General features: G+C 68.3%; 58 protein-coding genes and 1 tRNA gene (2 of these 59 only partly in view). 30 read left to right on the top strand and 29 right to left on the bottom strand.

Annotated elements, in window-relative coordinates:
- A protein-coding gene (locus tag ACOZ4O_RS02210; protein ID WP_424523682.1) for a helix-turn-helix domain-containing protein crosses the window boundary here: on the top strand, positions 1 to 597 show its 3' portion. The gene continues 57 nt to the left of window position 1, outside the view; only the last 597 of its 654 coding nucleotides appear in the window; its start codon lies off the left edge, out of view; its stop codon occupies positions 595 to 597.
- Here the strand turns inward: ACOZ4O_RS02210 and ACOZ4O_RS02205 are convergent.
- The 4 genes from ACOZ4O_RS02205 to ACOZ4O_RS02190 are packed head-to-tail and all read right to left on the bottom strand — an operon-like array spanning position 594 to position 4,553.
- Positions 594 to 1,403, bottom strand: a complete 810-nt coding sequence (locus tag ACOZ4O_RS02205; RefSeq protein ID WP_424523681.1) for an ABC transporter permease — start codon at positions 1,401 to 1,403, stop codon at positions 594 to 596. The genes ACOZ4O_RS02210 and ACOZ4O_RS02205 overlap by 4 nt on opposite strands.
- Positions 1,396 to 2,295 carry an ABC transporter permease gene (locus tag ACOZ4O_RS02200; RefSeq protein ID WP_424523680.1) on the bottom strand — a complete coding sequence of 300 codons (900 nt, stop codon included), beginning with the start codon at positions 2,293 to 2,295 and terminating at the stop codon, positions 1,396 to 1,398. Before ACOZ4O_RS02200 ends, ACOZ4O_RS02205 begins: the two co-directional genes overlap by 8 nt.
- The gene (locus ACOZ4O_RS02195; RefSeq protein WP_424523679.1) at positions 2,295 to 3,422 is read right to left on the bottom strand and encodes an ABC transporter ATP-binding protein; all 1,128 of its coding nucleotides are present in this window, start codon (positions 3,420 to 3,422) and stop codon (positions 2,295 to 2,297) included. Before ACOZ4O_RS02195 ends, ACOZ4O_RS02200 begins: the two co-directional genes overlap by 1 nt.
- Complete coding sequence (locus tag ACOZ4O_RS02190) at positions 3,423 to 4,553, bottom strand: ABC transporter substrate-binding protein (RefSeq protein ID WP_424523678.1); 1,131 nt, start codon at positions 4,551 to 4,553, stop codon at positions 3,423 to 3,425.
- Between the two features lie 150 nt (positions 4,554 to 4,703).
- Here ACOZ4O_RS02190 and dph2 point away from each other — a divergent pair, with 150 nt between their 5' ends.
- The 3 genes from dph2 (at position 4,704) to ACOZ4O_RS02175 (ending at position 6,889) form a co-directional block, all read left to right on the top strand.
- Positions 4,704 to 5,738: a diphthamide biosynthesis enzyme Dph2 gene (dph2, locus tag ACOZ4O_RS02185; RefSeq protein WP_424523677.1), complete on the top strand. Its 1,035-nt coding sequence runs from the start codon at positions 4,704 to 4,706 to the stop codon at positions 5,736 to 5,738.
- A 112-nt stretch (positions 5,739 to 5,850) separates the two neighbouring features.
- Positions 5,851 to 6,246 (top strand): hypothetical protein, encoded by a 396-nt coding sequence (locus ACOZ4O_RS02180; protein WP_424523676.1) that lies wholly within the window; start codon positions 5,851 to 5,853, stop codon positions 6,244 to 6,246.
- 31 nt (positions 6,247 to 6,277) lie between these two features.
- Positions 6,278 to 6,889, top strand: a complete 612-nt coding sequence (locus ACOZ4O_RS02175; RefSeq protein WP_424523675.1) for an METTL5 family protein — start codon at positions 6,278 to 6,280, stop codon at positions 6,887 to 6,889.
- Here ACOZ4O_RS02175 and ACOZ4O_RS02170 read toward each other — a convergent pair.
- A complete protein-coding gene (locus ACOZ4O_RS02170; RefSeq protein ID WP_424523674.1) occupies positions 6,886 to 8,682 on the bottom strand; it encodes a rhomboid family intramembrane serine protease in 1,797 nt (598 codons plus the stop codon). The two genes, ACOZ4O_RS02175 and ACOZ4O_RS02170, sit on opposite strands and share 4 nt — an antisense overlap.
- A gap of 114 nt (positions 8,683 to 8,796) precedes the next feature.
- Between ACOZ4O_RS02170 and ACOZ4O_RS02165 the strand changes: the two genes are divergently transcribed.
- Positions 8,797 to 9,084 (top strand): DNA-directed RNA polymerase subunit L, encoded by a 288-nt coding sequence (locus tag ACOZ4O_RS02165; protein WP_424523673.1) that lies wholly within the window; start codon positions 8,797 to 8,799, stop codon positions 9,082 to 9,084.
- On the opposite strand, the gene ACOZ4O_RS02160 is transcribed toward ACOZ4O_RS02165, so the two are convergent.
- Together ACOZ4O_RS02160 and ACOZ4O_RS02155 are read right to left on the bottom strand one after the other, a co-directional pair.
- The gene (locus tag ACOZ4O_RS02160; protein WP_330990077.1) at positions 9,085 to 9,363 is read right to left on the bottom strand and encodes a UPF0058 family protein; all 279 of its coding nucleotides are present in this window, start codon (positions 9,361 to 9,363) and stop codon (positions 9,085 to 9,087) included.
- A gap of 56 nt (positions 9,364 to 9,419) precedes the next feature.
- Entirely contained in the window at positions 9,420 to 9,629 is a 210-nt protein-coding gene (locus tag ACOZ4O_RS02155; protein ID WP_145847473.1) for a DUF7120 family protein, read from the bottom strand.
- 167 nt (positions 9,630 to 9,796) lie between these two features.
- Here ACOZ4O_RS02155 and ACOZ4O_RS02150 point away from each other — a divergent pair, with 167 nt between their 5' ends.
- A complete protein-coding gene (locus ACOZ4O_RS02150) occupies positions 9,797 to 10,393 on the top strand; it encodes a sulfite oxidase-like oxidoreductase (protein ID WP_424523672.1) in 597 nt (198 codons plus the stop codon).
- Between the two features lie 147 nt (positions 10,394 to 10,540).
- Here the strand turns inward: ACOZ4O_RS02150 and ACOZ4O_RS02145 are convergent, their stop codons facing one another.
- The gene (locus ACOZ4O_RS02145) at positions 10,541 to 11,359 is read right to left on the bottom strand and encodes an SDR family NAD(P)-dependent oxidoreductase (RefSeq protein WP_424523671.1); all 819 of its coding nucleotides are present in this window, start codon (positions 11,357 to 11,359) and stop codon (positions 10,541 to 10,543) included.
- Positions 11,360 to 11,398: 39 nt separating this feature from the next.
- Positions 11,399 to 12,547 (bottom strand): methionine synthase, encoded by a 1,149-nt coding sequence (locus ACOZ4O_RS02140; RefSeq protein WP_424523670.1) that lies wholly within the window; start codon positions 12,545 to 12,547, stop codon positions 11,399 to 11,401.
- A gap of 100 nt (positions 12,548 to 12,647) precedes the next feature.
- On the opposite strand from ACOZ4O_RS02140, the gene ACOZ4O_RS02135 reads away from it, so the two are divergent.
- The 5 genes from ACOZ4O_RS02135 (at position 12,648) to ACOZ4O_RS02115 (ending at position 19,068) form a co-directional block, all read left to right on the top strand.
- Positions 12,648 to 13,979, top strand: coding sequence for an isochorismate synthase (locus ACOZ4O_RS02135; protein ID WP_424523669.1), 1,332 nt, complete (start codon positions 12,648 to 12,650; stop codon positions 13,977 to 13,979).
- Positions 13,976 to 15,718 carry a 2-succinyl-5-enolpyruvyl-6-hydroxy-3-cyclohexene-1-carboxylic-acid synthase gene (gene menD / locus ACOZ4O_RS02130; RefSeq protein WP_424523668.1) on the top strand — a complete coding sequence of 581 codons (1,743 nt, stop codon included), beginning with the start codon at positions 13,976 to 13,978 and terminating at the stop codon, positions 15,716 to 15,718. The genes ACOZ4O_RS02135 and menD overlap by 4 nt, the downstream gene beginning before the upstream one ends.
- Positions 15,719 to 15,843: 125 nt before the next feature.
- Positions 15,844 to 16,365, top strand: a complete 522-nt coding sequence (locus ACOZ4O_RS02125) for a PH domain-containing protein (protein WP_424523667.1) — start codon at positions 15,844 to 15,846, stop codon at positions 16,363 to 16,365.
- Between the two features lie 35 nt (positions 16,366 to 16,400).
- Positions 16,401 to 17,294 (top strand): 1,4-dihydroxy-2-naphthoyl-CoA synthase, encoded by an 894-nt coding sequence (locus tag ACOZ4O_RS02120; protein ID WP_424523666.1) that lies wholly within the window; start codon positions 16,401 to 16,403, stop codon positions 17,292 to 17,294.
- Between the two features lie 199 nt (positions 17,295 to 17,493).
- Complete coding sequence (locus ACOZ4O_RS02115) at positions 17,494 to 19,068, top strand: ATP-binding protein (RefSeq protein WP_424523665.1); 1,575 nt, start codon at positions 17,494 to 17,496, stop codon at positions 19,066 to 19,068.
- Between the two features lie 246 nt (positions 19,069 to 19,314).
- On the opposite strand, the gene ACOZ4O_RS02110 is transcribed toward ACOZ4O_RS02115, so the two are convergent.
- Positions 19,315 to 20,643 (bottom strand): MFS transporter, encoded by a 1,329-nt coding sequence (locus ACOZ4O_RS02110; protein ID WP_424523664.1) that lies wholly within the window; start codon positions 20,641 to 20,643, stop codon positions 19,315 to 19,317.
- Between the two features lie 87 nt (positions 20,644 to 20,730).
- On the opposite strand from ACOZ4O_RS02110, the gene ACOZ4O_RS02105 reads away from it, so the two are divergent.
- Genes ACOZ4O_RS02105 through ACOZ4O_RS02085 form a run of 5 tightly spaced genes read left to right on the top strand, consistent with a single transcriptional unit; the run spans position 20,731 to position 25,256 of the window.
- Positions 20,731 to 21,663: a 1,4-dihydroxy-2-naphthoate polyprenyltransferase gene (locus ACOZ4O_RS02105; RefSeq protein ID WP_424523663.1), complete on the top strand. Its 933-nt coding sequence runs from the start codon at positions 20,731 to 20,733 to the stop codon at positions 21,661 to 21,663.
- Complete coding sequence (locus ACOZ4O_RS02100) at positions 21,660 to 22,664, top strand: mandelate racemase/muconate lactonizing enzyme family protein (protein ID WP_424523662.1); 1,005 nt, start codon at positions 21,660 to 21,662, stop codon at positions 22,662 to 22,664. The genes ACOZ4O_RS02105 and ACOZ4O_RS02100 overlap by 4 nt, the downstream gene beginning before the upstream one ends.
- Positions 22,664 to 24,142 carry an o-succinylbenzoate--CoA ligase gene (gene menE, locus ACOZ4O_RS02095; protein WP_424523661.1) on the top strand — a complete coding sequence of 493 codons (1,479 nt, stop codon included), beginning with the start codon at positions 22,664 to 22,666 and terminating at the stop codon, positions 24,140 to 24,142. The genes ACOZ4O_RS02100 and menE overlap by 1 nt, the downstream gene beginning before the upstream one ends.
- Before the next feature lie 24 nt (positions 24,143 to 24,166).
- Complete coding sequence (locus tag ACOZ4O_RS02090; protein ID WP_424523660.1) at positions 24,167 to 24,874, top strand: NRDE family protein; 708 nt, start codon at positions 24,167 to 24,169, stop codon at positions 24,872 to 24,874.
- Between the two features lie 25 nt (positions 24,875 to 24,899).
- Positions 24,900 to 25,256, top strand: a complete 357-nt coding sequence (locus ACOZ4O_RS02085) for a helix-turn-helix transcriptional regulator (protein WP_424523659.1) — start codon at positions 24,900 to 24,902, stop codon at positions 25,254 to 25,256.
- Here the strand turns inward: ACOZ4O_RS02085 and ACOZ4O_RS02080 are convergent, their stop codons facing one another.
- Positions 25,257 to 25,937 (bottom strand): universal stress protein, encoded by a 681-nt coding sequence (locus ACOZ4O_RS02080; protein ID WP_424523658.1) that lies wholly within the window; start codon positions 25,935 to 25,937, stop codon positions 25,257 to 25,259. It abuts the gene before it with no gap.
- Entirely contained in the window at positions 25,938 to 27,374 is a 1,437-nt protein-coding gene (locus tag ACOZ4O_RS02075; protein WP_424523657.1) for an APC family permease, read from the bottom strand.
- Between the two features lie 77 nt (positions 27,375 to 27,451).
- Here ACOZ4O_RS02075 and ACOZ4O_RS02070 point away from each other — a divergent pair, with 77 nt between their 5' ends.
- Positions 27,452 to 28,543: a mechanosensitive ion channel family protein gene (locus ACOZ4O_RS02070; protein ID WP_424523656.1), complete on the top strand. Its 1,092-nt coding sequence runs from the start codon at positions 27,452 to 27,454 to the stop codon at positions 28,541 to 28,543.
- On the opposite strand, the gene gatA is transcribed toward ACOZ4O_RS02070, so the two are convergent.
- Positions 28,540 to 29,859, bottom strand: a complete 1,320-nt coding sequence (gene gatA / locus ACOZ4O_RS02065; protein WP_424523655.1) for an Asp-tRNA(Asn)/Glu-tRNA(Gln) amidotransferase subunit GatA — start codon at positions 29,857 to 29,859, stop codon at positions 28,540 to 28,542. The two genes, ACOZ4O_RS02070 and gatA, sit on opposite strands and share 4 nt — an antisense overlap.
- Complete coding sequence (gene gatC, locus ACOZ4O_RS02060) at positions 29,860 to 30,138, bottom strand: Asp-tRNA(Asn)/Glu-tRNA(Gln) amidotransferase subunit GatC (protein WP_424523654.1); 279 nt, start codon at positions 30,136 to 30,138, stop codon at positions 29,860 to 29,862.
- Between the two features lie 130 nt (positions 30,139 to 30,268).
- Between gatC and ACOZ4O_RS02055 the strand changes: the two genes are divergently transcribed.
- Both ACOZ4O_RS02055 and ACOZ4O_RS02050 read left to right on the top strand, forming a co-directional pair.
- The gene (locus ACOZ4O_RS02055) at positions 30,269 to 31,240 is read left to right on the top strand and encodes a transcription initiation factor IIB (RefSeq protein ID WP_424523653.1); all 972 of its coding nucleotides are present in this window, start codon (positions 30,269 to 30,271) and stop codon (positions 31,238 to 31,240) included.
- A 22-nt stretch (positions 31,241 to 31,262) separates the two neighbouring features.
- Positions 31,263 to 31,727 (top strand): NUDIX hydrolase, encoded by a 465-nt coding sequence (locus ACOZ4O_RS02050; protein WP_424523652.1) that lies wholly within the window; start codon positions 31,263 to 31,265, stop codon positions 31,725 to 31,727.
- Here the strand turns inward: ACOZ4O_RS02050 and ACOZ4O_RS02045 are convergent, their stop codons facing one another.
- The 3 genes from ACOZ4O_RS02045 to ACOZ4O_RS02035 form a co-directional block, all read right to left on the bottom strand.
- Entirely contained in the window at positions 31,728 to 32,504 is a 777-nt protein-coding gene (locus ACOZ4O_RS02045) for an SDR family oxidoreductase (RefSeq protein ID WP_424523651.1), read from the bottom strand.
- A gap of 92 nt (positions 32,505 to 32,596) precedes the next feature.
- Entirely contained in the window at positions 32,597 to 33,643 is a 1,047-nt protein-coding gene (locus ACOZ4O_RS02040) for an asparagine synthase C-terminal domain-containing protein (protein WP_424523650.1), read from the bottom strand.
- Positions 33,643 to 34,326, bottom strand: a complete 684-nt coding sequence (locus ACOZ4O_RS02035; RefSeq protein WP_424523649.1) for a PHP domain-containing protein — start codon at positions 34,324 to 34,326, stop codon at positions 33,643 to 33,645. Before ACOZ4O_RS02035 ends, ACOZ4O_RS02040 begins: the two co-directional genes overlap by 1 nt.
- A 72-nt stretch (positions 34,327 to 34,398) precedes the next feature.
- On the opposite strand from ACOZ4O_RS02035, the gene ACOZ4O_RS02030 reads away from it, so the two are divergent.
- From ACOZ4O_RS02030 to purL, 4 genes are read left to right on the top strand one after another with little or no spacing between them, the layout of a single operon-like run.
- Entirely contained in the window at positions 34,399 to 34,734 is a 336-nt protein-coding gene (locus ACOZ4O_RS02030; protein ID WP_424523648.1) for a hypothetical protein, read from the top strand.
- Positions 34,731 to 35,096, top strand: a complete 366-nt coding sequence (locus ACOZ4O_RS02025; protein ID WP_424523647.1) for a hypothetical protein — start codon at positions 34,731 to 34,733, stop codon at positions 35,094 to 35,096. Before ACOZ4O_RS02030 ends, ACOZ4O_RS02025 begins: the two co-directional genes overlap by 4 nt.
- A complete protein-coding gene (locus tag ACOZ4O_RS02020) occupies positions 35,089 to 35,616 on the top strand; it encodes a DUF7504 family protein (RefSeq protein ID WP_424523646.1) in 528 nt (175 codons plus the stop codon). The genes ACOZ4O_RS02025 and ACOZ4O_RS02020 overlap by 8 nt, the downstream gene beginning before the upstream one ends.
- A 57-nt stretch (positions 35,617 to 35,673) precedes the next feature.
- Positions 35,674 to 37,821, top strand: coding sequence for a phosphoribosylformylglycinamidine synthase subunit PurL (gene purL, locus ACOZ4O_RS02015; RefSeq protein ID WP_424523645.1), 2,148 nt, complete (start codon positions 35,674 to 35,676; stop codon positions 37,819 to 37,821).
- Here purL and ACOZ4O_RS02010 read toward each other — a convergent pair.
- Entirely contained in the window at positions 37,813 to 38,004 is a 192-nt protein-coding gene (locus tag ACOZ4O_RS02010; protein WP_424523644.1) for a DUF7550 family protein, read from the bottom strand. The two genes, purL and ACOZ4O_RS02010, sit on opposite strands and share 9 nt — an antisense overlap.
- A 29-nt stretch (positions 38,005 to 38,033) precedes the next feature.
- On the bottom strand, positions 38,034 to 38,462 hold the full coding sequence (locus ACOZ4O_RS02005; protein WP_424523643.1) for a universal stress protein: 429 nt from the start codon (positions 38,460 to 38,462) through the stop codon (positions 38,034 to 38,036).
- Between the two features lie 80 nt (positions 38,463 to 38,542).
- Between ACOZ4O_RS02005 and hisF the strand changes: the two genes are divergently transcribed.
- On the top strand, positions 38,543 to 39,352 hold the full coding sequence (gene hisF, locus ACOZ4O_RS02000) for an imidazole glycerol phosphate synthase subunit HisF (RefSeq protein ID WP_424523642.1): 810 nt from the start codon (positions 38,543 to 38,545) through the stop codon (positions 39,350 to 39,352).
- On the opposite strand, the gene ACOZ4O_RS01995 is transcribed toward hisF, so the two are convergent.
- Entirely contained in the window at positions 39,353 to 39,709 is a 357-nt protein-coding gene (locus tag ACOZ4O_RS01995; protein WP_424523641.1) for a Zn-ribbon domain-containing OB-fold protein, read from the bottom strand.
- Positions 39,706 to 40,857: a thiolase C-terminal domain-containing protein gene (locus tag ACOZ4O_RS01990; protein WP_424523640.1), complete on the bottom strand. Its 1,152-nt coding sequence runs from the start codon at positions 40,855 to 40,857 to the stop codon at positions 39,706 to 39,708. Before ACOZ4O_RS01990 ends, ACOZ4O_RS01995 begins: the two co-directional genes overlap by 4 nt.
- Positions 40,858 to 40,947: 90 nt before the next feature.
- Between ACOZ4O_RS01990 and ACOZ4O_RS01985 the strand changes: the two genes are divergently transcribed.
- Complete coding sequence (locus ACOZ4O_RS01985) at positions 40,948 to 42,084, top strand: extracellular solute-binding protein (RefSeq protein ID WP_424523639.1); 1,137 nt, start codon at positions 40,948 to 40,950, stop codon at positions 42,082 to 42,084.
- Here the strand turns inward: ACOZ4O_RS01985 and ACOZ4O_RS01980 are convergent.
- Positions 42,081 to 42,710 carry a DUF47 domain-containing protein gene (locus ACOZ4O_RS01980; protein WP_424523638.1) on the bottom strand — a complete coding sequence of 210 codons (630 nt, stop codon included), beginning with the start codon at positions 42,708 to 42,710 and terminating at the stop codon, positions 42,081 to 42,083. The two genes, ACOZ4O_RS01985 and ACOZ4O_RS01980, sit on opposite strands and share 4 nt — an antisense overlap.
- 1,036 nt (positions 42,711 to 43,746) lie before the next feature.
- Here ACOZ4O_RS01980 and ACOZ4O_RS01975 point away from each other — a divergent pair.
- From ACOZ4O_RS01975 to ACOZ4O_RS01960, 4 genes are all read left to right on the top strand, one after another.
- Positions 43,747 to 44,136, top strand: coding sequence for a DUF5805 domain-containing protein (locus ACOZ4O_RS01975; RefSeq protein WP_424523637.1), 390 nt, complete (start codon positions 43,747 to 43,749; stop codon positions 44,134 to 44,136).
- Complete coding sequence (locus ACOZ4O_RS01970; protein WP_424523636.1) at positions 44,133 to 45,140, top strand: tyrosine-type recombinase/integrase; 1,008 nt, start codon at positions 44,133 to 44,135, stop codon at positions 45,138 to 45,140. Before ACOZ4O_RS01975 ends, ACOZ4O_RS01970 begins: the two co-directional genes overlap by 4 nt.
- Before the next feature lie 101 nt (positions 45,141 to 45,241).
- The gene (locus ACOZ4O_RS01965; RefSeq protein ID WP_424523635.1) at positions 45,242 to 45,463 is read left to right on the top strand and encodes a hypothetical protein; all 222 of its coding nucleotides are present in this window, start codon (positions 45,242 to 45,244) and stop codon (positions 45,461 to 45,463) included.
- 88 nt (positions 45,464 to 45,551) lie between these two features.
- Positions 45,552 to 47,702: an AAA domain-containing protein gene (locus tag ACOZ4O_RS01960; protein ID WP_424523634.1), complete on the top strand. Its 2,151-nt coding sequence runs from the start codon at positions 45,552 to 45,554 to the stop codon at positions 47,700 to 47,702.
- Positions 47,703 to 47,841: 139 nt separating this feature from the next.
- Here the strand turns inward: ACOZ4O_RS01960 and ACOZ4O_RS01955 are convergent, their stop codons facing one another.
- From ACOZ4O_RS01955 to ACOZ4O_RS01940, 4 genes are all read right to left on the bottom strand, one after another.
- On the bottom strand, positions 47,842 to 48,420 hold the full coding sequence (locus ACOZ4O_RS01955) for a DUF998 domain-containing protein (protein ID WP_424523633.1): 579 nt from the start codon (positions 48,418 to 48,420) through the stop codon (positions 47,842 to 47,844).
- A 52-nt stretch (positions 48,421 to 48,472) separates the two neighbouring features.
- A tRNA-Thr gene (locus ACOZ4O_RS01950) sits at positions 48,473 to 48,546 on the bottom strand.
- A 49-nt stretch (positions 48,547 to 48,595) separates the two neighbouring features.
- Complete coding sequence (locus ACOZ4O_RS01945) at positions 48,596 to 49,216, bottom strand: hypothetical protein (protein WP_424523632.1); 621 nt, start codon at positions 49,214 to 49,216, stop codon at positions 48,596 to 48,598.
- Between the two features lie 79 nt (positions 49,217 to 49,295).
- The gene (locus tag ACOZ4O_RS01940; protein WP_424523631.1) at positions 49,296 to 50,276 is read right to left on the bottom strand and encodes a class I SAM-dependent methyltransferase; all 981 of its coding nucleotides are present in this window, start codon (positions 50,274 to 50,276) and stop codon (positions 49,296 to 49,298) included.
- An 81-nt stretch (positions 50,277 to 50,357) separates the two neighbouring features.
- Between ACOZ4O_RS01940 and dph5 the strand changes: the two genes are divergently transcribed.
- On the top strand, positions 50,358 to 51,155 hold the full coding sequence (dph5, locus tag ACOZ4O_RS01935; protein ID WP_424523630.1) for a diphthine synthase: 798 nt from the start codon (positions 50,358 to 50,360) through the stop codon (positions 51,153 to 51,155).
- Here the strand turns inward: dph5 and ACOZ4O_RS01930 are convergent.
- The 3 genes in view from ACOZ4O_RS01930 to ACOZ4O_RS01920 are tightly spaced (at most 31 nt apart) and all read right to left on the bottom strand, a layout consistent with a single transcriptional unit that may run on beyond the window.
- Positions 51,152 to 51,931 carry a VOC family protein gene (locus tag ACOZ4O_RS01930; RefSeq protein ID WP_424523629.1) on the bottom strand — a complete coding sequence of 260 codons (780 nt, stop codon included), beginning with the start codon at positions 51,929 to 51,931 and terminating at the stop codon, positions 51,152 to 51,154. The two genes, dph5 and ACOZ4O_RS01930, sit on opposite strands and share 4 nt — an antisense overlap.
- A gap of 31 nt (positions 51,932 to 51,962) precedes the next feature.
- Positions 51,963 to 52,397: a hypothetical protein gene (locus ACOZ4O_RS01925; protein WP_424523628.1), complete on the bottom strand. Its 435-nt coding sequence runs from the start codon at positions 52,395 to 52,397 to the stop codon at positions 51,963 to 51,965.
- Positions 52,394 to 53,292, bottom strand: partial view of an OBG GTPase family GTP-binding protein gene (locus ACOZ4O_RS01920; RefSeq protein ID WP_424523627.1) — the 3' portion only. It continues 214 nt past the right edge of the window; 899 of the gene's 1,113 nt are visible here — the last part of the coding sequence; the start codon falls outside the window, past its right edge — the gene reads right to left on this strand; its stop codon occupies positions 52,394 to 52,396. Before ACOZ4O_RS01920 ends, ACOZ4O_RS01925 begins: the two co-directional genes overlap by 4 nt.

Here is a 53,292-nt window from a genome sequence, read left to right as displayed (position 1 = left end):
CGCAGCGCCGTCCCCGACGTCGACCTGAACGTCCAGCACGAGGTCGGAACCGACCCGCAGCGCCCGCTCATCTTCTTCTGGGCGACCCCGACTGACGACGCCGACGAGGACGCGCTCGCGGCGTTCGACGACGCCCTGCGCGCCGACGACTCCGTGTCGAATGCGGTCGTCCTGGACGACATGGACAACCGCCGGATCTACCGCGTGCAGATCAGCGAGCACCACGACACCGTCATCTACCCGACGTACGTCGACCTCGGCGCGGCGCTCGTCGGTCTCTACAGCGCGCCGTCCGGCTGGCGGTTCGAGATGCGGTTTCCCGACCGGGACGCGCTCGCGAAGTTCCGCGCGGCGTGCGACGACGAGGACGTGACGTTCTCATTACGGCGTCTCTACGAGGGCGTGAACGCCGACGACACCGGGAGTCTCACGGACGCCCAGCGCGCGGCCTTGCGGGCCGCGGTTTCGCTCGGCTACTTCGGCGTGCCGCGGGAGGCGACGCTCGCGGACGTTGCGGACGAACTCGGCGTGTCGACGCAAGCAGCGTCAGAACGAGTGCGGCGGGCGGTCGAAGCGCTCGCGGAGAGCGCCGTCTAGAGCTGTTTCGCGAGCCACTCCATGTTCATCACCGCCGCAGCGACGAGCACGCCGACGATAGAGGCGAGAACGAGGAACGCCGAGACGACGCTCACCATCGGCGTCAGGGAGGACTCGAGCGAGGTCCACGCGAGCACGGGCACCGTCTTCACGTAGTAGCTCTTCAGGAACAGCGCCATGATGAACTCCTGAAGGCTGACGATGAACGCGATGACCGCGGAGATGACGACGCCGCTCCGGACGTTCGGCAGCACGACGTGGTAGAACACCCGGGAGGGGCGTCCGCCCAAGTCCATTCCGGCGTCGCGGAGGTCCCAGTCGAAGCGCGCGAACACGGACTGCATCACGAAGAACACGAGCGGCGTCGCCCACAGCGTGTGCGCGACGACGATGTTGAGGTACGCGCTCGTGAGCCCGATTCGGTTGACGTAGATGAGGAGCGTCAGCCCGATGACGACCGGCGGGAGCAGGAGCGGAAGGAGGATGATTGGCGGGAGGACGCGCGTGAGCACTGAGTCGGAGCGCTGCACGGCGAGCGACCCAGTGACGCCGAGCACGGTCGCGAGCACGGACGCCCCGATGCCGATGGTGGCGCTGTCCACGACCGCGCTCAGCCACTCCTCGCTCGCGAAGAACTCGCCGTACCAGCGGAGGCTGTACTCGCTCGGCGGGAACGTGAGGTACTCGCCCTGCTGGAAGGACGTGACGAACACGACGACGATTGGGAGCATGATGACCGCGAACAGCAGCCAGTAGCCCGCGCGGAACAGCGCGTCCTCGACGCTCTCTCGGGACACCCTAGACATCCTGCACACCTCCGATGGAGCCCGTGAACAGCCGCATGATGGCGAGCGACACGACGAGCATGCCGCCGAGCATCAGCAGGCTGAACGCCGCGCCGGCCGGCCAATCGAACGCGGTGAGCATCAGGTTCTCGATCTCCATCGCGAACGTCGTCTGCTGGCCGGACCCCAACTGGCTGGGCGCGGCGTACGCGCCGACGCTCCACGCGAACGACACGACGGTCGCGACCGCGATACCGGGGAGCGCCTCGGGAACGACGACCTCGAGGAACGACCGCGGACGTGACGCGCCGAGGTCACGCGCGGCCTCGACGGTGTCCCAGTCCATCGTCGACAGCACGCTGTAGATGGCGAGCACGGCGTACGGGAAGACGATGTACACCTGGCCGACGACCGTTCCGAACATACCGGGCGCGAACTGTATCGGTGAGCTCGTCAATCCGATTCCCATCAGCACGTCGTTCAGGACGCCGTTCGGCGCGAGGAGCGGCCGCCACGCGTACGTCTTCACGACGAGCGTCGTGAGGAGGGGAAGGATGATGGAGAACAACAGTAGGGACTTCCGGAACCCCGTCGCGCGGTAGGCGGCGTACGAGTAGAACAGCGCGAGCAGGACGGCAATCGTGGTGGCGATGACGCCGAGTTTGAACGAGAAGAAGACGAGGTCGTGGTAGAGTCCGGAGTCGAGCACGGACCGGTAGGCGTCGAGCGTCAACCCCGACTCGTAGGGGCCGGCCTGCGCGCTCTCGTTCAGGCTCATCCGCACGAGGATGAGGAAGGGAACGACGAAGAACAGGAGCTCGAACGCCGCGAGCGGCGCGACGAGCATGACGCTCCCGGTGTCCTGGCTCTTGATGCGGCGGCCGAGCCACGCGAACATCGACTCCGTCGCCACTACTCACCACCTCGGCCGACGCGCTCGCCGTCGCCCGTGAACGCGAGGAGGTCGCTCGGGTGCCACGACACCTCAACCGTATCGCCGACCGAGAACTCGGTGTCCGCGCCGACGCTCTGCTCGAAGAACAGGCTCTCGCCCGCGATGTCGACGTAGAACCGGACGGACGACCCGCGGTAGAGTACGTCCGTGATGTCGCCGGTGAGCGCGGTCGTCGGTTCGGATTCGACGGCTGCGCCTCCGTCCACGTCGCTCGCGCGCGCCACGTTCAGTTCCTCCGGGCGGAAGGAGAGCGTGAGCGCGTCGTCCTCGGCGACGGCCGCGTCACCGGTCGGTACCTCGATTTCGGCGTCGAACGCGGTGTCCGCGATGACGCCGTCGTCGGTGACGGACGCGACCGTGGCGTCCACGAGGTTCGTGTCCCCGAGGAACTCCTCGATGAACAGGCTCACGGGGTCGTCGTACACCTCGCGGGGCGCGCCGATCTGCTCGATCTGGCCGTTGTTCATGATGGCGATGCTGTCCGCGAGCGTGAACGCCTCGTTCTGGTCGTGCGTGACGTGGACGAACGTCGTCTCGACGGCGTCGTGGATGTTCCGCAGTTCGAGCTGCATCTGCTCGCGCAGCCGCTTGTCGAGGTTCGAGAGCGGTTCGTCGAGCAGGAGTACGTCCGGTTCGATGGCGAGCGACCGCGCGAGCGCGACGCGCTGCTTCTGGCCGCCGGAGAGGTCCTCCGGGTCGCTCTCCGCGAACTCGCTCATCTCCACGACTTCCAGCATCTCGCGGGCGCGCTCCTCGCGCTCGTCGCTCCCGACGCCGTCCATCTTCAGGCCGAACGCGACGTTCTCCAGCACGCTCTTGTGCGGGAACAGCGCCCACGACTGGAACACCATCGACGTGTTCCGCTCGTAGGGCGGCTGGTCGGTCACCGGCTCGCCGTCGATGTGCACGTCGCCGTCCGTCGGCGTTTCGAGGCCGCCGAGCATCCGCAGCGTCGTGGACTTCCCGCAGCCGGACGGGCCGAGCAGGCACAGCAGTTCGCCGTCGTCGACGTCGAGGTCGAGGCCGTCGACGGCCGTGAGGTCGCCGTACTCCTTGCGGAGGTCTGAGAGGGTGACGGACGCCATTTAGTTCGTCTTCATCTGCTTGACAGTGTTCGAGAACTTCTCCGAGTAGTCCGCGAGTTCGCCCCAGCGCGGCAGCGCCATGTTCTGCGCTTCCTCCGCGGTGCTGGGGAGGTACTCGCCGAGGTCGCCCGCGTACGACATGTCCTCGGTCGTGAAGAACAGCGGGTGGTCTTCCGACCACTTGCTCTGGACTTCGGGGTCGAGGAGCATGTTGATGAACTCCTCGCCGAGCGTGCGCTTGTCCGTGCCGCGCACGACCGCCCAGTTGTCCATGTAGCCGGCGTTCGCGTCCGGCATCGAGAACGACACGTCCTCGTGGTTCTCCATGTCGTAGTACACCTGGCCGAAGTACCACTGCGCGGCGTCGATGGTGCCGCCCTGGAACTGCCGCCAGATGTCGGTCCCCGAGTTCGCCCAGCCCGTGATGGGCCACTCTTCGAGGGTGTCGATGAGTTGCTCGTGGTGCTGCTCCTGGTAGAGTTCGTTCGCGGCCGGGGCGGCGTCCGTGCCGACGCCCGCGCCGAGCAGGGGATAAATCCAGAAGCCGCCGTCCACGCCGACGCCCGCGGAGTTCTTCACGGACTCGCTCGTGAAGTCGCTCCACGTCTCCACCGGCTGGTCGAGGCTGTCCCGATAGAGGATGGTGAGCGGCGCGCCGTCCGCGGGTGCGCCGTGCGAAATCGGGCGAACGTCCTTGTAGTGCTGCATGACGTTGTCGATGTTCGGGATGTTCTCCTCGTACCGGAGTTCCTCGAACAGGCCGGCGTTCCGGCCGTTGTAGTAGATGGGTTCGCAGGTCACCGTCACGTCGAACGGCGGGTCGTCCGCGGGCGCGGACTGAATCTTCGCGAGCAGGCTGTTCCAGCCCGTGTTCACTTCGAGTTCCGCGTCGAACCGCGACTCGAAGATGGGCTTGATGGCCTGCCGGAAGCGCTCGCCGTAGTTCCCGCTCCACGCGGTCACGCGGAGCGTGGTGGTGCTGTCGCCGCCGCCACCGAGCATTCCCGTACAACCGGCGAGGCCGGTCGTTGCGGCCGCGCCGGCCGCGCCGAGGAACGCCCGGCGGCTCGCAGAGCTGTGGTTGGTGTCCCGAGGCATCGCTTCTCGCTGACTGTCGTCACTGCCAGACATACGCGGCGACAAACGCCGGGTCACGGAAAAGAGTGGTGGCTTCCCAATTCGGTGTGAGAACCCACAACAAGGAAAATCGGGCGTCTCGGCGTCCCCGGTTCGCCGCCGTAAGCGCCGGGGTTAAACGGCGTGGGCGAATATGCGAGTGCAATGAGCCAGCAGGAGCGGACCGACGGAGACCTCCGGAACACCGGGCTCTCCCTGAAGCACGACCGAACGTGGGACTACGAACTCGACCGCATCGTCGAGGCCGTCGAGGAGCGCGGCGCGGAGAAAGTCGGCCTGCAGTTCCCCGAGGGACTGAAGCGCCGCGGCCCCGCCGTCACCGACGACCTCCGGAAGGCGCTGCCCGACGACGTGCGCGTGATGATGTCCGGGAAGCCGTGCTACGGCGCGTGCGACCTCGACACCTATCTCATGCGGCGCACCGACGTGTTCGTCCACTTCGGGCACAGCCCGATGAAGGAGTCAGAGAAGATAATCTACGTCCCGCTCTTCTCGAACGTCGACGTGACGCCCATCATGCAGGAAGCCATCGAGGAACTCGACGAGGACGACGTGGGGCTCGTCACGACCGCCCAGCACATGAACAAGTTCGAGGAGATGCGGACGTGGCTCGAAGAGCGCGGGTTCACCGTCCACACCCGCCGGGGCGACGACCGCCTCACCAACGAGGGCCAAGTACTCGGGTGTAACTACGCGTCCGCGGACATCGACGCCGACCAGGTGCTGTACGTCGGCGGCGGGAAGTTCCACCCGCTCGGCCTCGCGATGGAGCACCCCGAGAAGAACGTCGTCATCGCCGACCCCGTCAACAACTCCGTCTCCATCGCCGACCAGGAGCAGTTCATGAAGCAGCGCTACGCGAGCGTGCACAAGGCGATGGACGCCGAGAAGTGGGGCGTCATCTTCTGCACCAAAATCGGCCAGGGGCGCTGGGACCAGGCGAACCAGATTGTCGAGAACAACGACAACGCCTACCTCATCACCATGGACGAAGTCACCCCGGACAGGCTCCGGAACTTCGACATGGACGCGTTCGTGAACACGGGCTGTCCGCGCATCACGACCGACGACGGCCCGCGCTTCCACAAGCCGATGCTCACGCCCGGCGAGTACGAAATCGCCGTCGGAAACAAGCCGCTCGACGAACTGGAGTTCGACACCTTCCACGGCACCTGGTAGACTAGCCGTCTTTCTCCTCTCACTCCTCACCGAGTAGCCGTTTCCACACCACTCTAAAATTACTACTGGACATAGACAAAGGCTTTTGTATTCTCAGTATGTATGGGTGTGTATGAGCACGACACAGTCCGGCGTCCGAAGCGCGGTCGCGAGCTGTCGCCCGACGAACGCCACCCCCGTCACCATCGACGCGGAAGCCCTCGACTCGCTCTCCACCACCTACCTGCGGGACGTGAAGGACGAACTCCGCACGGAGAACTACACGGCCGACGTGCTCGAACTCTCCGCGTGCTTCGACGAGGACTGCTCGTTCGCGACGCAGGACGAAATCGACCGCGTGCGCGACCACATCGACGCCGCCGCCTACCTCGGCGCGGACACCCTCACTGTCTCCTTCGACGGCGTCGCTGAGACCTCGAAGGTCGAACCCGCGCTCGCCGCGTCCGCCGAACGCGCCCGCCGCGAGGGCGTCACCCTCGAACTCGACGGCCCGCTCTCCCTCTCGTAAGGCGTTTCTCCTTCCCGCTCCTTCCTCCGCCGTGAAGCGCGCGCTCGAACAGCGACTCCAGTCAGTCGAGGGCTTTCGGAATCCGCGGGTCGACCTCGAACAGTACCCGACACCCGCCGGACTCGCCGCGCACGTCGTCCACCTCGCCGGTCTGCACGACGACCTCGACCGCCCCGTCCTCGATTTAGGGACGGGAACCGGGATGCTCGCGCTCGGCGCGGCGCTCGCGGACGCGCCCCGAGTCGTCGGCCTCGACGTGGATTCGAGTGCGCTCGCCGTCGCCCGCGAGAACGAACGCCGCCTCCCGCCCGCGACCCGCGTGGACTGGGTTCGCGGGGACGCGACCCGTCCGCCGCTCGCCGCCACTGACGCGACCGTGGTGATGAATCCGCCGTTCGGCGCGCAACGCGGGAACGAGCACGCAGACCGCCGATTCCTCCAGGCCGCGAGCCGACTCGCGTCGGTCTCCTACTCCGTGCACAACGCGGGCAGTCGGGAGTTCGTCGAGTCGTTCGCCGCCGACGCGGGCGGCGAAGTCACGCACGCCTTTCGCGCCGAGTTCGAACTCGCTCGCCAGTTCGACTTCCACGACGCCGACTCGAAAACCCTCGACGCCGAAGTCTACCGCATCGTCTGGGTTTAGCTGTACGTCTCCTCGCTCGCGACCGTCACGCGCGTCCCGTCGTAGACCGCGACCAAGTCGCCGTTCGTGTGGACGAACCGGATTCCCTCCAGCGTCGTCGCGTTCCCCGACCGAGGGACGGCGGCGGTGTCGACGACGGTGCCTTCGCGGGTGAGCGCGAGGTAGAACGCGCCGCCGCGGCTGAGGATGCTGACGTTCTTCCCGGCGAGCGTCAAGTCCGCCGTCGCGGGCTCCGAAGCGTAGACGTGTCGCCAGTCGCCGTCGCCGGATTTGAGGTAGACGACGTACGCCGTTCCGCCGCCTTCCGCGACCCAACCGAGGCGCTGCGCTCTCACTTCCGCCTCCCAGCCGATGCCGCCGACGCGGACGGTGCTCGACCCCGAGAACGCGAGGCTGCCCGCGGAGACGGCTTCCGTCCAGAGCGCGCGCTCCTCGCTGTAGACGATGACGCCGCTCGCGTTCACGCTCGTGGACTCGCCGAACAGCGACACGTCGACGCCGCTCACGCGCTGGTTCGGGACGTCCTCCGTGTACGCCACCTGATAGTCTTGAATTTCGATAGCGTCGTCGGGGAGGCCGCTCCCGTCGGTCGTTGTGTAGTTGATAGGTGCAGCGACGCCCACCATCACTGCGAGCGGGACGACGACCAGGAGAACGCCCGCCTGTCGGCGCGAGATGTCGGTTCCCCAGCCGAGCGGCCGACGCGACCGGCCGGCGCGGACGGCCGCCGCGACGACCCAGCCGACGGCGAGGACGAACAGCACGCCGAGGCCGCGGTAGAGGACGTAGGTCGCGGGGCCGCGGTACCACCACCACGCCCACAGCGAGAGCGACGCCGCGAACAGGACGGTGCCCGCGAACAGGCGGAGAGCGGACGGGCCGCGGTCGCGTCTGGCGAGCACGACGACGCCGAGCAGGACGCCGAGCGTCAGCCCGAGGAAGTGGCCCTGAACCGCGATGCCGGCCCACCACGGGCCGCCGTACGACGACCCGGCGGCCGCGACGGTGACGGGGTCGGTGAGCGCGGTGTAGAGCGTGGAGACGGCGCTCCGGACGGTGAGCGCGACGACGACGGCGAGCGGGTAACGCACGAGCGCGAACGCCGCGAACGCGAACACGACGCCCGAAAAGCCGATGACCGGCCCCCACGCGAACACGCTCGTTCCGAGGCCGACGAGGACGACGCCGAGCGGGAGCAAGACGAACGCCCGCACGTAGGGGTTCGCGCGGAGTGACGCGAAACTGCTCTTACCGCGCTCGGTCGGGAAGTGACTGAACGCGTACTCCGCGAGCGGCGCGAGGACGACGGTTCCGACGAGGTTCCCGTAGAGGTGGCCGTAGCCCGAGTGCGCGAACGGCGCGGTGAGCACGCCGAGCGGGTAGGTGTACGACCACGACGTGAACGGGAGAGTGACGGGCGAGTAGAGGCCGTCCGCGCCGCCCTGCACGAACAGGTAGAACGCGAGCACGCCGAGAATCGACACGAGCGACCCCCACGGAACCCCGAACAGGAGGCGGGAACGAAGCCGACGGAACCACCGGCCGCGGGGGCGGTCGAGCGCGCGCACCACGCCGAACGACGCGACGAGCGCCAGTACGAGGGAAGCCGCGAGCGCCGGGTCCACGGGAGCGAGGCCGACGGCGGCCGCGACGCCCACGCCCGCCAGCGCCACGAGTGGCGCGACCACCAGCAGGCCGTCGGAAAGCCGGGCGCTGGTGAACCGGGAGAGCACGCCCGCCACGGCCGCACCGAGCAGATACGAGAGGACGACGACCACGGAGAGCGACACCATACGCCATCCAAGTCACGCCCGAGCAATAAAACGCGTCGGCCGGACGAGGCCGCGCCTCGCGCGCGAGAACGTGCTTGCGGAAGATTGAAACGCGCCGTGCTCTTGACTCGATACATGGATTTGCGGGTTGTCGAGCAATCGGAGTCAGAGCTAGTGATAGAGATCGGGGGCGAGGACCATACCTTCATGAACGTCCTGAAGGGCGCGCTCCTCGAACTGGACAGCGTCGCCGCGGCGACCTACGACCAGAACCCCGAGCAGTCCGGCGGACAGACCGAACCTCTCCTCTCCCTCAAGGTCGAGGACGGCGAGAACCCGCTTGACGCGCTGGAGGTGGGTGCGGCGCGCGTGAACGAACAGCTCAACGAGTTCCGAACGGCGTACGAATCCGCGGCGCAGTAACTAGAGTTTGGAGCCGGCGTCGTCCGCGAGTTCCTCCATGCGCTTGGACAGGCGGCCGGCGTTCGAGAACTCGTCCTCGCTCATCGCGTTCGCGAGCGCGTTCCCGAGGACGAACACGGCGTGCTTGTGCTCGCTCTTCGACTTGTGGACGTGGCTCGGGTCGACGTCGAGTTGCTCGTAGGCCTCGAACGCCTCCTCGTTTATCTGGTCGTAATCGCGGATGTCGTCCTTGATTTCGACCAGCTGTTCGTGGAGGTCGAGCAGTTCGTCTTTGTGCATAATCGTGCTAACGCGATTTGGCGGTAAAAACCTTGCTCGCTACGCGCTCACACGCCCTAGAAGACGTACTCGTCCTCGTGTCCCATCATGCCCTCGTCCTCGAGGCCGGCGTCGTCGTCCATCGGACCGCTGGTCTTGTACGCGCGGATTCCGGCGGAGAGGAGGTCCTCGATGGCTTCCTCGCGGCTCATGAACTCGCCCTGTTCGACGAGCTGGGCGATCTGCATCTCGATGTGGTCGGGGATGTTTAGCTCCACTGTCGGCATGGTTTCTAGAAGGCCGTTTGCCCCACCCGGTGATAAACTTGGCGGGCCGAATTTTTCCTGAGAAAACTATTCTTTTTCTCGTGTAAAACAAAAGGCGGTGAGTCTTACCGAGACTTAGTTGTTCCCGGTATCGGTACGCATACGTGCGCTCCGCCCGAATCCGGACTATGAGCGTGAAGGACGTCACGGACCTCCACGAGGAGTTCGACGGGGAGCGACTCCCGCCCGGCCAGCGGGAGACGAGTAAGTTCCCCGTGCTCTCGAAGGGTAGCACGCCGAACTACGACCCCGACGACTGGTCGTTCACCGTCACCGGCGCGGTCGAGAACGACCGCTCGTTCTCCATGGAGGAGTTTCGAGACCTCCCGAGCGAGACGCAGCGCCAGGACTTCCACTGCGTGACCGGCTGGAGCAAGTTCGACTGCGAGTTCACCGGCGTCACCTTCCCCACACTGATGGACGCCGCGGGCGTCCACGACGACGCCGTCCACGTCATGTTCCACGCCCTCGACGGCTACACCACCAACCTCCCGCTCGACCAATGCGCGCGCGACGAAGTCATGTTCGTCTGGGGGTACGACGGCGACGACCTCCCCCGCGAACACGGCGGCCCGCTCCGCGTCGTCACACCCCACCGCTACGCCTACAAGGGCGCGAAGTGGGTGGACGGCGTCGAGTTCCTCACCGAACCCCAGCGCGGCTACTGGGAGAAACGCGGCTACTCGAACACCGCGAACCCGTGGAACGAAGAGCGGTACAGCTGATAGGTCGAGCCGACGAACGAAGTGAGGAGGTTCGACCGAACAAGCGAACGCTGAACGAGTGAAGCGTGAGCGGGAGCGTCGCGACGAAGCTGGACGAACGAATGAGTGTTCACGGGGTGTAGGGCGACCCGTGAGCCTTGAGAACCGTTAGTCGGCGGCTTGGCCGCCGTCGATTGGGAGGGTGTGGCCGGTGATGTAGGAGGCGTCGTCGGAGCAGAGGAAGGCGACGGCGCCCGCCATTTCTTCGGGGTCGGCGATGCGGTCCATGGGTACGTCGCGCATGGCGCTGGTGTCGAAGTCGGCGCGGAGGGTGCGGACGGCGAGGCGGACGAGACCGAGCGCGGATTTGGCGCGCGCGAGGAGCGAGTCGCCGGTGCCGGTGATGCCGGACTGGATATTAGTCTTGGTCGGACCGGGGGCGATGGCGTTGATTCGAACGTTCTGTTCGGCGTATTCGAGCGCGGCGGATTTGGTGAGGCCGACGACGCCGTGTTTGCTCGCGGAGTAACTGCTGAGGCCGCCCATGCCGACGAGCGCGGCTTCCGAGGCGGTGTTGACGATTGCGCTCCCCGAGCTCATTTCGGGGAGTTCGGCTTTCATGCACGTCCAGATGCCCTTGAGGTTCACGTCGATGATGCGGTCCCAGTCGGCCTCGGTGATGTCGTCTACACCGACGAAGTCGGTGAGGATGCCGGCGTTGTTGTGGGCGAAGTCGAGGCCGCCGTAGGTCTCGACGGCGACGTCCACCATTCGCTGGGCGGAGTCGAGGTCGGCGACGTCCACTTGGACGAACGTGGCGTTCCCGCCGGCGTCCTCGATTTGCGCGACGGTCTCGCGGCCGGCGGGCTCGGTGATGTCGGCGACGACGACGTTCGCGCCCTCCTCGGCGAATCGGTGTGCGCTCGCGCGGCCGATTCCCGACCCGGCGCCCGTGACGAGAGCGGTCTTCCCGGAGATACCGTTCATACCCATCCGATGTGTCGGCGAGAGAATAGTCTTGGGGCGTCAGTAGATGCGGTCGGCGGCTATCTTCGCGCCCTCGTCGAGCGCTTCGAGCTTCGCCCACGCGATTTCGGGGTCGACCATGCCGATGCCGGCCTGCGTCCCGAACCCGCAGTCGGGCGCGGCGACGAGCGGCGTGTCGTCCGCGACGGCGTCCGCGACGCGCTCGATTCGGTCCGCGATGGTTTCGGGGTGGTCGATGATGTTCGTCTTCACGTCCACGACGCCGGGGATGAGCGTCCAGCCGTCGGGGAGCGGGTGTTCGGCGAACGCGCGGTACTCGTGCTGGTGGCGGGGGTTCGCCTGCTCGACGCTCAGGCCCGTGATGTCGGCTTCGTAGAGCACGGGCAGCATCTCCGCGAGCGGCGTGTCGAGGTGACCGGGGCCCTCGTAGCTTCCCCAGCACGTGTGCAGGCGCACCTGTTCGGCGGGGACGTTTTCGAGTGCGTGGTTCAGGGCGTCGACGTGGAGGCGGGTCGCGCCCTTGATCTCCTCGAGCGAGGAGTCGGCGTACGCGGCCGTCTGCCCGACGGTCAGGAGTTCGGGCGCGTCGATCTGGAGCGTGAACCCGGCGTCCGCGACGAGTTCGTACTCGGTCTGCATCGCGTCGGCGGCGGCGAACAGGTACTCCTCGTAGTCGCCGTAGTAGTCGTCGACGTGCGTGGCGGTGACGACGCTCGGGGACGCGGACGTGAGGAACGCGTCCTCGAAGTCGGTGTCCACGTCGTCCAACGCGGCCTCGAACTCGGCGATTTCGGCTTCCGCTTCCTCGACGCCGGTGTACTCGAGCGGGCCGGTGACGACCGGGTGTTCCGCGAGGTTGATGACGTCGGTCTTGAACGTCTCCTCGGCGTAGTCCGGGTAGTCCTGGAGGTCGGCCCAGAGCTCCTGCTCCTCGGTGCCCTCGATGCCGTTGAGCCGGTTCTTCACGTACCAGTTGAAGGAGACGCGGGACTGCTCGCCGTTGTTCGCGCTGTCGATGCCCACGTCGGCCTGTCGCCGGACGACTTCGTGGGTCGCGTCGGTGGTCGCGGCCTCCCACTCGTCGGGGTCCACGTCCTCGCCGTCCTCGCGCTTCTTGAGGAGGTCGAGGAGTTCGGGCGGTCGGGGGAGGCTGCCGATGTGCGTCGTGGGAATCCGGTCGTCTACCATCCTACTGGAATAATAAATTCTACCCGTAATATAACTCACGGTATTTGGGCCGTGGTCGTGTACTGGAAAGTATAAACGACCGCCGTCCGAAAATCGAGTAATGGGAACTCGGCGCAACGCGCAGGAGTCCGTGCCGGCGGGCGGCCGGCTCGTCAGCCGGACCCGTCGACTCGACGACACCCCGTTCGCCGCGCTCGTACGGGCCGCGGAACGCCCGCACGCCGTGTGGACCGCGCCCAACGAACCGTCGCTTCTCGCGCGCGGTGCGGCCGCGTTCGTCACCGCCGCCGGGACGGAGCGCTTCGCGTCGGTCCGGGAGCAGGCCGAAACCGTCTTCGAGTCCGTCGACCGCCCCGACACCGCGCCGCGAGCGGCACGCCCGCGGTTCGTCGGCGGCTTCTCCTTCCACGACCGCCACGACCCGGCCGGCGTCTGGGACGGCTTCCCCGGCGCGGGTTTCATCCTGCCACACGTCCAATTCGCCGTCACTGACGACGCGACCTACCTCACCGTGAACGAGTACGGCGCGGACGCCACGCCCGCGTCCGTCGACCGCACGCTCGACGCCATCGCCGCGGAAACCACAGCAGCCGACGACGAACCCGGGCCTCCTCCCGGCGTCCGCGAGACCGAACGCACCACCGACCGCGAGACGTGGCGCGCGCAGGTCGAACGCGTCGTCGACCGAATCGAGTCCGGCAGCCTGGAGAAAGCCGTGCTCGCGCAGTCCCTCCGCGCGCACCTCGACGCACCGTTCTCTCTCGCCGACGCCATCGACCGGCTCGGCGACGCCTACCCCGACTGCTTCCGGTTCGCGTTCCGCGCGAACGGCGGCCGGACGTTCTTCGGCGCGACCCCCGAGCGCCTCGTCACCCGCCACGGCGACCGCCTAGAGACCGGCGCGCTCGCCTCAACCGTCCCCCGCGGCGACACCCCCGCCGAGGACGACGCGCTCGAAACCGACCTTCGGTCGTCCGAGAAGTACCAGCACGAACACCAGTTGGTCGCCGACAGCATCCGCACACAGCTCGACGGCCACGCCAAGAACGTCGTTACCGGCGAACAAGGAGTGCGAAAGCTCGCGAACGTCCAGCACCTCTTCACGCCCATCAGCGCCGACACCGACGAACACGTCCTCGACCTGGCGGACGCCCTCCACCCCACGCCCGCTGTCGGCGGCCTCCCGCCGAACGCCGCCCTGGACGCCATCCGCGAAATCGAAGCGTTCGAGCGCGGCTGGTACGCCGCCCCCGTCGGCTGGTTCGACGCCACGGGAGACGGGACCTTCGCGGTCGCCCTCCGCTGCGCCGTCGCGAGCGACCGGGAGGTCACGCTGTTCGCGGGCAACGGCATCGTCGCGGACTCCGACCCCGACGCGGAGTGGGAGGAAGTCCTCCTCAAGTACCGGCCGGTTCTCGACGCGCTCGAATGACCGCGCCCAACCGGAGCACGCTGTTCGCGCGCGCCGTCGTGGACGAACTCGCCAAGGCCGGCGTCGACGCGGTCTGCATCGCGCCCGGCAGCCGCTCCACGCCGCTGACGGTCGCGTTCGATGAACACGACGACATTCGGACGTTCAGCCACCTCGACGAGCGCTCCGCCGCGTTCTTCGCGCTCGGCCGCGCGAAACGCACCGGCCGCCCGACACCCGTCGTCACCACCTCCGGCACCGCGACCGCGAACCTCCACCCCGCCGTGATGGAATCCTCGCAATCGCGCGTGCCGCTCCTCCTGCTCACCGCCGACCGCCCCGCCGAACTCCGGGACAGCGGCGCGAACCAGACCGTCGATCAGGAGAAACTCTACGGGAGTTCGGTGCGCTTCTACGCCGACCTCCCCGAACCGAACCCCGAACCGAGACGCCTCCGCTCCGTCCGCACCACCGTTCACCGCGCGCTCGCCGAATCACGGGGCGCGAACCCCGGGCCGGTCCACCTGAACTGTCCGTTCCCGAAACCGCTCGAACCCATTGATTCAAAGCCGCCACACGGCGTTCCCGACGACTTCGCGGACGAGCATCCGCTCGCCGCGAACGGCCGTGACGGCCCGTTCGTCACGCTCGGCGACGGCGAAACCCATCCCGCCGAAGAGACGCTCGACCGCCTCGCCGACCTCGTCGCGGACGCCGAGCGCGGCCTCGTCGTCGCCGGCCCGACCGACCACCCGACCGACGCCGACGCAATCGCGGGACTCGCGGACGCGCTCGGCTACCCCGTGCTCGCCGACCCGCTCTCCGGCCTCCGGTTCGGCGAGCACACCCAGAGAGTGCCGACGCTCGGCGGCTACGACGGCTACCTCGACGAGCGCGTCACCGCCGACTGGCCCCGCCCCGACCTCGTCCTGCGGTTCGGCGCGTCCCCCACCTCGAAACCGCTCCGGAACTACCTCGCGCGCGCCGACGCCCGCCAGGTCCTCGTCGACCCCGCGGGTGGCTGGCGGGAGGCCTCGTTCACCGCGACCGACCTCGTCGTCGCCGACCCCGCGCCGCTCGCCCGCAAACTCCGCGAACACGTCGATACGCGCGGCGCGGACTGGCCGGCTCTTCGAGACGCGGAGGAAACACACTGGAACGCCGTCGCGGACGCCGAACGACTGGAAGGCGCGATAGCTCGCGAGGTCGTCGCGTGCGCGCCCGACCCGAGCACGGTGTTCGTCTCGAACAGCATGCCAATCCGGGACGTCGACCGGTTCGCCGAGCCACGGGTCGGAGACGTGTCCGTGCTCGCGAACCGCGGCGCGTCCGGTATCGACGGCATCACGTCCACCGCGCTCGGCGCGGGCAGCGCGACCGACGACCCCCTGATTCTGTTGACGGGCGACCTCGCGTACTACCACGACATGAACGGCCTGCTCGCGCTCGCGCGCTGCGGCCAATCGGCGACCATCGTCCTCGTGAACAACGACGGCGGCGGCATCTTCCACATGCTCCCCATCGAAGCCCACGACTCCTTCGACCGTCAGTTCAAGACCCCGCACGGCCTCGACTTCGCGCCGACCGCGGACCTCTACGACCTCCAGTTCGCCCGCGTCGGCTACGACAGCTTCCCCGACCGCTACCGGGAGGCCGTCGCCAGCGACGGCACGCACGTCATCGAAGTCGTGACGGACGCTGACGCGAGCCACCGCCGCCGCGAGGAACTCCGCGAGTCCGTGGTGGACGCGCTCTCGTGACCCGGGAAACCACGACTCACTGATGATTTAAGCCGGCCGTGCACGTTCGGTCGGCCATAAGCACGCACGAAGAGTCGGAGTGGTTCGGGGCCGACGCCGTCGCAGCGGTCTACCGCGTCCAATTAGTGTCGTTGATACTGGCCGTCAGCGCGATTCCGGTCGCCGTGCTGGCGCTTGAAGAATCCTGGTACGTCCCGGCTGGTATCGCCGCGGTTGCGGTCCTCGGCCTCGGGTTCGTCTGGTGGTGGTCGGGCGCGTACGAGCGCAGCGTCGGCTACCGGTTCGGCGGCGACGAGTTCGAGGCGCGCGGCGGCGTGTTCTTCCGGTCGAAGAGCACGATTCCGTACGCTCGAATCACGAACGTCGAGGCCAAACAGGGCCCGGTCCTCCGCTACTTCGGCGTCGGGTCGGTCGCCGTCCAGACCGCCGGGCGGTCCGGGCAGACCACGACCGAGGTGACCGTGAGCGCCATCACCGACTACGAGGCGGTGCGCGACCGACTCGTCGAGCGCGTGCGCGCCGACCGCGGCGCGGGCGACGCGACCGGAAGCGAACCCAAACGGGCGACCGGCGGCGAGGACGCGACGCTCGGCGACGTGGTCGCGGAACTCCGCGCCATCCGCACGCTCCTCGACGACGGCGAGTAGGGAACCTTTTTGCGCGCTTGACGGGGAGTGCGAGTATGGTCTCTGAACTCTTCAACCCCGACCGCTGGGAGCCGGTCGACGGCGTCGACTTCCGCGACATCACCTACCACCGCGGCACGGACGTGGACGCGGTCCGCATCGCGTTCGACCGCCCCGAGAAACGCAACGCATTTCGCCCCGGAACGGTCGACGAACTCGCGGCCGCGCTCGACCACGCGAAACGCCAGACCGACATCGGCTGCGTCCTTCTCACGGGGAACGGCCCCAGCCCGAAGGACGGCGGCTGGGCGTTCTGCTCTGGCGGCGACCAGTCGGTCAGGGGCGACTCCGGCTACGAATATCAGGGAGACGACGAGAATCCCGACCCTGGTGAGGCGGGCCGCCTCCACATTCTCGAAGTCCAGCGCGCCATCCGATTCATGCCGAAGCCCGTGGTCGCCGTCGTTCCCGGATGGGCGGTCGGCGGCGGGCACAGCCTCCACGTCGTCTGCGACATCACGCTCGCGAGCGACGAGCACGCGAAGTTCCTCCAGACCGACCCCGACGTGGCATCCTTCGACGCCGGATTCGGCTCGGCATACCTCGCGAAACAGGTCGGGCAGAAGAAGGCTCGCGAGGTGTTCTTCCGCGGGAAGACGTACAGCGCCGAGGAAGCCGCGGACATGGGCATGGTGAACGAAGCTGTCCCCCACGAGGACTTGGAGGACGTGGCGCTGGAGTGGGCGGACGAGATGAGCGCGAAGAGCCCGACCGCCATTCGAATGCTCAAGTACGCGTTCAACATGGCCGACGACGGCATGGTCGGCCAACAAGTGTTCGCGGGTGAAGCCACCCGATTGGGCTACATGACCGACGAAGCCCGCGAAGGCCGTGAGGCCTTCCTCGAAGACCGTGACCCGGACTTCGACGACTACCCCTGGTACTACTGAACGCACCGTTTTCGTCGTCGGGTTTCCTCGGCCGCAACCGGCGGCCTGCGGGAACCTCTCCTCGAAAACCCTGCACGAAAAATGCCGGTCGCCTCCGGCGACCGGTACTGCAACTCCGAATACTGACCTCTGAGACGACGTGTCTCGACGCTGTCATGGGCGTCCCAATCTATTTTCGTTCGTCGCGTCGAGTGTGGGTATGGTTCTCGTGTCTCAGCGAGCGTGCGGTGTCGTGCTCGTCGCGCTCGGGGCGGTGCTCGTGGTCGCGCACGTCGCGACGACGGGGTCTGAGCCGCCGTTGGCGTTCGCGGTGACGACGGCGCTCGCGGTCGCCATCGCGGCCATCGGGGTGTTCGTGGCGCGCGGCGACCTCGTGTCCGCGTGGTGTACGGACCGCGTGCTCGCGTGGACGGCGCTCAGTGCGGTTTCGCTGCCGGCGGCGGTGCTCTGGGTGACCGTGGACGCGCCCGTGCTCTCCTCGCTGTTCTCGACCGCCATCGTGGACGCCGCGACGGTCGGCGCGCTCGCGGGCGCGGTCGTCGGCGTGTACGACGCGCGAAATCGGAAACGCCAGCGCGACCTCGACCGCCTGAACCGCATCACGAACGCGCTCCGCATCGCCACCCAAGAGGTCGTGCACGCGCAAGACCGCGACACGCTCGAACAGGCCGTCTGCGACCGTCTCGCCACCTCCGACCCGTACGAGTCCGTCTGGGTCGGCCGGTACGACCCCGAGGCGGACGCGGTACGGCCGTCCGCGTGGGCGGGCATGCCCGACGACTACTACGAGTCCCTCACCATCACGGTGGACGACACGCCGCAAGGCAGGGGCGCGGGCGGACGCGCTATCAAGACCCGAGAGACGCAGGCGATTCCGGACGTGTTCGCGGACGAGTCGATGGAACCGTGGTGGAACACCCTCCGCGAGCACGGCGTGCAGTCGCTCGCCGTCGTTCCCATCTATCACGAGGACACCGTCTACGGGTTGTACAGCATCTACGCGGACCGCCCCGAGGTGTTCGACGAAACGGAACGCGCGGTGCTCACGGAACTCGGGGAGACGCTCGGGAACGCCATCGCGGTCATCGAGACGCGCGAGCGCCTCGCGCGCCGCGAGCAGGAACTCGCGCGGCAGAACCGCCGCCTCGAAGAGTTCGCGAGCGTCATCAGCCACGACCTCCGCAACCCATTGAACGTCGCCGAGGGCTACCTCGACATCGCGCGCGAGACCGCGGACGAGGAGACGCGCGAGCCGCTCGACCGCGTCGACACCGCCGTCTCCCGGATGCACGAACTCGTCGAGGACGTGCTCGCGCTCGCGCGACAGGGTGACACCGTGAACGACCCGGCGGTCGTGTCGCTCTCGGAAATAGTCGCGGACGCGTGGACGACGGTGGACACCGACGGCGGAACGCTCGAAACCGGCGACCTCGGGCGGATTCGTGCGGACGGCAGTCGCCTCCAGCAACTCTTCGAGAACCTCTTCCGGAACGCCATGGAGCACGCCACGGACGACGACGGTCGCGTGACCGTGACGGTCGGCTGGCTCGCGGACGACGCGGGGTTCTTCGTCGCGGACGACGGCCCCGGCATCCCCGCGGACGAGCGCAACCGTGTGTTCGAGACGGGGTATTCGTCGAGCGCGACCGGAACCGGACTCGGCTTGAACATCGCATGCACCATCGCGGAAGCGCACGGCTGGGATGTCGAGTTGACGGAGAGCGACTCGGGCGGTGCGCGCTTCGAGTTCAGAAACGTAGAGACCGCAGAGTAGGGACAGACTGCAAGAGGGGACGAGGGGGAGCCGTCCCCGTGTATCCGAATCGCCGCGCGCCGGGCGCGTTCACGCGAGGCCGCTACGGAGCCACGCGAACGCCCGACGACGGCGGTGCCAGTCAGTGCATGTCGGGTCAGTCAGGCGAACGACGGGGGTCGTTCGTACTCCCGTAGCGAGGGTGACACGGGGGACGTGTCACACCTGCTCCTTCCACCCCCCGGATGTTAACTTCGACTCGCATTCTCAGTTCGTGGGATTGCTCTCGACGTAGTCGAGCGCGAGCACGACAGCGGCGCCCACGACGACGAGAACGGCGGCGACGGCGAACGTCGGGACGTAGTCGTACGCGGACGCGAGCCAGCCGCCGAGGAGGCCGCCGACGCCGCCCGCGGCGGAGGAGAGCGCGGTGTAGAGGCCGAGCGCGGCGCCGCGGTTGCGCGGGCCGGCGTACCGCGCGACGAGCGAGTTCGCGGTGACGGCGATAATCGCCCAAGAGAGGCCGACGAGCGCGAACAGGCAGGCGACGGCGACCAGTCCGGGAAGCGTCGAGGCCTGGACGGCGTAGCCGACGGCGGCGACGACGGGGAAGACGGCGGCGCGCAGGCCGAGCGCGCCGGACTGGAGGCGACGGAGGTCGTGGCGGTCCGCGAGTTCGCCGGCCCCGACGTAGAACACGGCGGAGGCGAGGCTAGAGACGACGTAGAGCGCGAACACGGCGTCGTCGCCGAACCCGGCTTTCGTGAGGAAGTCGGGGAGCGGCGCGCTGAACACGGAGAACCCCGCGAAGAACACGGAGACGGCGGCGAAGTACACGAGGAGCGGGCGGCTGAGACCGGTGAGGAGGCCGCGGAGGTCGGTGCTGCGGGCGAGCGAGACGACGCGCCCGGGGAGGAGCGGGGAGAAGACGGCGCGCACGTCGCGCCGGGACGGGCGACTGCGGAGGCGGCCACGGAGGCCGCGCGCGCTGGGTTCGCTCGGGAGCGAGCGCGCGGCCGCGACCGTACAGACCGCGACGACGGCGGTACAGAGCCAGAGGAGCGTGCGCTGCGTCTCCACGGGCGGGAGGCGCGCGCCGACGAGGAGCGTCCACACCGACCCGAGCACGAGGCCGGCGGTCCAGCCGTACCCCTGGTACTTGTTCAGGCGGGCGATGCGGCCGTTCCAGCGGTTCTGGGGGGCGTCCGCGAGCACGAGCGTAGTGAGAACGGGGGTGACCGCGGCGACGAACAGCCAGAGCGCCGCGTCCGCGACGACCACCGCGGCGACCGTCCCGAGGAGCGGAAGGATGGCGAACGAGACCGCGATACCCGCGAACCCGACGAGGACGATGGTGCGCTGGTGGCCGAACCGGTCGGTGATCGGGCCGACGGCGAGCGAACTCGGCGCCATCGCCATCGACGTGGCGAACCAGAGCACGCCGAGCGCGACGGCGTCCCCGCCGAGCTGGACGACGTAGAGCGGGACGAGAAGGCTGGCGACGCCGATAGCGACGTTCGCACCGCCCCACGCGTACAGCCATCCTTCTCCTGGCGGCGCGCGCTCCGGCTCGATGTCGGTCGCGGTCTCGGACACGCCCGAGGACTCCGAGCGCCGGCGGGAAAAACCGCACGGGGTCGGACAATCGCAGGCGCTTTCCTCCACCGCCACGAACTCCGTCGTATGTCAGAAGCGGATGTCTCGCGGACGCGCGCCTGGGTCGTCGCGGCGCGCCCGCACACGTTCCCGGCCGCCGCCGCGCCCGTCGTCGTCGGGGTCGGCCTCGCGCTCAGGGACGGCGTGTTCGCGCCCCTGCCGGCGCTCGCGGCGCTCGTCGGGTCGCTGCTCATCCAGATCGGCACGAACTTCGCGAACGACTACTACGACGCCGTCCAAGGGGCCGACACCGAGGACCGAGAGGGGTTCACGCGCGTCACCGCGAGCGGCCTCATCGACCCCGGGGAGGTGAAGCGCGCGATGTACGGGACGTTCGCCGCCGCCATCCTCCTCGGCACCTACCTCGTGTACGTCGGCGGCGTTCCCATCCTCGTCATCGGACTGCTCTCCGTCGCGTCCGGCATCGCGTACACCGGCGGCCCCTACCCGCTGGGCTACCACGGATTGGGCGACCTGTTCGTCTTCGTCTTCTTCGGAATCGTCGCCGTCGTCGGCACGTACTACGTGCAGGCCGCCTCCCTGCTCGCTGGCGCGTTCCCCGTCTGGATTCCCGCCGGAACCGTCAGCGTGGACGCTCTGGTCGCGAGCCTTCCCGTCGGCGCAATCGCGACGAACGTCCTCGTCGTGAACAACGTCCGGGACCGCGAGGAGGACGCCGAGACCGGGAAGACCACGCTCGCCGTTCGATTCGGGTACGCGTTCAGCCGCGCCCAGTACGTCGCGCTGTTCGCGCTCGCCTACCTCGCCCCGGGCTGGTTCTACCTCCGGACCGCCGACCCGCTCGTCTTCCTCCCACTGCTCTCGCTCCCGCTCGCCGCGTCCGTCACCCGAACCGTCCTCACCGAGACAGCGGGCGACGAACTGAACCCCGCGCTCACCCGAACGGGCCAGACGCTCGCGCTCTACACCGCCCTGTTCGCGCTCGGACTCGCGCTATGATAGAGCCGTTCAGCCTCCCCCTCGCGTCGTCGCTCGACACCGCCGCCGGCGCAATCACCGACCGGGAGGGGTTCCTCCTGCGCACCCGCGACGGCCTCGGCGAAGCCACGCCGCTCCCCGACTGGACGGAATCCCGCGAGGCGTGCCGGGACGCGCTCGAAACCGCGGACGCCGCGCTCCCCGACTGGCGGGCCGCCCTCGACGCCTGCGAGGGCCGGCCGGCCGCCCGGCACGCCGTCTCGCTCGCACACCTCGACGCCGCCAGCCGCGTCGAACAGGAACCCCTGTACCAATTCCTCGGCGAGAACTCTCGGGTCGAATCCGTACCCGTGAACGCCACCGTTGGCGACAGCTCCGTCGAGGAAACCGTCCACGCCGCCCGCGACGCCGCTGCGGCCGGGTTCGACTGCGTGAAGGTGAAAGTCGGCGCGCGGAACGTCGAGGACGACGTGGAGCGCCTCCGCGCGGTCCGGGATGCAATCGGTAGAGACGTGGAACTCCGCGCCGACGCGAACGCCGCCTGGAGCGCCGACGAAGCGAACTACGCGTTCGACGCGCTCGACGGAATCGTCTCCTACGTCGAACAGCCGCTCGCTCGCGACGACCTCGACGGGCACGCGGCGCTCCGCGAACACGACGTGGGCGTCGCGCTCGACGAGACGCTCACCGAACACGGCGTACGAGAGGTGCTCGCCGCGGAAGCGGCGGACGCAGTCGTCCTGAAGCCGATGGCGCTCGGCGGCGTCGACCGCGCCCGCGACGCCGCCACGACGGCCCGCGAGGCTGGCGTTGTAGCGGTAGTGACGACGACCGTGGACGCGGTGGTCGCGCGCACCGCCGCGGTCCACCTCGCCGCCAGCCTCCCCGGCGTCCCGGCCTGCGGCCTCGCCACCGCCGGACTGCTCGACGCCGACCTCGCGCCCGACCCCGCGCCCGTCGAATCTGGCGAAATCACGGTCCCGCAGGACCCCGGAAACCTCCCCGTGGAGGTGCGTCCCTGATGGACGACTGGCTCGCCCACCGCGTCCGCGCGTCCCCCGACTCGCTCGCGCTCGTCGACGCGGACACCGACCGGGAGTGGTCGTTTCGCGACCTCGACAGCGAGGTGGAGGAGACCGCACGCCGTCTCTCGGGATTGGGCGTCGAACCGGGCGACCACGTCGGCGTGCTGATGGAGACGCGGCCCGCGTTCGTCCGCCTCGTGTTCGCCGTGCAGCGCGTCGGCGCGACGCTCGTCCCGCTGAACGCACGCCTCGCGCCCGCCGAACTCGCGGCCCAAGTCGAGACCGCGGATGTCCACGTCGTCGTCACCGAAGCCGAGAGCGAGGACGACGCGCTGGACGCCGCCGGCGACGTGCCCGTCGCGTCCGTCGACCCACCCGCGCGCGACGGCGTGACCGCGCTCGACGAGCACGACGCACGCACGCCGGACGCCACCCTGGACGTTTCGGACACGCTCGCGCTGCCGTTCACGTCGGGCACGACCGGCGACCCCAAGGCCGTGCGATTGACGCACGCGAACTTCCTCGCCGCCGCGTCCGCCTCGGCGTTCCGCCTCGGCGTCCTTCCGACCGACCGCTGGCTCTGCCCGCTCTCGATGTACCACATGGGCGGCCTCTCCATCGTCCTGCGGAGCGTCCTCTACGGCACCACCGCGGTCGTCCAGCGCGGCTTCGACGCCCAGCGAACGCTCGACAATCTCGACGCCTACGACTGCACGGGCGTCAGCCTCGTCCCGACGATGCTCCGCCGGATGCTCGACGCCGGGACGTTTCCCGACTCGCTCCGCTTCGTCCTCGTCGGCGGCGCGCCCACGCCCGTCGACCTCCGCGAGGACGCGGTCGACCGCGGCGTGCCCGTCTACCCGAGTTACGGCATGACCGAAGCCGCCTCCCAGATAGCGACCGGGACGCCCGCGGAGACCGAGGCTGCGCCCGACTCCGTCGGCCGACCGCTGATGGGCTACGACGTCACCGTCGCCGGACCCGACGGCGAACTCCCGCAGGGCGAAGTCGGCGCGATACACGTCGATTCTCCCTCGATTACGCCCGGGTACTACGACGCGCCCGACGCGAACGCCGACGCGTTCACCCAATACGGTTTCGCCACCGGAGACGCCGGCTACCTCGACGAGAGCGGCCGCCTCCACGTCCTGAACCGACAGTCCGACCGCATCATCACCGGCGGCGAGAACGTCCACCCCGCCGAAGTCCTGGAGGTGCTCCGCGACCACCCCGCGGTCGCCGAGGCGGCCGTCGTCGGCATCGCGGACCCCGAGTGGGGCGAACGCGTCGCCGCGCTCGTCGTCGCCGACGGCGACCTCGACGCCACAACGCTCCAGGAGTTCTGTCGGGAGCGCCTCGCGGGGTACAAGGTGCCCCGTACGGTCGCGTTCGCGGACGACATCCCGCGCACCGCGTCCGGCACCGTCGACCGCGAAGCCGTCCGGGACGCGCTCGCCGCGGCCGCGGACGTTTAAGTCGCGGCGCCCGTCTCTCCACTCGTGTGCACTCTGATACTCGCGTGGCGGTCGTTCGCGGACGCGCCCGTGGTCGTCGCCGCGAACCGCGACGAAGCCGTCGACCGGCCGTCGACGCCCCCGCGAGTCCGCGACTGGGAGCGACCGGCGCTCGCACCCGCGGACGAGCGCGCGGGCGGAACGTGGATGGGCGTCACCGACACCGGCCTGTTCGTCGGCATCACGAACCGGCGCGCCGACGGTGTCTCGGGCGAGCGCTCGCGCGGCCTGCTCGTCCGGGACGCCCTCGGCGCGGCGTCCGCCACCGAGGCTCGCGACCGCGTGCGCGAGGCACTTCGAGAGCACGAGTACGACGGCTTCAACCTCGTGCTCGCCGACGAAGACGACGCCATCCGACTCTCCTGGGACGGCGCGCTCTCCGAGACCCGCCTCGACCCCGGCGTCCACGTCGTCGTGAACACGGGGTACGCGCCGCCCGAGCGCGCGCCCGCCGTCCGCGACGCGCTCCCCGCCACCGGCGGCGACCCGGACGACTGGCTGGACGACGCGAAAGCGGTGTTGCGCGACCACGACATCGGCGCGTGTGTCCACCACGAAGACCGAGGGTTCGGCACGCGCTCGTCCTCGCTCGTCCGCATCGACAGCGACGGACGCGTGCGGTTCGACTACGCGGACGGCCCGCCGTGTCGAACCGAGTACGAGCGCGTGGGCGACCGCAACGGCCACATTTAAACCGCGCGCGGACGCCTGTTCGACTATGAGCGCCAGCGACGACCAGCCGGAACTCTCCGACGTCGAGCGACGGGCGGTGGAGCTCGTCCACGAGACCGGCGGCATCCACCAGAGCGACTTCTGGAAGGAACTCGACGTGTCCTCCCGGAAGGGAAGCCGCATCGCCTCCAAACTGGAGGAGTACGGACTCGTCGAACGCGAGGAAACCGTCTACAACGGGAACACCACGTACTACCTCGAACCGGTCATCAACGAGGCCGACCTCGACTTCTCCCTCCTCATGGCGGGCGACATGCTGTCGCCGTTCGTCGGCGAGGAGGAACTCGACCCGCAGAGCGACGCGTTCAGTCAGTGGATCCTCAATCTCGTCTACGAGGAGTAACTACTCGCGCGCCCGAACGACGAACACGGGCCCGAGCGATTCGGTCGCCACTCTGTCTTCGAGTTCGCCGAACACCCACTCCGTGAGCGACGGCTCCGGCTCGCCCATCACGATTGCGTCGTACTCCGCGGCGACGGACGCGATGGCCTCGACGGGGCCGCCACCGGGGCCGTCCGCGGCGGTGAGCTGGTCGGCGTCCACGCCCGCGTCCGCGAGCGCCGCCGTCACGTCCGCGGCCGTCAGGTCGTCGTCCAGCGCGAACGTCGTCACGTCGATGTCGCGCTCCGCGACCAGTGACGCGACGAACTCGGCGACCGCCGCGAGGTCCGGGCGGCCGACGAGCGGGACGAGCACGTCCTCGACCTGCATCGCCGAGCCGGGATGGACGACGGCGTCCGCGTCCGCCTCCGCGGCGGTTCGCGCGATGGTCTGCTCGACCTCGCCCGTGAACACCATCCGGGCCTCGACGGTCGCGCCCGCGTCGCGGAGCGCGGCCGCTACGTCGTCCAATCGGGACTGCGCGCGGTCGCCGAACTGCTCGCGCGCCGCGCCGGGCGGCGTCTGGTCGGGCACCCGGTAGTAGCCGAGCACGACCACGTCGGCCGGCGCGAGCAGGTCGATGAGACCGGGCGAAATCGATTCGTCCTCCAGCACGCGGAGCGGAAGCAGTATCTTACTCATTTAGAGCACCCCCTTGAGGGAGACGTCACGAGCGTAGTAATAGTACCAGGCCGCCGCCGCGACCATCAACGCCACGCCGATTACCTGTGAGAGCCGCTGCATGAACGCGATGAGGCCGAAACTCGCGACCCCGCCGACGCCGGCGACGGCGCGGTAGGCGGGCACGCGGAAGTCCGGGTCGTACCAGTCGGGCGCGTTCCGCCGCATCTGGAACAGCGCGACGCAGATGAGGCCGTACATCACGAGGTGGAGGAAGGACGCGACCTCCGCGAGCACCTCGGTCTGTCCGGACGCGACGAGCAGGAGGACGGGCGCGCCCGCCATCGCGAGCGCGACGTGCGGCGTCCCGTACTTCAGGTTTATCGCGCCCGCCTTCTTCGGGAGGAGCGCGTCACGGCTCAACGCGTACACCGCGCGCGAGGAACTCATGATGGACGCGTTCGCGCTCGACACCGTGGCGAGCAGTCCCGCGATGAGGATGGCGATGACGCCGGGCAGGCCGAAGAACTCGCCCGCGACCTCGACCATCGCCGTCTCCCCGAACTCGCCGAGGGTCTTGCTGCCGAACGCGCTCGTCGCGACGAAGATTGTGGCGACGTAGAACACGGTGACGAGCAGGACGGAGCCGACCATCGCGAGCGGGAGGTTGCGGCCGGGTTTCTTGATTTCGCCGGCGACGGTTGCGACCTGCGCGAACCCGAGGTAGGACGTGAACACGAGCGCGGCGGTGGTGAACACGGGCGCGAGGCCGAACGGCGCGAACGTCTCCGGCGTCGAGGACGCGCCGAACACGCCGAGCGCGTCGAGCCCGCCGTACCCGAGGAAGACGGACAGAATCACGAGGAGCAACGCGACGACGGCGTTCTGGAGTTTCGCGGTGTTCTCGGTGCCGGTGAAGCTCATGCCGGTGAGGAGCGCGCCGAACACGAGGCCGAGCGCTACCGTCGGCGGAACGGGCCAGGACAGCGAGACACCCGCCCGACCGAGCAGTTCGACCGCGTAGCTCCCGAACCCGACGAGGTAGAACGAGGACGCGAACACGAGGCCGAGCCAGAGACTGATGCCGACGATTGCGCCGGCGAGCGACCCGAGCGAGCGCGAGATGAAGTAGTAGCCGCCGCCGGAGCGCGGCATCGCGGTCGCGAGCTCCGACGCCGGGAGCGCGACGAGCAACGCGATGACGCCGCCGATGGCGTACGACGCGGCCGCGGCCGGCCCAGCTTCCTCGGCGGCGAGTCCCGGGAAGACGAAGATTCCCGCGCCGATCATCGTGCCGACGCCGATGGCGAGACCGCCGACGAGGCCGATGGTTCGTTCGAGTTCGACTCCCTCTTCGGTGACCGTCGCCTCGTCGGTCGTCTCACCGACCGGCGCGGCGCTCGGTTCCTCGCCGGCACGGTTCTCACCGGTCGGCGAGGGAGGTTCCTCGGTTCCCATACCGGAACCATCGAACGAACCCGGGAAAACGCTGTGGCCGCCGGAGACGCTATGCTCGCCGGCCGCCTACCGGACGCATGCTCCCCGGATTTCTCGATTGGCTCGCCGGCCTGCCGCCGTGGCTTGGCGTCACTGTCCTCGTGACCGCGTCCTTCGCCGCAGCCGTGTTCGTGAACGAGGTCGGTCTGCGCGCCGTCCGACGGCTGACCCGCCGCACCGGCACGACCGCGGACGACGTGCTCCTCCGCGAACTCCGGGTTCCGATACCCGTGACGGTCGCCGTCGCGGGCGCGTTCCTCGCGCCCAGCGTTGTTCCCGTCGCCGACTCGACCGCTCTCGTCCTGCGCGCGAGCGCGCTCACCGCTGCAGCGCTCGTCTGGGCGCGCACGCTCGCCCGCCTCGGCACGCACGGCCTCCGCGCGTACGACGCGCGAACCGACGAGAGCGCCGACTTCGCGCCTATATTCCAGAACCTCTGGACGTTCGTCGTGCTCGCCGCCACCGCGTTCGTCGTGCTCACCGTCTGGGAGATAGAGGTGACGCCGCTCCTCGCATCCGCGGGCATCGCGGGAATCGCCATCGGGTTCGCGGCGAAGGACACGGTCGCGAACTTCTTCGGGTCCATCTCGCTCTACGTCGACGGGACCTACGCGGTCGGCGACTACGTCGAACTCGACACCGGCGTCGCGGGGACGGTGCAGGACATCTCGATTCGCTCCACCCGCATCCTCACCCGGGACAACGTCATCGTCACCGTCCCGAACGCCGTCCTGAACTCCGCGCAGCTCACGAACCACTCGGCGCCCGTCGGTAAGACGCGCGTCAAGGTCCCGGTCGGTGTCGCGTACGGGAGCGACGTCGACGCCGTCGAGGACTGCCTAATTGCTGCCGCGAGCGCCGTCGAGTCGGTCGCGCGGAACCCCAGTCCGCGGGCGCGCTTCCGCGGGTTCGGGGACTCCGCACTCGACTACGAACTGCTCGTCTGGGTGCCGAGCCCGCTCCACGACGGCCGCGCCACCCACGAACTCAACCGCGACATCTACGCGCGCTTCGACGCCGCCGGCATCGAGATTCCGTTCCCGCAGCGCGAGGTTCGCGTGCTCGACGACGCGACCCGGGCGGGAACGATCGCTGCGACAGAGGAGTCGAGAAGAGGCGACGCCGCTTAGGCGAGCAGGCTGCCCGCGCGGATGATGGTTTCTTCGCCGAACGCCGGCCCGACCAACTGGAGGCCGACCGGGAGGCCGTCGGATTCGCCCGCGGGCACGGAGATGGCGGGGAGGTTCGCGAGGTTCACCGGGACCGTGTTCGCGTCCGCGAGGTACATCTGGAGCGGGTCGTCCAGGCTCTCGCCGAGTTCCGGCGGGAGCATCGGCATCGTCGGGGACGCGAGCACGTCCACGGTCTCGAACGCCTCGTCGAAGTCCTGTTTCACCCACGCGCGGGCCTCCTGGGCCTGCTTGTAGTACTTGTCGTGGTAGCCCGCGGAGAGCGCGTACGTCCCGAGGAGGACGCGACGCTTCACTTCGTCGCCGAAGCCCTCCTCGCGGGCCGCGGCGAACGATTCGTTCCAGTTCCCGTCGTACCCACCGGACGTACCGTAGCGCACGCCGTCGAAGCGCGCGAGGTTCGACGACGCCTCGCTCATCGCGATGACGTAGTACGCGGCCACCGCGTACTCGACGGAGGGAAGGCTGACCTCGACGACTTCCGCGCCGGCGTCCCGGTACGCGTCGAGCGCGTCCTCGAACACTTCGACGACGGCCTCGTCAGCGCCCGCGCGGGTCTCGCCGCCCTCGGCGGGGTCGTCGCCCGCGCGCTCGCGGCCGCCCACGAGCTGGGTCGGCACGCCGATAGTTAGGCCCTCCACGTCGCCAGTCGCCGCGGCCGCGTAGTCTGCGTCCACGCCCTCCTCACGGGTGGTGCCGTCGTTCTCGTCCGGGCCGGCGATGACCGAGAGGAGTTCGGCGGCGTCCTCGACGGTGTTCGCGATAGGACCGATCTGTTCGAGGCTGTTCGCGTACGCCACGAGCCCGTACCGCGAAACGAGGCCGTACGTCGGCTTGATTCCGACGACGCCGCAGTACGCGGCGGGACAGCGGATAGAACCGCCGGTGTCGCTGCCGAGCGCGAGGTCGGCGTCGCCCGCGGCGACCGCGGCCGCGCTTCCGCCCGAGGAGCCGCCGGGGACGCGGTCGTCGTCCACGGGGTTCGTGACGGGGCCGAACGCGGACGTTTCGGTGGTGGTTCCCATTCCGAACTCGTCCATGTTCGCCTTCCCGACGACGGTCGCGCCCGCGTCCTTGAGGCGGGAGACGACGGTCGCGTCGTACGGCGGGACGTAGTCGGAGAGCATCGCCGACCCGCAGGTGGTGCGGACGCCCTCCGTGGAGATGTTGTCCTTCACGGCGACCGTGCGGCCGTCGAGCACGCCCGAGTCGTCGCCCGCGATGTCGGTCTCGGTGATGAACGCGTTGTGCGACATCTACGACACCCGCGGCCCCTTGAAGAAGCCGTCCTCGCTCTCGTCGGCGTTCGCGAGCGCCGCCTCCTGGGAGAGCGACTCCTCGACTTCGTCCGCGCGCATCACGTTCACGAGGTCGGGTTCGGACTCGACCTCGGGCACGTCTTCGAGGGCTTCGAAGTAGTCGAGGACCTCGGAGAACTGTTCGGCGAACGCGTCCACCTCGTCGTCCGAGAGGCTGACGCGCGCGAGGTCCGCGACGTGCCGGACTTCCTCCGCGTCGACGGCGGGTTCGCTCATATCCCGAGACTCGGTTGTGTCGTCGGTAAGGGTTTCGATACGGTCATAAGCCTTATTCAGCGCCCGGGCGTCATCACTAGCTACTCGACTTACGCATGGACGGCGCGAGCGGGCCGCCGTCGGGTTCACTATGAGTGATTCACGTATCAGACGCCGGAGCGACGAGCGAAGCAGCGAGCGGGAAACGGAGTCCTCGGAGGACCTCCAGTGTCCCGAGTGTGGCGGCAACCTCGCCGTGGACGAAGAGCGCGGCGAAACCGTCTGCACGGAATGCGGTCTCGTCGTTGAGGAGGACGAGATAGACCGTGGGCCGGAGTGGCGGGCGTTCGACTCCGCCGAGAAGGACGAGAAATCTCGGGTGGGTGCGCCGACGACGAACATGATGCACGACAAGGGGCTGTCAACGAACATCGGCTGGCAGGACAAGGACGCGTACGGCAACAGCCTCTCCTCGAATCAGCGCCAGAAGATGCAGCGGTTGCGGAAGTGGAACGAGCGCTTCCGCACGCGCGATTCGAAGGAGCGCAATCTGAAGCAGGCGCTCGGCGAAATCGAACGTATGAGCAGCGCCCTCGGCCTCCCGAAGCCGGTTCGGGAGACCGCATCCGTCATCTATCGCCGCGCCCTCGACGAGGACTTGCTTCCGGGGCGGAGCATCGAGGGCGTCGCCACCTCGGCGCTGTACGCGGCGGCGCGGCAGGCGAACACGCCGCGGAGCCTGGACGAGGTGTCGAACGTCAGCCGCGTGGACAAGGACGAAATCGCGCGAACGTACCGGTACGTCGTGCGCGAACTCGGCCTGGAGGTCGCGCCCGCCGACCCCGCGAGCTACGTCCCCCGGTTCGCGAGCGACCTCGACCTGTCGGACGAAGTGGAGCGACAGGCGCGCGACCTCCTCTCGAACGCGCAGGACGAGGGCATCACGAGCGGGAAGTCCCCGGTCGGATTGGCGGCCGCGGCGGTGTACGCGGCGAGCCTCCTCGTGAACGAGCGCGTCACCCAGAACCAGGTGAGCGAGGTCGCGAACATCTCGGAGGTCACCATCCGCAACCGCTACCACGAACTCCTCGAAGCGGCGAGCGACGTCCCGATGGAAGCATAGGACTGCCGTTCTTTCTCGCGGTATGGAGACGACGCGACACTTCACCGCGACCGTCTACGTCGTACACGACGGAGCGACCGCGCTCCACGAACACGCCCGCCTCGGCATCCGCATCCCGCCCGGCGGCCACGTCGACCGGGACGAACTCCCCCACGAGGCCGGCCTGCGCGAAGTCCGCGAGGAGACTGGTCTCGACCCGACGCTTCTCGGGGACGCGCCGGACGTGCCAGCGCCCGCGGGCGAGGCGCTCCCGAGTCCGCGCTACCAGATGCTGTACGACATCAACGTCCACCCGGACGGCACGGTCGGCCACCAACACGTAGACCACGTCTACTTCGCCACCGTCGAGAGCAGAGACATCGACCCCGCCGACGGCGAGGAAGGCCCGGAAGCGTGGGACTGGTACACCGCGCGCGACCTCCGGGAGAGCGGTATCGACGCGGACACGCGCGAAATCGCGCTCGAAGCGATCGCCGCGGCGGAGTGATTACTGGCTGCTCGACATCCCGCCGTCCACGACGAGCGACTCGCCGTTGACGTAGCTCGCGAGGTCGCTCGCGAGGAACAATGCGGCGTCCGCCACGTCGTCCGGCTGCCCCCAACGCCGGGACGGAATCCCCTGCATGAACTGCTCGCCGGCGTCCGTGCCGATGATAGGCACGTCCTCCGTCGTCATCGCCGTCTCGATGAGTCCGGGGTGAATGGCGTTCGTTCGCACGCCCTCCGGACCGAGCGCGGCGGCGACCGAGTACGTGAGGAGGCGGACCGCGCCCTTCGACGTGCAGTACGTGACGTGGTCGGGCGACCCGTTGAGGCCCGCGACGCTGGAGAGGTTGATGATGCTCCCGCCCCCGTTCGCCGCCATGCGTTCGCCGGCTATCTGCGCGCCGAAGAACGTCCCCTTGACGTTGATGTCCATGAGCTGGTCGAACTCGTCCTCGGAGATGTCCGTGAAGTCCTCACTCCGGAAGATACCGGCGTTGTTCACCATCACGTCGATGCCGCCGAACTCCTCGGCGGCGTCGACGGCGTCCACGAGGTCGCTCCGGTTCGTCACGTCGCATTCGACGAACGTCGCGTCGGCGTCCGTCTCCTCGGGGACGAGGTCGTGCGTCGGCGTCCCACCCTCGCGGGGTTCGTCACGGATGTCCGCGACGACGATGTCAGCGCCCTCCTCGGCGAACGTCCGCGCCATGCTGCGGCCGTTCCCGCTCGATGCGCCCGTGATGACCGCCGTCTTCCCGTCGAGTAGTGGTCCAGGCATCACGTCGAAATTTCGTCCGGCGTCTCATAGCCGTTCTGCCAAATATATTTGGGGCACTGTAACACACCCAGGGAAAAGACGGTTTTCGCGGCCTATACGACCGATTCGACGTACTTGGTGACGTGGTCGTCCATCCGGCGCTTGAATCCGGCCTGGCGGGCGAGGCGGTCGAGTTCGCGCGCGACGAGACTCCCGTACTGCACCGCCTTCTTCTCCCGGTACGCGATTGGGTCGGGGAGGCGTTCGGCCGCGACCGCGCGGAGCGCGCGCTTCCGCGTGCCGTCGGCGACGAGCAGGTCGTCGGGGAGGCGGAGCGCTTCGCGGACGACCGCGTCGTGTAACAGCGGCGTCACCGGTTCGGTGTCGGTCGCGCGCACGGCGCGAACGTCGCGTTCCAGTTGGTCGGGGAGCGTCGCGAGGACTTCGTCGCGCGCGCCGCGGACGGTGTCGGCGTCCGTGCGCGGGTCGGTCTCGGCCTTCTCGACCTTCGCGTACCCGCCGAACAGTTCGTCCGCGCCCTGACCGAGGAGGAGGCAGTCGGCGTCCGCGCGTTCGGCGACGAGGAAGAGCGGGAGCGCTATCGAGACGTCCATCGCGTTCGTGCGGCCGATAGCGCGCGCCACGTCGGGGACGGCGGCCTCCACGTCCTCGATGGCGAGTTCGTGGGCGGTCACGTCGCGGCCGAGGAGGCTGGCTGACTCCTTGGCCGCCGCGATGTCGGCGCTGTCGGGGAAGCCGACCACGTGCAGCGGCGCGTCGACGGCGTCCACGACGAGCGCGGAGTCCACGCCGCCGGAGAACGCGACCGCCACGTCGCCGTCTCCATCCCGCGCACTGAGCGCGTCGAACGCCGCCTCCAGTGCGTCCCGGAGGGCGTCGACGCCGCCGTCGATCGTGGAGTCGGGGAGCCGCCAGACGCGCTCGTGGTCGTCCGGCGTGCCGACGTGTCCCGCCGGAAACAGGGTCGGGTCGGCGAGGTCGTCGGGGTCGTGACTCCAGGTTCCCGAATCGGTGTAGAGGAGTTCGCGGCCGAGCACGTCGCGGGCGAGTCGGCCGTCCGGGAGTTCGCCCGCGAACCCCGTTGTTCCCGGGAGCGGGTCGCCCGACTCGACAGCGTCGCGGACGGATTCAGGGAGCATTAGAGGAACTCGCGGAGCCGGTTCTTCACGCGGCGTTTCGCGCCGCCGGCGGCCTGCCGGAAGCTCACGCGCCACGGCGTCCGCGTCCCCTCGACGGACGTTCGGCCGTCGCGGACGGCGTCCAGAATCGCCTCGAGGGAGCGCTCGTCGGTGTCCACGCGCGTCACCGCCTGCCCGACCATCTCCGCGATGTGGGCGTCGCTTCCCGCGGTCATCGGCAAGTCGTGTTCCTCAGCGAATTTCTCGGCCTGCCGGTTCGCGCGGCCCGTGAGGAGGCGAGAGTTGTAGATTTCGATGGCGTCCGCGGACGCGAGGTCGCGCCGCGAGACGTTCGCCGCGACGCCGCTCCGCGATTCCTGGAACGGATGCGGAACGACCGCGATACCGCCGCGGGCGCGGATTTCGCCGAGGGTCTCGTCGAACGGTAGGCCCGTCGGAACGGCCTCGCGGACGCCGATGGCGAGCACGTGCCCCGCGGCGGACGTGACCTCCATCCCGGGAATCCCGACGAGGCCGTAGTCGCTCGCCTTCGCGGCGGCGTCGAGGCTCGCGTCTATCTCGTCGTGGTCGGTGACCGCGAGCGCGTCCAGGCCGACCGCGCGCGCCTGCTCTAAGAGCATCTCGACCGGGTCCCGGCCGTCGTAGGAGAGCGCGGAGTGCGAGTGCAGTTCGACGGACAGCACGAATCCGGGTTCGCGGGCCGCCGGCAAAAGCCCCCCGGTACTGGCGAAGACGTTAGGTAGCCTGGACGTATGATGTCGGACGATGCGGGTTCGAGGAGGGTGGGCGGCGTGACTGTGCTCGACGTCGTGCTCGACGCGCTCGTCGTGGTACAGAGCACGCTGTTGACCGTTGCGCTCGTCGTGATGGGTATCGCCGCACGGGGCTACGCGGAGACGACGTGGGGCGGCGTCCTACGGCCGATTACGGTCGCTATCGCCGGGTTTCTGGGAACGACGATGGCGGCGCAACTCCCGCTGCCGACCGCGTGGTATCTCACGCTGTCGTCCGCGTTCTGGACGGTGAGCGTCGCGGCCGTGGCGGTGGCGACGGTGCGGCTCAATCGGATGACGTGGGGTGTCGCGTCGTGACCGTCGAAACGGTCGCTGTCGCGGTGTTCGCGGCCCAGGTCTGCGTTCTACTCGTCTGTATGGTCGTCGTGGTGAACGTGCTCGTGCGGCGGGCGGACGCCGTGCTCTACCGGGAGGGCGTGCTGTTGTTCGCGGCGACGCTCGGCCTGCTGAGCGTCGGGGCGGGCGCGAACTTCGCGTACGACTTCGGTCTCGTGGAGACGCGACTCGCGGTGCTCGTCTCGTACGCGTTCTACGTCGCGGCGAGCGCGTGCATCGTCGCGGCGGCGGCGTACTTCGCGCGGGACTTCGTGGAGACGGCGCGCGACCGCAGCGTCGCCGAGAACGTGGAGGGCGAGGGCGGGGGGTTCGAGGATGCCTGAGCACGGGACGGGGGCGTTGGACGGCGTGGCCGCGGGAACGCAGGTGCTCGCGGAAGCGCCGCCGCACGGGTCGGTGGTGGACGTACTCCCGGAGCGCGCGTTCGATAACCTCCTGTTGGTTCGGACGAACGCGTCGCCGACGCGCACCGAGCGCGCGCTCCGGGAGCGCGGAGTCGACCCGTCCCGGGTCGGCGTCATCCCCGTCACCGGGTCGTCCGTGAGCTACGACGGCCCGATCTGGGTGTCCGAGCGCGTGAGTCCGAGCGACCTGACGGGATTGAGCATCCAGTACTCGAACGCGCTCCAGTACGTCCGGACGGGTGGCTGGGTGGTATTCGACAACCTCAGCACGCTCTACATGTACGCGGACTCGGAGCGCCTCTATCGGCTGGTGGCGACGCTCACGAACGAGACGCGGGACGTGGGCGCGACCGGTGTGTACGTGGTCGCGTCGGGGTCGATGCGGTCTGAGGACTACTCGCAGTTGCGGGGCGTGACGGACGACCACCGCGAACTCTGAGTGCACGAACGTGCATATGGAAACGCATTAATGGCGGGTGTCGGTACACGTAGTTGAATGAGTCTCGCCGATTCGGACCGCGAACTCGTGGAAGCGGAACTCGGCCGCGACCCCACGACGACCGAGGCCGCGCTCTTCGAGAACCTCTGGAGCGAACACTGCGCGTACCGCTCCTCGCGCATGCTCCTCTCCGCGTTCGAGAGCGAGAGCGACCGGGTCGTCGTCGGCCCCGGGGACGACGCCGCCGTCGTCGCGCTACCGTCGTCGGCTGGCGCCGACTCCGCGGAACGTGCCAGTGGGCACGCGGACGAAGATACGTACCTCACGTTCGGCGTGGAGTCCCACAACCATCCGAGCTACGTCGACCCCTACGACGGCGCGGCGACGGGCGTCGGCGGCATCGTCCGCGACACGCTCTCCATGGGCGCGTACCCCATCGCGCTCGCGGACAGCCTCTACTTCGGCGACTTCGACGCCGAGCACTCGCGCTACCTCCTCGACGGCGTCGTCGAGGGAATCAGCGACTACGGGAACGCCATCGGCGTCCCCACCGTCGGCGGGAGCACGCAGTTCCACCCCGACTACGAGGGGAATCCGCTCGTGAACGTCGCGTGCGTCGGATTGCTCGACGCGGACCGCCTCGTCACCGCCGAGGCACAGGAACCCGGAAACAAGCTCGTGCTCGTCGGGAACAGTACGGGGAGAGACGGACTGGGCGGCGCGAGTTTCGCGAGCGAGGACCTCGCGGAGGACGCCGAAACCGAGGACCGGCCCGCCGTTCAGGTCGGCGACCCGTACACTGAAAAGCTCCTCATCGAGGCGAACGAGGACCTCGTGGACGCGGGGATCGTGGAGTCTGCGCGCGACCTCGGGGCGGCCGGCCTGGGCGGCGCGTCCTGCGAACTGGTCGCGAAGGGCGGGCTCGGCTGCGTCATCAGCCTCGAAAACGTCCACCAGCGCGAACCGAACATGAACGCGACCGAAATCCTGCTCGCCGAATCCCAGGAGCGGATGTGCTACGAGGTCGCGTCCGAGAACGTCGACGCGGTCCGCGACATCGCGGAGAAGTACGACCTCGGCTGCTCGGTCATCGGCGACCTCACCGACTCCGGGAACTTCGTGTGCGAGTTCGAGGGCGAGACCGTGGTGGACGCGCCCGCCGAGTACCTCGCGGACGGCGCGCCCCTCAACGACCTCCCGAGCGAAACGCCGCCCGAACCGCCCGTGGACCTCCCCACGGTCGACCCCGAGTCCGCGTTCGACTCCGTGCTGTCGAGTCCGAACACAGCGTCGAAGCGCTGGGTGTACCGCCAGTACGACCACGAGGTCGGCGCGCGGACGAGCGTCCGCCCCGGCGACGACGCGGCCGTGCTCGCGGTGCGGCGCGCCGGACAGGGCGTCGCGCTCTCCGCGGGCGCGAACCCGAACTGGACGAGCGCCGCGCCCTACGAGGGCGCGTACGCCACCGCCGTCGAGAACGCCACGAACCTCGCCGCGGTCGGCGCGACGCCGCTCGCCGCCGTCGACTGCCTGAACGGCGGAAACCCCGAGAATCCGGGCGTGTACGGCGGCTTCACGAACATCGTGGAGGGACTCGCGGACGGCTGTCGAGACCTCTCCGTGCCCGTCGTCGGCGGGAACGTCAGCCTCTACAACGACTCCGCGACCGGTCCGATTCCACCGACGCCGACGCTCGCGATGCTCGGCACGAAGGGGACCTACGACGCGCCCGGCACCGGCCTCCAGGGCGACGGCACGCTGCTGCTCGTCGGCGGCCACGCGAGCGGCCTCGGCGGAAGCGAGTACCTCGCCCAATTTGAGGGAAGCGACCGCTTCCCCGCGCTCCCCGACCAGCCGGCCGACCGAATCGCGGGCCTCGCCTCGGTCGCCGACCTCGATTCGACGCTCGCGGTTCACGACGTGAGCGACGGCGGCCTCGCCGTCACGCTCGCCGAGATGCTCACCGCGGACGCCGGCCTCGACGCGAGCGTCCCCGGCCTCGCCGAACTGTTCTCCGAAGCGCCGGGCCGCGCCGTCGTCGAAACCACCGACCCCGACGCCGTCCGCACACGCGTCGACGCCGTCGAACTCGGACGAACCGATGGGTCGGGAACGCTCTCGCTCGACGTGAACGGGACAGAAATCGAGTACGACTTCGCGGCGGTCGCGGACGCCCGCGACACGCTCGCGGAAGAACTAGACTAGGAGCGCCGGCCCGACGACGACGGCGAGACCGACGAGGAGGACGAGGAAGCCGGTGAGAACCGCGCGACCGCCGTAGGCCTGCATCGGCGACGTGACGCGGGAATCGTGGCGGGGAGCCGCTTCCTGCTCGTCGGTCGTTTCGTCGGATTCGCCCTGCGCCTCTGTGTCGGCTGTGTCGCTCATACGTGGGGGTTCTGCGGCCGCGTACTTCGCTATGACGAATGCCGGACGATGTGTACGTCGTAGCTGGCGTCGGTCGCGACGTTCTGCCCGACGCTCACGAGGTTGGTGACGAGGCGGCCGGCGCTCCGACTCCCGACGAACACCACCTCCGCGTCGAACTGACGGGCGGCGTTGCGCACCGCGAGTCCGATTGTCGCGAGCGGCGGCGACGCCTCCATCCGTATCGGCTCGAACGACACGGTCGGCTGGCGGTCGTGGACGCGCTCGCGCAGTATCTCTTCGACCGTGTCCGGGTCGAACGAATCGTCGCTGTCGAGCCAGCCGTGCGCCCGAGCGTACGCCGGATTGTTCGGTATCGCGGTGGCGGCGACGACCTCCCGGTCCCCAGCGAACTCCACGGCGCGGTCGAGCGCAGCACGTGAGAGTTCGGAATCGTCGTACGCGACGAGAAACGTCATACCTTCCGTAGGCTGGGTTCGAGCATCAAGGTGACGTATCGAGCGAAACCGTGAAACGCCGGCCGGGTGAAGCACCGGGTATGTTGACGAAACGCGTCATCCCGTGTATCGACGTGGACCTCGACGAGAACGGGGACGCTGCGGTCTACACGGGCGTCCAGTTCGAGGACCTCCAGTACACGGGCGACCCCGTCGAACTCGCGAAGAAGTACAACGAGGCGGGCGCGGACGAGTTCGTCTTCCTCGACATCACCGCGAGCGCAGACGGGAGAGAAACGATGCTCGACACGGTCTCCCGGGTCGCGGACGAAATCTTCATCCCGCTCACCGTCGGCGGCGGCATCCGAACCAGGGAGGACGTGAAGGAGACGCTGCGCGCCGGCGCGGACAAGGTCTCGATCAACACCGCCGCCATCCAGCGCCCCGAACTCATCACGGAGGGTGCGCGCGCGTTCGGCAGTCAGTGCATGGTCGTCAGCGTCGACGCCAAACGCCGGTTCGACGAGAACGGCGAACACTACGAGCAGGTGGACGGAGAGTCCTGCTGGTTCGAGGCGACCATCAAGGGCGGCCGCGAAGGCACCGGCCGCGACGTGGTCGAGTGGGTGCGGGAAGCCGAGGACCGCGGCGCCGGCGAACTGTTCGTGAACTCCATCGACGCCGACGGCACCAAGGACGGCTACGACCTCCCGCTCACCGGCGCCGTCTGCGATTCCGTCTCGACGCCCGTCATCGCCTCCTCCGGCTGCGGCGGCCCCCAGCACATGAAGGAGGCGTTCGACGCCGGCGCGGACGCCGCGCTCGCCGCCTCAATCTTCCACTTCGACGAGTACGGCGTCGACGAAGTCAAGGAGTACTTGGACGAACACGGCGTGCCCGTTCGGCTGTAGTCAGACCGGTTCGAATCGGTAGCCGTCCCAGTGTTGACTAGTGGGTTCGCGGATGCCGGCGTCGGGGTCGCGGAGTTCGTCGACGTGAACGGGCGTGACGCTGTCTCCGATGTCCACGTCGTTCGTGGTGAGTTGGCCGAGTGCGCGCACGGATTGGCCGTTTACGTCGAACTCGACGATTGCGAGGTGGTTGGGTTGGCGGACGCCGGGTGGCGTGGCGGTGCTCGTCGTCCACGTGACGACTTCGGCGGTGCGGTCGGCGAGCGACACGGTGTCTTCTTGCGGTTCGCCGCAGTCGGGACAGCGGGCGTGACCGGGATACGTGAGGTGGTCGTTCGGACAGCGATGGGCCTTCATGGTGTTTCGAGGATGGTGGTGGTGACGCAGTTCCCGAACCCGCCGACGTTGCAGGCCAACCCGACTTCGGCGTCGACCTGACGGTCGCCGGCGTCGTCGGTGAGCTGTCGGTGGAGTTCGTAGGCCTGTGCGACGCCGCTCGCGCCGAGCGGGTGGCCCTTCGACTTCAGGCCGCCGGAGGTGTTGACGGGGAGGCGGCCGCCGCGCTCGGTGACGCCGTCGGGGGCGAGCCGCCAGCCCTCGCCGGGCTCCGCGAACCCGAGCGCTTCGAGCTGGAGGACTTCGAGGATGGTGAACATGTCGTGGAGTTCCGCCACGTCCACGTCGTCTGGCGTGCGGTCGGCCATCGCGAACGCGTCGTCGGAGGAGTCCACGACGCCCGCCATCGTGGTCGGGTCGTCGCGCTCGTGGACGACGTGCGTGTCGCTCGCGCCAGCGACGCCCGAGACGACGGTGTAGTCGTCGGTGTACTCGCGCGCGACGGACTCCGGGCAGAACAGGAGGGCGGCCGACCCGTCCGTAATCGGGCAGAAGTCGTACAGTCGGAGCGGGTCAGCGACGATTGGCGACTCCAGTATCTCGGTCTCGCTGACTTCCTTGCGGAACTGGGCGTGAGGGTTGTCCACGCCGTGCCGGTGGTTCTTCGCCGCGACGGCTGCGAGCGACTCGCGGGGTGCATCGTACTGGTCGAGGTAGAGCCGAGCGGTGAGACCGGCGAAACTCGGGAGCGTGACGCCGTGCTTGTACTCTACGGGATGCGTGAGGCTCGCGATGACATCGGTCGCCTCGCCCGTGGTCCGGTGGGTCATCTTCTCGCCGCCCACAAGCAGCGTCATGTCGCTCGCGCCCGACGCGACGGACTGCCAGGCGGCGTAGATGCCCGCGCCGCCGGACGCGCTCGTCTGATCCACGCGCTGCGTGTACGCGCCGACCATCCCGAGGTCGTGCGCGAGCATGTTCGAGACGCCCGTCTGCCCCTCGAACTCGCCGCTCCCCATGTTCGACACGTAGAGGTTGTCGACCGCGTCCGACGGCACGCCGGCGTCGCGCAGGCACGCGTCCCCGGCTTCCGCGAGGAGGTCGCGCACCCAGCCGTCGCGCTCGCCGAACTGCGTCATCGACGCACCGATTACGGCTACCCTATCCATACTCGGGCGAGCGCGAGCGAACGCCTTCACGGTTTGGGTGGCTCACGAAAGCAGTAGGCTGATACTCGCGGGGATAGCACGTGGGGCACGATGACCGAGCGGTCCCTCCACACGCGCCGCGGCGTGCTGGCGTCCGGTACCGCGCTCCTCGGGTCGCTCGCCGGCTGTGCGACCGTGTTCAGCGACGGCGAGGACGTTCCCGCGCCAACGCTCGACGACTTCCGGGGCGACACGAGACTCGTCGGCGAACGCCCCGTTCCGGGCGGGCCGCGCATCGCCGACCTCCCCGACCTCGACGGACGACTCACCGTCTACGTCGCGGGGAGCGCGAGCGAGCGCTACGAACGCCTCGTCGGACTGCTCGAACAGACCTACCCGGGGTTCGCGCCGACGCTCCGCGTCGAACCCGCGGAGGTGCTCGTCGCCGCGCTCCGCGAGCAGGCTGACGCCGGGAACGTCCGCGCGGACGTGCTCCTCGCGACCGACGCGGCGGCCGTGGACGCGCTCGCGGACGACGAGCTCACCGCAACGCTCCCCGACGACGTGACGGCGCGCGTCCCCGCGCGGTTCCGGCCGACCGACACCTGGGTCGGAGTCGGGGCGCACTCGCGCGCGCTCGCCTACGACACCACCGCCTTCGACAGTGGGGACGTGCCGACGAGCGTTGACGCGATTCCAGACGCGGTTCCCGGGCCGATAGCGTGGGCGCCGCGCTCGTACGGCTTCCGGACGTTCGTCACCGCGCTCCGCGCACTCGCCGGTCGGGGCGCCGCACGCGAGTGGTTGCGGGCCGTGCTCCACGCCGACACGGACACCGTGGACGGCGAGTTCTTCGCCGCGAACGCCGTCGCGCGCGGTGACGCCACGCTCGCGCTCGCCTCCCACCAGGACGTGCTCCGCGTTCGCGCCGGCCGCCCCGACGCGCCGCTCGGCCTCGCGTTCACCGAGAACGACGCCGGCGCACTCGTCAACGCCACCGCCGCCGCCGTCCTCCGCGCGAGCAACGCGACCATGCTCGCTCGAACGTTCGTCCGCCACCTCCTCAGCGCTGAGGCACAAGAGTTCGTCGCCACGGACGCGCTCGCCTACCCCGTCACGCCCGGCGTCGAACCGATTGCGGCGCTCCCACCGCTCGACGCGCTCAGCCCACCCACACTCGCGCTGTCGGCACTCGGAGACGTATCGCCGACGGAATCACTACTGCAGGAGGTCGGCATCCTCCCCTAGGGAGAGAGCGACACCATGAACTCCAAGTGGTCCGCGGCGTCCTCGACAGCGTCGACCACCGCATCGGCGCCCCTCACGAGTTCGCGAACGACGAGCGCGTCCGCCGCGTCCCGCTGCTCGAACGCGACCCGGACCGCGTCGTGCCGCCGGTCGTCACACGCGCGCTCCAGCGTCCGAATCCGAGACACTGCTTCCGAGACGGTTTCGTCTTCGTCCTCGCCGAGATAGGCCGCGGTCGCGGTTTCGAGGTGTGCGCTCGCCACGACCGCGTCCGCCACCATCTCGCGCAGGTGCGGGCGGACGTTCCCGAGGTACGCGCCGGTCGCGCGGTAGTCGAGCGCGACGGCCTCGGCGTTGTTTGCGACCTCGTCGACCCGCGTGTAGAACTCCGCGAGGTCGCCGGCCTGAAGGTAGACGCTGCGGAAGGTCGGTGCGGCCGCGCCCAGCGCCGACTGGAGCGCTCGCCCCGTCTCGTCACACTGCGACTCCAAGGACTCCACGCGGTCCACGCCGGACACGTTCCCGTCGAACACGCTATCGAGCGCGCCGACGCACTCCGTCACCTGCTCGAGGTAGGTCTCGCTCAGTTCGTCGATACTGTCGTCGGTCACACCGGCTGCCTCCATCACTCTCGATTCTCGCGAAAACGACGGAAAGCCTTGCTATGAAGACACCGAGGCACTCCGTACCCGTCCGGAGCACTCGATACCGCGGCCGCTCGACCTCCCGCACCCACCGAAGACCCACCAGATTGAATATAGCGACATATGATTTACGAGGTGTGTTTCGGACACGGCCACATCGGACCACGAGAACGACGCCTGCGACTTCCGGTGGCAAACCAGCCAGAACCAATCGATAGGCCGACGCACTTGTCTCGGTCGCAGTCCTGCGCGCCGACCACTCAGGTGAGAGAACGAGGCAGTCGGCATTCACCAGAAACGGGTAGACACGACGACCTCACTGCGTTCCGCTTGATCCAGCACGCGTCCACACATCTACACTGTGAGCTCGCTCGATTCGACCGGCAAGACGCTATTCGACGACGCGTCCAATACACTCTCGTCACGAGTGCGGCGGGAACGGGTTCGTAATCACCACCGGAGTGCGGAGAAAGACCGCTGCGCGATATAGCTCTGGGGTGGGTGTAGCGACACGTGTCACGTCCGTTAGTTACGAACGTCTCGTCACGTCCCTCTGACGGGACGTCTGGCACTAATCGCGTCGTGTGAACGTCCCTCATGAGTCCGCGTCGCATTCGTTCCAGCTGTACTCCCTGCACCCGCTTTATCGGTCACTCAGTCCGAAGCCCTCTAAGATGACGATTCCGGACACGTTTGATTGTTCGGGGGAGCAGATTTCGCCACACTCGTGGACTCGACGACCTAGTCGAGCGTTCCGTATGATTCGGATCCCTCTAGAGAGCCAATTTCACGCGGTCAGCAGCTCGGCAGCCAGGGAGTACTGCCCCACCCCATACAAATAAGAAAGCCATATAGGACCACAGACTCTGAAAAGTTATCTATCTCTGTAGTCCCTAGAGACGTTAATAAACAAATATAGCACCTCAATTCGCGAGAATTTTGGGCCTTTTCGGACGGATAAGTGTATTTATCACGTGTAGTGGGAACGCTGATGGTGGCGGAGTGTGAGGGGTGGTGTATGAGTGAGGACGAGGAGCGCACGTCGGTGAAGACGTACGTGCCGCGATGGCAGAAGGAGGAATGGGTGTCGGACGCACAGGAGTTGGATATGACGCAGAGCGAGTTCGTGCGGGCGATGGTACAGGCCGGTCGACGGAACATCAATATCGGTGTCGAGGAAGGTGGTTCTGGGGGCGTGGGCCCTAGGGGTGACGGCGTCGAAACAGGGTTGGAATCGGACGTTCGGTCGTGTTTGGAGTCCGAGGGGACGCTGGACTGGGACGAACTGCTCGCGGCGGTAACCGACGACGTGGAGGACCAAGTCGAGGCGGCGATTCAGTCGCTCGAAGACGAGGGCGTGGTTCGGTATCGACCGCGAGAAGGTGGATACACCTTGGTGGGGGAATGAGCGAGCGCGTCGAGTACTTCTTGGAGGACATGGGGTTCCACGGGAAGAGCGATCGGACGCGAGCGGCGTACGAGCGCGTGCTCGGCGAGTACGCGGCGTTTCTCGACCAGCGCGGGGTGTCGCCAGCGGACGCGGACCGCCGGGACTGCCTCGCGTGGGTGTCCTCGATTCGGGAGGGTCGTGCGGACAGCACGGTCGCGACGTACGCGTCCTACGTCCATCGGTTCTACGCGTACATGTCGCAGGTCGGCGAATTGGACGCGAACCCGATGTCGCTCGTGGTCGAGGAGATGGACGAATCCATCGACACGGACCCCGCGCGTCGCGAAATACCGATTCCGCGCATGCGGTCGTTCGTCGCCGACATTCGGCATCCGCTGGAGCGCGCGCTCGTCGTTACGCTCCTGAAAACTGGGCTACGAGTCGGAGAGCTCTGCAATCTCGACCTCCGAGACCTCACGCTCGACGCGCCGCTTGGCGACACGTACGAGCTGGGGGGGCGCGCGCACCTCGACGGCCGAACAGACACGCTGTTCGTCGATCCAGATACGGTGCGCGGCGCGACGGTGAACGGCGAGGAACGCACGGCGTCGAACAAGCGAAAACGCGTGACGCTGATACCCGTGGACGCGGAGTTGAAGCGCGTACTCCGCCGTTGGTTGGCGATTCGCCCGGATGCGCGGTCTCCCGCGGATCCACTGTTCGTGAGCACGAGCGACTCGTGGGGAGAGCGCCTGACACCGGAGATGGTGCGGAACGTCGTGACGCGGCACGCGACCGACGCTGGCTGGTACGAACCCGGCGCTGACGCCACTGAGAACGTCACTCCCCACTACTTCCGGCACTTCTTCACCACGCACCTCCGCGACCGCACCGGCGACCGCGGCGTCGTCAAGTACCTCCGCGGGGACGTGGCCGACGACATCATCGACACCTACACCCACAACTGGGGTGACCGCGTCCGCGAGGTCTACCTCGACTCCATCTACTCGCTCACTACGTGACTCACACCAGACTCGTAAACTGAATATCGATATATCGAATGTGGGGGTGGTGGGCGGTCTCGAAGCCGGATTTATCCTCCGTGACTGATAACTGCCATTCGATGTTGTCACCCGACCCGTGGGCGGACGATGGAGACGGGGTCGCTCGGGAGTACGAGCAAGCAGTCGTGTACGCGGACTACGCGCAGGACACCGTGCTGCACGACGGGCCGGCGCGCCTCCTGTCGAACGGCTGGGTTCAAATCCCGTCGGGTCGCCTGCTCTCTCCCGACGCTATCCATCACATCGACCCGTTCCCGGAGGATAGCGACACTAGCCGCTGAGTGTTCCGTGAGTTCGGAACGTTCAGGGCGACGAATCCCCCAATAGGGTCGTGTTCGGAAGTCGTTCGGCTGCCGTGGTGAGACTGCGATGACGCCGGCGTTCGACGAGTGGCGAGTGACCGACGCCACGCTCTTTCAGGGCGCGCTGGAGGACGTGTATCGGCCGATAGACGTGGCGCTCGCGGCGCGGAACGCGATGGAGGCGCTCGGGATTCGCGCACCGAGCGGTGACGCGTACGTCGTGCCGTTGTTCGACGGTGACGACCCGACACTGTCGGACGAGTACGTCCTGTTTCGGCCGGAGAAAGAACAGGTGGGCTGGCACGACACGTCGTTCGGCATCAGCGGCCGCGAGCGGTTCGTGGACTGCGCGGACGCGGCCCGCACGGAAATCGGGCATCGCGTCCAGTTCTGGCTTCGCGACGACATCACGCCAGCGGACGCCGCGCTCCCTGAAACGGACCGGCCGCCGAGCGAACTCGCGCCGAAGGAACCGCACGCGGTGGACGAATCGGCTGTCTTGGACGACTTGCGAGCGTTCGTTCGAACGGAGACGGACGCGGAGCGCACGGCGGCGCGTCGCGAGTACCACGCTCTCGGACTCGACGAATCGATTCGGCGCGGTGAGACCGCGGGCCCGTTCGTGTTCGCGGGGACGACCCGGGACGAAATGGGGGACGTTGCGTTCGTCCTCCAGCACACCGAAGACGCGTCGCTCCGCCGCGACGCCGGTCTCTTCCCGGGGAACCGGTGTCTGTTGGACGCGCGCGGCGGGCCGTCCTGGCTTCCGCTCGACGTGGAATTGGTCTCCGTGGACGCGCGGCACGCGACGGTTCGGCCGCTCGACCCCGGTATCGACGACGAAACGCTCGAGCGCACGCTCGACGAGTGCGACGCGTGGGTCACCAGCCTGTTCAATCCGGTGCCGTTCCAGCGGCGGTTGGACGCCATCGATTCGGTCGCGGACGACAGGAAGAAGCGCGCGCTTCTCACGGGGACGCGGCCGCTCGGATTCACGGTGAACGAGCACGCGGAGTACGACCCGACACCCGCCCTGAACGAGTACCAGCGGCGCGCGCTCGTCTGGGCGGACGCCGCCGAGGACGCCGTCTGCATCCACGGGCCGCCGGGAACGGGGAAGACGCGGACGCTCACCGCGTACATTCACTACGCCGCGACGCACGGTCAGCGCGTGCTCGTCGCCGCGCACTCGAATCAGGCCGTGGACAACCTCCTCGTCGGCGACAGCACGTCCGACGACCCCGACCCGGATTCCCTGCACGGACTCGCAGACGACGCCGGTCTCTCGCTCGCGCGCGCCGGCGGGAACACGACGAACGACGTGGTCGCAACGGAGTACGCGAACGAACCGCTCGACGGCGCGGATGTCGTTGCGGCGACGACGAGCGCGGCCGCCGCGTTCGACCGGAACCGCTTCGACGTGGGCGTGGTGGACGAGGCGACGCAGGCGAGCCGGCCCGCGACCGCAATCGTCCTCGAGTGCGCGCGGAAACTCGTGCTCGCGGGCGACCACAAGCAACTCCCGCCGTACAGCGCGACCGAACACGACGCGGACGCCGACTCACACGCGTCGCTCTTCGAAGCCCTTCTGGAGCGCTACGGCGACGACCTGGCGGCCCCCCTCCGCGAACAGTATCGGATGCACGAAGACATCGCGGCGTTCCCGAACCGCGAGTTCTACGACGGCCTCCTCGAAACCACGGATCGCGACGAGCCGTGGACGATAGGCGGCCTTCCGGCGCTCCACGGCGTGGACGTTCGCGGGACGGAACGGCGGGACGTGGCGGGGAACTCGTACGCCAACCCCGCCGAGGCGGACACCGTCGTCGCGGAGGTCGAACGTCTCCGCGAGACCGGGCTCCCGGCGGCCGACGTGGGAGTCATCGCGGCGTACACGGGACAGGTCCGACTGCTCCGTCAGCGACTCGGCGACCGCGGATACGGTGACGTGACCGTAGACACTATCGACTCCTTCCAGGGCGGGGAACGCGAGGCCGTCGTCGTCTCCTTCGTTCGGAGCAACGACGAGAACGCGAGCGGGTTCCTCGAACTCCCCGAGGAGGGACCGCGGCGGCTGAACGTCGCGCTCACCCGCGCCCGCAAGCGCCTCGTCCTCGTCGGCGACTGGGAAACGCTCGGAACCATCGCATCCCATCGGACGCCCGACGAGAGTTGCGCGGACGTGTACGCCCGACTCGCCGACCATCTCGACGTATGACACGTCTACGGCGGATTCAGCGGCCTTCAGCCGACACCTATTCACGTCTCGCCAGCCACTGAATCGTGTGGCCGGACACGTCGGGTTGGAAGTGCTCGGATGGCAGGCCCGACGCGACTCCGACCCTTCGATGAGCTGATTACTCGCGCGCGAGCAGGAATCCCCCGTAGCTCGCCGCCCAGACGATGCCGAGATAAGCGACCCAGCGCTCTAACCCCCCGACACCGAGCGGTGTCCCGCCCCCGAGACCGACGAACCCCACGAGCGCGAGGAGGATGGCGACGCCGAGCACGCCCGAGGCGTACCGGAACGCCGCCGATTCAGCGCGTGCGACGGCGAGCGCGAGGAGGCCGCTCCCGCCGAACGACACCATCGCCGCGAGCGCGTGCGGCGCACCTGTCTGCGATGGGAACAGGCCGACGCCCGCAAACCCGACGACGCCCGTCACCGCCACCAGCGCCGGAACGACCGCGGACTCGTACACGTCCCGCAGGAAGTACGCCGCGACCGCCAGCAACCCACCGGACACCACCATCGCACCGTTGAACACTAGTCGTGAATTCGGCGTGCCCGTGTCCGACCCGAGCGCGCTAATCGTCTGCGTCGACGTGCTGTACCCCGGATAGAACGCCTCCGCAGTCGTGAACGCCAACGCCAACAACACACCCACCGCAAGCACCAGCCCCCCCGCTATCGCGCGCGACCGATTTTCACTCATACCACGAAACTCACAGCTATCCGATAAAAAACAACGGCCGAGAAACCGAAGAAGCCGGTAAAGGGATTTGAACCCTTGGCCTATTCCTTACGAAGGAATCGCTCTACCAGTCTGAGCTATACCGGCGCGCCTTCGCGTTCCATCGTAGCCGGATGATAGAAATAAGGCTGTCGAATCAATCCCGGAGTCGGCGGGCGGGTGCGAGGACGCGGCGGGGAAGCCAGCGGGCGAACGCGACGAGCGGGTGGAGGCGGCCCCAGCGCGGCGGGGTGGCGCGATAGCCGTTTTCGACGCGTTCGGCGTGGCCTCTGCTGGCGAGGTAGGAGAGCGCGGGTTCGATTCGGGTTTCGGTGAGGTCGAGGACGTCCGCGAGTTCGGCGGGTGTTCGCGGACCGGTGGCGTCCGTGAGCTCCTGATTGACGGCGTGCAGGACGTGCATGCGGAGCATCACTTCGGTACCGTCGTCGTCCACGCCCCGAAGGAACGCGTGTGTATCGGCGTTCTCACCGTACCGGAACGCGGTGTAAGCGTCGAGTACGCACCACGCGCCGAACGCGGCGAGCAGACCGGCAAACGCGAATACCGCGGGCGTTCGCGGGACAGTGATGGCCGCGACGAGTGCAGCGGCCGCGAGAACGAGGGCGCCGTACGCGCCCCGCGAGGTCTCGTCCGGAAGGTCGTAGGCGTCGATGAGCCAGTTCGTGACGGCGACACCGCCGCCGAGGAGGACCAGGAGCGCGGCGGTGGACGCGTCCATCTCCGTGAACGCGACGAGGACGGCGGCAAGACCCAACACGCCGACGACCTCGCGCGCGCGTGATCGTTTTCGACGAGGGCCGACATAGACGGACGTATCTGCGGCGGTCGAATAAGCGTTAGGCTCGGGTGAGGTGGACGTCGAGACAGACGTTGTACTCGTGGGGGGCGTACGACCGGACCGTGTGTCGGGTGCCGACCGTCACGTCGTAGTCGGGTTCTGCGGCGTCGCGGATGGCGCGCTCGCCGGGTGAGTACTTCTCGGATTCGTGCTGGATGTCGTAGTAGTGGATGGTGCAGTCGTCGGCGGCGAGGCGGACGGCGGTGTCGAGGAATTCGCCCGCGGAGTGGGGGAGGTTCATCACGAGGCGGTTCGCCCAGCCTTCGTAGTCGGCGGCGAGTTCGCGTACGTCGCCCGCGTGTGCGGTGACTCGGTCGCTGACGCCGTTCCGCCGCGCGTTCTCGCGGAGGTAGTCGATGGCGGCTTCGTTGATGTCGGTGGCGACGACGTTTGCGCTGGCGTCCGCCATCGGAATCGCGTACGGGCCGACGCCCGCGAACATGTCGAACGCGTGCTCGCCCGCCTCGACCTGTTCGACGACGCGGTGGCGTTCGGTGGCGAGGCGGGGCGAGAAGTAGACCTGGGTGATGTCGAGCGAGAACTCGTGGCCGTACTCGCGGTGGACGGTCTCGGTCTCGGAGCCGGCGAGCACGTCCCAGTCGCGGACGCGCGTCTCGCCCTTCACCTTCGACGCGCGGTTGACGACGGTCTTCGCGCGCACGTCGGACTCCAGGATGGCGTCCGCGATATCCCGGGCGCGCTCGGGGTCGTCTTCGTCCACGATGACGATGTCGCCGAGGCGCTCGTACGTCGGTTCGAACCCGAGCAGGTCGGCGGGGGTCGTCGGCGTCCGGCGTTCCGGCGCGTCGTGCGTCACCACGTCGAATCCGTCGACTGCGTCCGGGTCGGTGACGGGAACGTAGAGGGTGTCGTCCTCGACGACGATGTCGAAGTCGGGGTCGACGAGGTCCGCGTCCGCGAGCCGCTGTCGGGTCGTCTCGCCTTCCGAGACGGGGACGCGCACGCACGGGACTTCCATACCTCGCTCTGGGCGACGCCGGGGTTTACGCCTTCGGACTCGACCCGAAACCGAAAAGCGCCCGCGTCGCGGAACTCGGGTATGCTCACGTTCGTCGGACTCGGGCTCTACGACGAGGAATCCATCACCGTCGAGGGTCGCGAGGCCGTGCGAGAGGCCGACCGCGCGTTCGCGGAGTTCTACACCAGCCACCTCGTCGGCGCGGGCGTCGAGGACCTCGAAGCCTACCACGATGTCGACATCGAGGTGCGAGAGCGCGAGGGCGTCGAACAGAACCCCGAGCCGATTCTCGACGCCGCGGCGTCCGAGGATGTCGTGTTCCTCACCGCGGGAGACACGATGATTTCGACGACGCACGTCGACCTCCGGCTGCGCGCGCACGACCGCGGCATCGACACCAAGGTGATTCACGCGCCCACGGCGGAGTCCGCGGCGTCCTCGCTCACCGGCCTCCAGAACTATCGGTTCGGGAAGGCGACGACGCTGCCGTTCGAGTGGGTGCACGGCGCGGACGGCGTCCCCGGTTCCGTGGTCGACACCATCGAGGACAACCGCGAGCGCGGCCTGCACACGCTCTGCTACCTCGATATCAAGGTCGACAACCCCTACCGGGAGGGCGACGACTACATGACCGCAAGCCACGCCGCCGGCCTGCTCGCGGAACACTGGAACCCGGACGCGCTCGGCGTCGTCGTCGCCCGCGCGGGAGCGCCCGACGCACTCGTCGCCGCCGATACTCTGGGGTCGCTCGCGGACCGCGACTTCGGCAGTCCGCTCCACCTGCTCGTGATTCCCGGCGACCTCCATCACGTCGAAGCGGACGCGCTCACCGGACTCGCGGGTGCGCCGGAAGAAGTAGTCGAGTCGCGGACTGTTTAGGCGCGGTCGACGGGCGAGTCGTCCGGGTTCAGAACCTCGATTTCGTGGCCGTCCGGGTCTTTCGTGAACGCGTACATGTCGTCGCAGGACTCGGGGTCCCGGTAGTCCGCGGCCTCCCGCGTCATCAGCGTGTCCCAGTCGTCGTGGAGGTCGCTCGTGCGCACGGCGAGGTGGCCCCAGGCGTCCCCGAGGTCGTAGCTGCGGCCGTCGTAGTTGTAGGTGAGTTCGACGGTCATCGCCTCCTCGGCCGCGCCCTCGGGCTTGAGGAAGTAGTTCGCGAACGTGTCGGCCTCCCAGCGCCCGGCGTGTTCGTACTCGAACTTCCGCGTCCAGAACCCGAGGTGTTCGTCTGCGTCCTCGACGCGGAGCATCGTGTGGTCGAGACTCCACTTCGCGCCGTAATCGCGCTCGACGATCTCGATCTCGTGGCCGTCCGGGTCCTTCACGAACGCGTACCCGGGGTTGTCTTCGGGCCGTCGATAGTCCTTGACGCCCTCGTCCATCAGATCGTAGTAGGCGTCGTGGACGTCCTCGACGCGGACGGCGATGTGTCCCCAAGCGTCCCCGAGGTCGTAGTCGTCCTCGCCCTCGTTGTGCGTGAGTTCGAGGAGCGCGCCGTCCTCGTGGACATCCTCGGGGCCGAGGTAGACGATAGTGAAGTCGTCGCCGTCCCAGCGGCCTTTCTCCTCGTAGTCGAGGTGAGACTGATACCAGTCCATGGACTCCTCGAGGTCGCTCACGCGAATCATCGTATGGTCGAGCACGAAGTCGCTCATGTGAGAGTGCTGGGACGGCGGCGGCGTAAACCTACTGGGGTCGGAACGCCCTGCCGCGTTCCCGCCGGTAGTCCCAGACGGCGACCGCCAGCAGGCAGAGCGCGCCGAGCGGGAGCGTGAGGTAGTCGCGGTTGGCGTAGAAGCCGACGGCGAAGTAGAGTTCGTTCAGGCCGGCGAGCGCGAGCAAGCCGTCCGTCACGCGGTAGTCCTCGAGGTCGAGAAAGGCGAAAGCGAGGCTGAGGAGAGCGAGCGCGTAGAGGAGAACACCGGTGAGCCACGCGGAGAACCAGCCCCCGGGGACGACGGCGTTGTCGAGGTAAGTCAGGAGGTCGGTGACGTGGAACGACGGCGTGAAACTGAGGAGGGCGTACGCGGCGAACCCGCCGGCGCCGCCATCGTAGAAATACACGGTCCACGGGACGACGCCCGCGAGGACGACGGCGAGCAGCCGCGCTCTCTGTTTCATCTGCGCGCGACGACGCGCAGCACGTCCTCGTCCTCCAGGACGTGGTCGCGGCCGACCTGCTGGTCGTCGTGCTGGGCGCTCGGGCCGGTGACGCGCGCGAACCGGAAGCGGTCGTCGAGCGTTCCGCCGAGGTTGTGGAGGGCGTCGTCCACGGTTGCGCCGCGCTCTATCACGAGCGGTTCGTCCCAGTCGACGCCGCGCCCGGGCTTGTCCATGTAGACGCGGATGAGGCCGAGTTCCTCCCACATCCGCTGCTTGAACGCGTCCAAGCCCTTCTCCTCGTGCGCGCTGATGAACACCGCCTCCTCGGGGTCGATGTCGCGCTCCCGCAACCCCTCTTTCACGGTGTCCACGTAGGAGGGTTCGATAAGGTCGACCTTGTTCACGGCGACCATCGACGGCAGGTAGACGCGGTTGTCCAGCACACCGTCGACAATCTGGTCCACGTCGGGGTTCCCGCGGATGGCGACGTCCGCGTTCACGAACCCCTGCTCGCGGAGGATTTCGCGGACGGTGTCGTTGTCGAGGTCCATGTCGCCGGACGTGTTCACGTCGATACCGCCCTTCCCCTTTCGGGTGACGCGGACCGCGGGCGGTTCTTGGTCGAGTCGAATCTTCGTGTTGTAGAGTTCGTCGGAGAGCCGGTCGTACTGCTCTATCTCGAACGCTGACAGCACGAACACGATGAGGTCGGCGGACCGGACGACGGAGAGGACCTCCTTCCCGCCGCCGCGTCCGCCCGCCGCGCCCTCGATAAGGCCCGGAACGTCCAGAATCTGGATGTCCGCACCCCGGTATTCGAGCATTCCGGGGTTCACGTTGAGCGTCGTGAACTCGTACGCGCCGACCTCGCTGTCGGCGTTCGTCAGGGCGTTCACGAGCGTTGACTTCCCGA

Source organism: Salarchaeum japonicum (genome assembly GCF_049705945.1).
GTDB classification, from domain to species: Archaea; Halobacteriota; Halobacteria; order Halobacteriales; family Halobacteriaceae; genus Salarchaeum; species Salarchaeum japonicum_A.
This window is presented reverse-complemented; position numbering and strand designations above follow the sequence as displayed.

Excerpts from the sequence above, each read along its gene's own strand:
- ACOZ4O_RS02050 (WP_424523652.1), top strand. The coding sequence starts at position 31,263 with ATGGAGACGACGCGACACTTCACCGCGACCGTCTACGTCGTACACGAC.
- hisF (WP_424523642.1), top strand. The coding sequence starts at position 38,543 with ATGTTGACGAAACGCGTCATCCCGTGTATCGACGTGGACCTCGACGAG.
- ACOZ4O_RS02010 (WP_424523644.1), bottom strand. The coding sequence starts at position 38,004 with ATGAGCGACACAGCCGACACAGAGGCGCAGGGCGAATCCGACGAAACG.
- ACOZ4O_RS01960 (WP_424523634.1), top strand. The coding sequence starts at position 45,552 with ATGACGCCGGCGTTCGACGAGTGGCGAGTGACCGACGCCACGCTCTTT.
- ACOZ4O_RS02120 (WP_424523666.1), top strand. The coding sequence starts at position 16,401 with ATGGTCTCTGAACTCTTCAACCCCGACCGCTGGGAGCCGGTCGACGGC.
- ACOZ4O_RS02085 (WP_424523659.1), top strand. The coding sequence starts at position 24,900 with ATGAGCGCCAGCGACGACCAGCCGGAACTCTCCGACGTCGAGCGACGG.
- ACOZ4O_RS02135 (WP_424523669.1), top strand. The coding sequence starts at position 12,648 with ATGGGAACTCGGCGCAACGCGCAGGAGTCCGTGCCGGCGGGCGGCCGG.
- dph5 (WP_424523630.1), top strand. The coding sequence starts at position 50,358 with ATGCTCACGTTCGTCGGACTCGGGCTCTACGACGAGGAATCCATCACC.
- ACOZ4O_RS02055 (WP_424523653.1), top strand. The coding sequence starts at position 30,269 with ATGAGTGATTCACGTATCAGACGCCGGAGCGACGAGCGAAGCAGCGAG.
- ACOZ4O_RS02205 (WP_424523681.1), bottom strand. The coding sequence starts at position 1,403 with ATGTCTAGGGTGTCCCGAGAGAGCGTCGAGGACGCGCTGTTCCGCGCG.
- ACOZ4O_RS01990 (WP_424523640.1), bottom strand. The coding sequence starts at position 40,857 with ATGGATAGGGTAGCCGTAATCGGTGCGTCGATGACGCAGTTCGGCGAG.
- ACOZ4O_RS01930 (WP_424523629.1), bottom strand. The coding sequence starts at position 51,931 with ATGAGCGACTTCGTGCTCGACCATACGATGATTCGCGTGAGCGACCTC.
- ACOZ4O_RS02070 (WP_424523656.1), top strand. The coding sequence starts at position 27,452 with ATGCTCCCCGGATTTCTCGATTGGCTCGCCGGCCTGCCGCCGTGGCTT.
- ACOZ4O_RS01940 (WP_424523631.1), bottom strand. The coding sequence starts at position 50,276 with ATGGAAGTCCCGTGCGTGCGCGTCCCCGTCTCGGAAGGCGAGACGACC.
- ACOZ4O_RS02005 (WP_424523643.1), bottom strand. The coding sequence starts at position 38,462 with ATGACGTTTCTCGTCGCGTACGACGATTCCGAACTCTCACGTGCTGCG.
- ACOZ4O_RS02100 (WP_424523662.1), top strand. The coding sequence starts at position 21,660 with ATGATAGAGCCGTTCAGCCTCCCCCTCGCGTCGTCGCTCGACACCGCC.
- ACOZ4O_RS02080 (WP_424523658.1), bottom strand. The coding sequence starts at position 25,937 with ATGAGTAAGATACTGCTTCCGCTCCGCGTGCTGGAGGACGAATCGATT.
- ACOZ4O_RS02190 (WP_424523678.1), bottom strand. The coding sequence starts at position 4,553 with ATGTCTGGCAGTGACGACAGTCAGCGAGAAGCGATGCCTCGGGACACC.
- ACOZ4O_RS01995 (WP_424523641.1), bottom strand. The coding sequence starts at position 39,709 with ATGAAGGCCCATCGCTGTCCGAACGACCACCTCACGTATCCCGGTCAC.
- dph2 (WP_424523677.1), top strand. The coding sequence starts at position 4,704 with ATGAGCCAGCAGGAGCGGACCGACGGAGACCTCCGGAACACCGGGCTC.
- ACOZ4O_RS01965 (WP_424523635.1), top strand. The coding sequence starts at position 45,242 with ATGTTGTCACCCGACCCGTGGGCGGACGATGGAGACGGGGTCGCTCGG.
- ACOZ4O_RS02150 (WP_424523672.1), top strand. The coding sequence starts at position 9,797 with ATGAGCGTGAAGGACGTCACGGACCTCCACGAGGAGTTCGACGGGGAG.
- ACOZ4O_RS02160 (WP_330990077.1), bottom strand. The coding sequence starts at position 9,363 with ATGCACAAAGACGAACTGCTCGACCTCCACGAACAGCTGGTCGAAATC.
- ACOZ4O_RS02030 (WP_424523648.1), top strand. The coding sequence starts at position 34,399 with ATGTCGGACGATGCGGGTTCGAGGAGGGTGGGCGGCGTGACTGTGCTC.
- ACOZ4O_RS02165 (WP_424523673.1), top strand. The coding sequence starts at position 8,797 with ATGGATTTGCGGGTTGTCGAGCAATCGGAGTCAGAGCTAGTGATAGAG.
- ACOZ4O_RS02040 (WP_424523650.1), bottom strand. The coding sequence starts at position 33,643 with ATGCTCCCTGAATCCGTCCGCGACGCTGTCGAGTCGGGCGACCCGCTC.
- gatC (WP_424523654.1), bottom strand. The coding sequence starts at position 30,138 with ATGAGCGAACCCGCCGTCGACGCGGAGGAAGTCCGGCACGTCGCGGAC.
- ACOZ4O_RS02075 (WP_424523657.1), bottom strand. The coding sequence starts at position 27,374 with ATGGGAACCGAGGAACCTCCCTCGCCGACCGGTGAGAACCGTGCCGGC.
- ACOZ4O_RS01975 (WP_424523637.1), top strand. The coding sequence starts at position 43,747 with ATGAGTGAGGACGAGGAGCGCACGTCGGTGAAGACGTACGTGCCGCGA.
- ACOZ4O_RS01970 (WP_424523636.1), top strand. The coding sequence starts at position 44,133 with ATGAGCGAGCGCGTCGAGTACTTCTTGGAGGACATGGGGTTCCACGGG.
- ACOZ4O_RS02020 (WP_424523646.1), top strand. The coding sequence starts at position 35,089 with ATGCCTGAGCACGGGACGGGGGCGTTGGACGGCGTGGCCGCGGGAACG.
- ACOZ4O_RS01980 (WP_424523638.1), bottom strand. The coding sequence starts at position 42,710 with ATGGAGGCAGCCGGTGTGACCGACGACAGTATCGACGAACTGAGCGAG.
- ACOZ4O_RS02105 (WP_424523663.1), top strand. The coding sequence starts at position 20,731 with ATGTCAGAAGCGGATGTCTCGCGGACGCGCGCCTGGGTCGTCGCGGCG.
- ACOZ4O_RS02195 (WP_424523679.1), bottom strand. The coding sequence starts at position 3,422 with ATGGCGTCCGTCACCCTCTCAGACCTCCGCAAGGAGTACGGCGACCTC.
- ACOZ4O_RS02180 (WP_424523676.1), top strand. The coding sequence starts at position 5,851 with ATGAGCACGACACAGTCCGGCGTCCGAAGCGCGGTCGCGAGCTGTCGC.
- ACOZ4O_RS02170 (WP_424523674.1), bottom strand. The coding sequence starts at position 8,682 with ATGGTGTCGCTCTCCGTGGTCGTCGTCCTCTCGTATCTGCTCGGTGCG.
- ACOZ4O_RS01955 (WP_424523633.1), bottom strand. The coding sequence starts at position 48,420 with ATGAGTGAAAATCGGTCGCGCGCGATAGCGGGGGGGCTGGTGCTTGCG.
- gatA (WP_424523655.1), bottom strand. The coding sequence starts at position 29,859 with ATGTCGCACAACGCGTTCATCACCGAGACCGACATCGCGGGCGACGAC.
- ACOZ4O_RS02145 (WP_424523671.1), bottom strand. The coding sequence starts at position 11,359 with ATGAACGGTATCTCCGGGAAGACCGCTCTCGTCACGGGCGCCGGGTCG.
- ACOZ4O_RS01985 (WP_424523639.1), top strand. The coding sequence starts at position 40,948 with ATGACCGAGCGGTCCCTCCACACGCGCCGCGGCGTGCTGGCGTCCGGT.
- menD (WP_424523668.1), top strand. The coding sequence starts at position 13,976 with ATGACCGCGCCCAACCGGAGCACGCTGTTCGCGCGCGCCGTCGTGGAC.
- purL (WP_424523645.1), top strand. The coding sequence starts at position 35,674 with ATGAGTCTCGCCGATTCGGACCGCGAACTCGTGGAAGCGGAACTCGGC.
- menE (WP_424523661.1), top strand. The coding sequence starts at position 22,664 with ATGGACGACTGGCTCGCCCACCGCGTCCGCGCGTCCCCCGACTCGCTC.
- ACOZ4O_RS02155 (WP_145847473.1), bottom strand. The coding sequence starts at position 9,629 with ATGCCGACAGTGGAGCTAAACATCCCCGACCACATCGAGATGCAGATC.
- ACOZ4O_RS02115 (WP_424523665.1), top strand. The coding sequence starts at position 17,494 with ATGGTTCTCGTGTCTCAGCGAGCGTGCGGTGTCGTGCTCGTCGCGCTC.
- ACOZ4O_RS01925 (WP_424523628.1), bottom strand. The coding sequence starts at position 52,397 with ATGAAACAGAGAGCGCGGCTGCTCGCCGTCGTCCTCGCGGGCGTCGTC.
- ACOZ4O_RS02140 (WP_424523670.1), bottom strand. The coding sequence starts at position 12,547 with ATGGTAGACGACCGGATTCCCACGACGCACATCGGCAGCCTCCCCCGA.
- ACOZ4O_RS02045 (WP_424523651.1), bottom strand. The coding sequence starts at position 32,504 with ATGCCTGGACCACTACTCGACGGGAAGACGGCGGTCATCACGGGCGCA.